A 57,671-nucleotide genomic window follows, 5' to 3' on the forward strand; every position below is an offset into this window, starting at 1 on the left:
AAACAAGCTTTAGAATTAAGGCAAAACAAACCGGAATTGGCTCTTTTAGTAAGTTGTATTGGTAGAAAATTAGTCTTAGACCAACGTGTTGAAGAAGAAATAGAAGAAGTCTTAAACGTTGTGGGCACTGAAACTGTTCTATCTGGATTTTACTCTTATGGAGAAATAGCACCTTTTCATGGAGAAAATAAGTGTCAATTACATAATCAAACCATGACAATAACGCTAATAAGCGAATAATGAACTCTTTATTAAAACGGCAAATTCGTAAATATTTAAATGATGCTCAAGTAGCTGACAAAAATCTAGAACAATTTTTGGAGGCTATTAATAGCTCCTATAATAACTTTGACGAGCAATTTACCATGCAGCAAAGAGCTATGGGAATTAGTTCAGAAGAATTGTTTGATGCAAATCAACAATTAAGAGAAGAATCTAAAGTTCAGCAAGAAGTTATTAATAAATTAAAGCGGGTAATAGAAACCCTCAAATTTTACGATTTACCAGAGCATGAAACTAAGGGAAACTTAGAATTAGACGGTTTAAAATTGGTAGAATTTATCGATAACCAAACTAAAGAAATTGTTCAGATAAATAAACAACGAGAAATATTATTAAGTGAACTGGCGTATCAAAATCAAGAATTAAGTGATTATGCTCACATGGTTTCTCACGATTTAAAATCACCGTTGCGAAGTATAGATTCATTAACAGCATGGTTAAAGGAAGATTATCAAGAAGTGATTGATGAAAAGGGAAAAGAAAGTCTAGAATTAATACGTAATAATGTTGAAAAAATGGAATTGCTAATTAATGGTATTTTAGAGTATTCAACCATAGGTAATAACAAAGAAGAATTTTACGACGTAAATATTGATGTACTTTTTAATGATATAATTAATTTAATAGAAGTACCTGAACATATTACAATTCATAAATCAAAAGTATTACCGCGTATAAAAGGAGATAAATACAGGTTACAACAGTTGTTTCAAAATTTAATTACGAATGCCATTAATTACAATGACAAAGAAAAAGGCATTATAGAAATAGGTTACGAAGATAAAAATGATTTTTGGCAGTTTTACATAAAAGATAATGGTATTGGCATAGATCAGGCTTATTTTGAAAAGATTTTTAAAACCTTTCAGAAATTAGAAAATAAAATTGGATCTACAGGCATTGGACTATCCATAGTTAAGAAAATTGTCGATTTATATGGTGGAAAAATATGGCTAGAATCGCAATTAACTAAAGGAACTACATTTTATTTTACATTAAAAAAAGAACCATATGGAACAACCTAATTTATCATATATTAATAGCATGTCAGGTGGTGATAAAGCCTTTGAACAAAAACTTATTGAAATAATAAAGTTAGAGTTTCCAGAAGAAAAAAAGATATATTTCTCAAATTTTAATGCAAAGGATTTTAAACAAATTGCTGAGAATGTTCATAAACTTAAACATAAAATTAGTATTTTAGGGCTTGAAAAAAGTTATGAGGTTGCAGTAGCTTATGAAAATAATTTACATGATGGTAATACAGACCTTCATGAACAGTTCGAAGCTATATTAACTACCATAACTAATTATCTAGAACTTTTATAATTAGTGATTTATGAATTGTATTATTATTGATGATGAAGCCACGGCCAGACTTATAATTAATCAATTATGCTCTAATATAAAAAGCCTTACGGTTGTAGATGATTTTCCAAATGCAATTCAAGCTATTAAGTTTTTAAATCAAAATGAGATAGATTTAATATTTTTGGATATCCATATGCCTGATTTTACGGGCTTTGACTTTATTGATACATTAAAAAATCCACCAAAAATTATTTTAACAACATCAGATGCTAATTTTGCAATTCAAGCATTTGAATACGATTGTATTGTAGATTATTTAGTAAAACCAATTACTCCAGAACGTTTTCAAAAAGCCATTTTAAAAGCTGAATCTATAAAAACGGAAGTTAAAAAATCTATAAAAATTGATAAAGAAAGTACTTTGTCTGATAATCATTTATATGTTAACATAGATAGGCGGTTAATTAAAATTGATATTCCTAGTATTTATCTGGTTGAGGCAAAAGGTGATTATATTCGTGTAAAAACCGAAGATAAAAATTATACAGTGCATTCAACCTTAAAAAAAATAGAAGATAAATTACCTAAAGATTTGTTTTTAAAAGTACATCGCTCTTTTATCATAAACATAAAAAAGATCATTGATATAGAAGATAATAGTGTGTTGATTAAGAAAGATGTAATTCCTGTAAGTCGTTCAAATAGGCCAGAATTAATGAAACGGTTGAACTTGCTTTAAATACTTAACTGCCGTATTAAACCATTCGTCTACACTTACCTTTCATCCAACGAATATTAAAATTAAAGCTTCCCGAGTACTATAAATTTGTGGTATAAAATATATATCATGAAAAAATTATTATTTCTTTTTATACTAAGTTTCATAAATGTAAACGCTCAAGATGTTCCGTTTAACTGTGATTACAATGCATACCTTTTTCAAAACAATGATGTTTATGCAATTGACTTAGCATCAGGAAATTCATATACGGTTGCTACCGATATAACAAAGGGAAGTGTTAATGCAACGGCCTATAACCCTGCAGATGGTTTTATATGGGGTTCATTAAGTAGCCCAGAAAAATCAATAGTACGTATTGGTAAGAATTTTCAAACCACTACCTATTATATAGATGAATTACCTTCTAGCAGTCGTTATGTAGGTGATGTTAGTTCTAAAGGTATCTATTATTTGAAAGGTGGTGGTAAAACGTATTATAAAATTGATTTGAATCCTGAATCTGATAATTATACAAAATATATTGGTACAGAGAACTTATCTCAAAGTATAAGTGTGCACGATTGGGCTTTTAATGCGGTAGATGGAAACTTATATGCCGTAGAAAAAAAGACTAATATTTTATATAGAATTAATCCTGAAACTAGTAATGTACAATCACTAGGAGTTGTGCCTATTCTAACGGGATTAAATTATACTTATGGAGCTGTATACTTTGATGCTTCTGGACGTTTTTATGTATCTGCAAATCAAACAGGAACTATTTATGTTATTCAAAAGGTACAAGATTTAAATGGTAAAAATGGTATGGATTCGAACTTATTCGCATTTGGTCCTTCAAGCTCAAGTAATGATGGTGCTCGTTGTCCTACCGCTCCAGTAGTTCAAGAAGATTGTACTAATGGTATAGATGATGATGGTGATGGTTTAATTGACTGTGAAGATCCTTCGTGTTCAGGTTATGCTGCTTGTCCTGTACTTGTAGCTCCAACTTCAACTGCTAATTCTGGTGGGTTAGAAAGTAATAATAGATTGTCGCAACAAATTAGTAAACGAAATTTTGAACGTACTAAAACGAGTTATAAGTTTGACAAGGCAACCGCTAAAAAGCTTTCAAAATCAATGGGGTATGCAAAGAAATCAAATAAAGTAGGTATAGAATTAACTGATTTTATTCCTTTTGGTACTATTGGAGAAGATAACATTATAGAATCGTCTCCGACAGATTTAATTAAAATAACAAATGCTACCAATATATATTCGGTAGATTACATGAAAGAAAATCAAGCCGTTGCTTCCATTTTATTACTTGAAACAGAAAAAGGTGTATATGAGCATACCAAATACATTTGCGATCGATTATTAGGAGCGGAACTAATTTCAGTATCAACTATTGAAATAAAAGAACAACAATTTATTAAAGCACTAATAAGAAATATAGATGGTTCGTTAGAGTTCGTATTAAGTTTATCAGCAAAACCAACAAACAGTAATAGTAATTTTGAAATTGAAAGTCACTGGAATTTAGATAGATATGAAAAGGAAGTTCCTTACTATAACTTTCAAATTTGGTCAAATTCTTTAGATGATTTATTAAAGTTAGGTGAAGAAGTACTAAATTTATTAGATGTACAAAAGCCAGTAACAAGTTATAATAATTCTACACCGCCAACAGTATTTGTTAGAAAAGGAAAATACATTAACGGTAAGTTAGATTTAGAGATTGTAAATACCAACAAGAGTAAGTCAGTAGTTTTTGATGGCGGATTAAGAGCAAGTGAAACAGGTTTTTTGGAGTATGTATCCACAAATGTAGATTTGGATGGTAATTACATATCTAATGTGCAGGTAGATGCTGGTAACTTATTTGATATAGGGTTTAGAATTGGTGATGGTTTAAATACACCGGATGATTTATTTATGTCTGATGGACCTTGGGGATATGATGATGCAGCTCCAAGTACATCAGTAATGAAATATAACATTGAATCGAATGATTATACTTTTAATGATGATGATTTTCCAATTGAAAGAAATATAGAAATAGAAGCAACAACGAGTGAATATATAGCTGCCTATAGGGCGTTAACTCCGAAATTCAGTCCTATAGATTTATCAGATTATAACAGTTTGAAATTGAAGGCAAAAGGAACAGGGACGCTAATAATTAGATTAGTGAAAAAAGGTATTTCCAATTGGGAAATTCAATTTAAAACTTCAATTACATTAACCGAAAATTTACAAGATTTTACGGTACCTTTTTCAGATTTCACATCTAATAATGGTGAAAGTTTAGAATTAACAGATGTAACTTCATTGGTTTTTACGATGCTTGCAGAAAGTGGTGCTAAAGAGACTAAAGAAATGAACTTAAAACAATTGCGTTTTTCAACAGGTAAGACGTTGGCAGTTGAAAATGTAAACAGCAATGATAATTTATTAAACCCTATTGCTGTTCCAAACCCAATGATTAATAGTACAAAGATTCATTTTACCTCAGAGCATGCTGAAAAAGTAACCTTATTGGTATATAGCCAATTAGGTTCATTGATAAAACAGGTGTCAATTCAAACCGTTGTCGGAAAAAATGAGATACCTCTAAACAGAGATAATTTGTCTCCAGGTATTTATCTATGCAAGGTAAAAAGTAATTATGTCAATTATAAAACAACCAAACTAATTGTAAAGTGATTATTGGGGAATATTCATTAGTGTTAAGGCAAAAGAGTTTCTCTTTTGCTTTTTTTTCTTGGATCTAAAAATAAATAGGAGATACTATTTCTACTTTCTAAAGACAGGAGAATCAAATAAATACCATTTAAAACGAATCCCAATTTCAGTAAATGTAAAACCAGCAGCAGTGGCAGAAGCAATATTACTTCGTGTTCCGAAAATATTAGCTGCAGCACGCGATGAAAATTTATATCCTAATTTAGCTTGGATTCTGTAGGTACTTTGACTACTATCATCTTCAATATATTGCAATCCTGTGGCTGCAGTTAACTCATAAAACCATTCCTTTGGTTTGGTTATAACTTCATCTTTTATCAAATTAACAAATACCTCAACAGCATTAAATTTATTAGGACTAAAATAGACAGTTGGTACTTGATTTTTGAAAGTAATATATTGGTAGTTTAAACCAGCCTTTAAAGAGGGTTTACTTAAAATATTATAGTATAAAGATGTGAACAATAGATTTCTTGTATTATCGTCATTTTGAGAGGTGTAATAGTATTGTGTAAACCAACCTAATTTAAAATTAGTACTTAAATTATAATTTGCATAATAGTTGTTTTGTACAATTTCACGATCTAATAATTCAGCATTAAAACTTTGTATTTCACGTTTGTAACCAATATCTAATGTCTGTAATTTAAACGGTTTAATATTAAAAGACAGGTCTGTTAATAGCTGTGTATAGTCTGTGTCATTTGCATTAGCGGCCATTATACCTGCTGTACCTCTAAAAGTGATGTTGGGTAATAGCTGATAAGCCAAACCTAAACTAAAATCATTAGAAGTAGCCTTATTATCGGTTACAGAATTACTTGTATTTCTGTAATTGTAACTACCCAATACTTTCAGTTTCGTAGATAACGGAAATTCTAAGTTGTTGTTAAAAGCAAATGCTTCATTGTCTCCATTGTCAAAAGTATACGAAGCTTTTCCTTCATACGATGGCGTAAAACTTGTATTTAAGTTTTTTATAAAATTTGAGGCATCTTTTTGGTTGTTATAAAACTTTAACGTGTTTTCAGCTGAGGTATATGCACCGTTATAAAAACCCAGTGCTTTTAAAGCGTTAGCTTTTCCTAAATTACCGTCAAAAGAGGTACTGTCGTTAACTAAAATTTGGTTGTAATCCGTAACACTCTTTTTAAAATCACTTTTATAAATGTTTAGCGTTGCACGTAAAGCTAATATCCAGTTTTCGTTAGTATTGGTTTTTACTAAATTAGCAATAAGATTATCTGCGGGTTTAAATTTCTTATTCCAAATTAGGGCTTGAATATGACGTTCTGTAGTAGGTTGTACAAGTGATTTGTCAGTAATTGTATCTAAACTGTTATAGGCTTGTTTGCTAAGTTCTAGAGCTTCTTTTTCTTTTCCGTTTAGGTGAGATACCAATGCCAATCCATTTAAAGCTGTTATTTTATTATTTGGTTCAGTGGCTAAAAGATCATATGTAGCTTTTGCATCATCCAACCTGTTTGCAATTAAATAAAGGTTAGCTAAGTTTAACAACGTTTCTTTGTCATTCTTAAAAAGGGTTAGGTTTTCCTTTAAAAGTGATTCTGCTTCATTGTATTTTTGTGCTTGTTGTTTTTGATAGGCATAGCCTAAATACATATACTTTTTAGAAGTTAATGCGTTAGGATTTCCTGGTAAAACTTCTAATGCTTTGTTTACATAAACTAAAGCATCTTCGTATTCTTTTAAATTAGAAAGTGTATTGGCATAACTTAATAAAGCAGGGAAACTTTTCGGGTCTTCATCTATCAAACTTTTAAAATAGGTTTTAGCTTTGGTAAAATTGCTATTCCATAATAAGGACTCTCCATAATTAAGTTTTACTTCAAAATCGCTAGGGTAATCAGCCAAAAGATTTGTGAATAAGGTATTGGCTTCTTCAGGTTTTCCATTAAGTCCAATGGCACGCCCATAACATAAACGTGCAGTTTTATTATCTGGATAGTCTTTTAAAACGGTTTGAAAAAACGTTTCCGCTTCTGCATATTTTCCTGTTTCTAAATACGTAAAACCTTCTTGCATCTCTTGAGAATAGATAACAGTAGATGCTAAAACGGAAAACAGAAGCAATAGCTTTTTCATAATCATAGTGTAATAAATTTAATAGAAATCAGAGTTAATCATTAGTAATTAATCATTCGTCTATAGAAAACTATCAACTTAACGAAATTCAATTACCTTTTATTCTTTTAGTATTGATATTTGTATCATAAATAAAGCAATATAAATTTAATAAATAGAAATTATGGACATTAAAATATCAAAAACGGATAATATATTTAACGTAGAAGGACAAATTAACTGGTCTACAGCAAATTATTTTAAAACGCATTTTACTATTACGCTTAACTCTTCAAGAGAATTGACTATTGATATTAATAAAGTCTCAGAAATTGATGATAGCGGGATGTTGGCTTTAAAATCAATTTATGCAAATGCTTTAAAATGGAATAAACCATTTTCTATCGTTGGTACAAGTTCAAATGATCTCTATAAGGAATTTCGTTCTATTGACCGAGCTTAATAAAAAACAAAATTAGGTGCAGCGTCATTTCTTTTAAACAACATGCTCTAGTTTTTATCGTTATAGAAATAATTAATTTTAGTACAGCTAAACACTTAACATACTTGTTACCATATGGTAAAGGTATAGCATTAACGAATAAAAGTAAATGCAAACGGATTCCAACTATATTATATAAAGCTTTAAAAACTTTTTATAAAATAAAGTCAAACCTCCTCTTTAAGTTTATTTAGCTCCAGTTGTAAGACACTGTACGATAGTTTCAATAATAATAAATAATTTTAAGAAGTACACTGTTTTCAAAAAAATAAACAAATGCAATTTATAGCCTCATTAAAATCTAAAAAAATTACTCCAGAACAATTATTTATGATAAGTGTTTTGATAGTAAATGGAGGTAATTATTTATACAATTTGATTCTTGGTCGCTTATTAGGGCCAGCTCAATTCGCTGATGCCGCTGTTTTAATTACGTTCTTATTGGTATTAAGCTTTGCAGCAATGACTTTTCAATTGGTAACGGCTAAATTTTCGGTCCTTTTTGAAAATGAAATTTTAAAAAGTTTTATTTCAAAAGTATACAAAAATGCCTTTGTTGTGGGTATTATTATGGGATTACTAATAGTTGTTTTTGCCAAACAACTACAAACTCTCTTTAATACTTCATCAGCAAATATGTTTATTGTTTTTGGCTGTGGCGTGCCGCTTTATTTTTTAATGAGTGTTAATCGTGGTGTATTTCAAGGTAAAAAGAACTTCAAATCATTATCCATTACGTATCAAGGTGAAATGCTCAGTAGATTAATTATTACGCTAGGACTTATTTTGATTTTTGACATACAATCTTCGGTAGTAATTGCTATTGGTATAATCGCTTCTTTTGTGTTCGGACTGATACCTTTTAAGATGCCAACACTTATACCAAAGAAAGCTTTAGCATTAAGTAAATCGCATTCAAAAGAAATAAGAGCTTTTTTTATAATCACCGTATTTTATGAATTAACCCAAATCATAATCAATAATAGTGATATTCTATTGGTAAAACATTATTTTGAGTCGTATGAGGCAGGTTTATATGCGTCGTTAGCATTAATTGGTAGGATCGTTTATTTTATCGCTTGGATGTTTGTGATGTTACTCTTACCAACGGTAGTTCAATTAAAAAAAGATGGAAAAGAAACCGCATCTATACTTTTTAAATATGTAGGTTATATAGCCGCAATATCTATAGTTATAATAGTACTTTGCTTAAGTTTTCCTGAAACTATAATTACACTTTTATTTGGAGATAGTTATATCGCTATGGCTCCATTATTATGGAAGTATGCCATCGCTACTTCAATGTTTGCCATATCTAATATTTTCGCTTACTACTACTTGTCTTTAGATAAATATGTACCTGTTGTTATTACAGGTGTGTTTGGTGTATTGCAAATGGGATTGGTTATTTTTTTTCACGACAGTTTAGAGCAAGTAGTTCATATGCAAATAATAGCGATGTTATTATTACTAGGTATTCAATTAGCATTTTTTAAATACAATCAAATAAAGGAAAAAACGAGTTAATCTAAAGAAAATTACCATTCAACGATGGTAAAGGTTATTCTAACTAATTGTACCTAGTTTCGAATACATAAAGAGTGAAATTTGCATCATAATTAATACAATATATAAATTAAGAGATCATGAAATTAGCAATCGTTACAGCATATCCTCCTAGTAAAGTTACTTTAAATGAATACGCATATCATTTAGTAAAACACTTCAGACAAAAAGAAGAAGTAACGGAATTGGTATTATTAACCGATTTTACAGAAGGTGCAAAGGATATTGAATTTACGGAAGCTGGTTGTAAGATTACGGTTAAGGAATGTTGGAAATTTAATAGCTATACAAACTTGTTTAAGGTAACTAAAGCGATAAATAAAATGAAACCAGATGCAGTGTTGTTTAATTTACAATTTATGAAATTTGGTGATAAAAAAGTAGCTGCCGCTTTAGGTTTAATGCTACCATTAGTATGTAAGCTTAAGAAAATACCTAATGTTGTTTTACTTCATAATATCTTAGAAGAAGTAGATTTAGGAAGTGCTGGTTTTACGACTAATAAATTAATGCAAAAGATTTACGGATTTATAGGTTCTACATTAACAAGATTAATACTTCAAGCGGATACTGTTGCGGTTACTATGGAGAAATATGTGACTATACTTGAAGCTAAATATAAAGCAAAAAATGTAAAGTTAATTCCGCACGGTACATTTGAAATTCCTGAAGAACCAGATTATAAAGTACCTACAAAACCAATGCAGATTATGACGTTTGGTAAGTTTGGAACGTATAAAAAAGTAGAGGGAATGATTGAAGCCGTTGAGAAAGTTAGAAAATCAACAGGTTTAGATCTAGAAGTTGTTATTGCAGGAACTGATAATCCAAATGTTCCCGGATATTTAGCAAAAGTGGAAGAAGATTACAAACATATTCCACAAGTACGTTTTACAGGCTATGTGGAAGAAAATGAAGTACCAACAATTTTCAACGAAAGTGCAGTAGTTGTTTTTCCATATACTTCTACAACAGGTAGTTCAGGCGTTTTACATCAAGCGGGTAGTTACGGTAAGGCTGTAATTATGCCAGATTTAGGAGATTTAGCCTTGTTAGTACAAGATGAAGGTTATAAAGGGGAGTTCTTTGAGCCTACTTCTGTAGATAGTTTAGCAAGTGCTATTGAAAGTATCGTAACTAATGAAGCTTATAGAATAGAATTAGGTAAAGCAAATTATAAAGCGGCAACAGCATTGCCAATGAGTACAATTGCTGATATGTATTTGAATACTTTTGATACTATTATTGCTAAAAAAACAAAAGGTACTGCGGTGACTGCTTAATCATTATTGATTAGAAATATATTTGAAAGCAGGTTTGTTTTCTCCATTTTTATCTATAAAACCATAGAATTCTTGAGCTTTCTTACGCCAAGGAAGGCGGCCTACCACAGCAGTAGGTATTTCATTAAAGTCATATAAAGTCCAAGATATAAATTGTAAATTATTAGCTGCAATTATTTCTTGGACTTTTTTATGGTAGTTGGCTTGATCGTCATCAGAGCTACCAAAAGGTTTCCAAAGGCCACTATAAGACGAAATACCAAATTCTTGAAGTACTAACGGTTTGTTAGGTATTTCCGTTCTCATAATTTTTATAGCTGCATCTAATTTATCTAAATCTTCATAGTAATGGAATGATACAATATCTACTTTATTTTTTAAAATAGAAGTGCTTTGTGTATTAGACCAACCAATAGTTACTGGGTGTATACTGTCTACTGATTTTACTAAATCGATCATGTTATCTAACCAAGCAATTACATTTGTTTTTCCTCGCGATTTGAAATCTAAATTTGGTTCATTTTTAATATCCCAACCTAACAACGCCTTATGATTCTTTAAGGATGAAACAATAGTAGCTGCATGGTGTTGATTAAGCGTCCAATTTAAAACAGAGTAATCACCAAAAAAATCGAAAAGAGTTACGACCACTTTCAAATTTTGAGATTCAGCTAAATCTAATACCTGTTTCAATTTATTTAGTTTCTCAGGTTTAACATGTGCTTTGCCAAAATCTTCATAGGGTACAAATATTCTGATACTGTTTAAACCTGATTTTTTTATAATTTTAAAATCCTTTTCAATAATACTGGTATCAAATTTATCTCCAAACATATCCCATGGTGAATCTTGAGGATAATAGTTAATACCTTTTAATGATTTAAAATCTTTTGAAGCGGATTCAAATTTATTTATATCATCGGCACTTACTTCTTTTATCATATGCCTGATACGCCATAAACCATCTTCTAATAACAATATGATTTTGTAAGTAGATTTTTCTTTATTTTCTAAAACTAAGGCATCGTCCTGATAAATTCTTTTATATTCCGTAACATCTTTATCCGTAATAACAGCCAGTTTACCATCTTCACTAAAAAAATCTAGAGTAGGGTTGTGGCTTAAAGTAGTCCCTACAATTGAAATATTTTTATCATTATTTTGTTCAACAAATTCAATGATGTTTTTCCGAGCAGTTTCGGTATAATAGTCATCAATGCCAGTTAAAGAATTGGTTTTAAAAGCAACATGTTTTACATACCATGCATCTAGATAATCATTTTGAATGGCATATAAAGTTTGATCATCCATTACTCGTCCCTCATTATTTAATGAAGCCCATTCTAATTGAGGTAAGTATTGATCTATTTTTTTTATTTCCGTGCGTAACATTCCGCTGCGGTCTGCACCTGTATTTAAATAGCTATACAAACTGCTAATACCAAACAATATAAAAATAATTACAGCGATGTAAGATAACACTAGAGTACCACGCAATATGTTTCTGTTTATACCTCTCATAGCTTCGTGTTAATGAATGATTTTTCAATTTTAGCAGCTTTAATTTTTAAGGTATATGTTTTACTTGGAAACGTGTTTTTATCTAAAGTAAAAATAGCATAACCATTTGAAGAACTTTTAGAGAGTGTTTTTAGCTTTTGATCATTTTTGTAAACCGAAAGTAATACTTCCAAGCCATCAGGTATCATCTGATCCATAAAGCTTTTTAATGGTCCAACGGTTATGGTTCTGTTATCTTCAGCAAACGTTACTTGAAAATCTGAAATAATAGACTTGTATGATAATTCTATCACATCACTTTCTGCCATTCCTTCGATAATGGCTTTTACAGTCCAATTTTCCTCGTGATCCGGATGAATCATTTTGGCAAATGCAATTCCATTGAGAGTAGTGCCAGATGTTTTTAAAATATTTTTTGAAGTGTTGGTTATAAAAAAGTTAACAAAAGTACCATCACTAACTATATTTCCATAGGTGTCTTTTATAATAGATGTTGAAAAAGTAGTGATTTGATTACCGTCGGAATAGTCATGATTTCTTTCAGATGAAATACTGAAATTTGTCGGAATTCCTGGCATAACATTGATAGTATTTTCCTTAGAGTTTAAACCCAAACACTCAGAAGACACTAAAATTCTTCCTGTTTTTGATTCTGAATATATGTTTGTATAGGCAATTCTATTTTTCATAATGATGGTATCATCATTTTCATTTTCCAAAAATTGATGCTTTACGGTCACCTTTGTGCTGTCAGCTAATGGGTTGTCATAAATATCTGTTGGAATAACAACGAACATTGAATAATCTGAACCACCAGCAGCGATACTTGGAGGACCTAAATAAATTTCAAGTGTTTCTGTTTTTTGTTTTGGATGTATGTAGAATTTTCCTGAAAGTGATTGATTACCTAATAATTTCCAGTTTACAATTCCCGTTTTGTTAGAGATTAACTCAGGGATGTTAAAATTTAATATCTCAGAATCTGTTTCTGATTTAATAACAGTAGAACCATAGCTATTACTTACATAGAGTCTAGGTTTTTCTTCATTCGTATTTGAGAATTTTAAAATAATAGGGTTTCCAGCTACATATGCTGTGTTTTTGGTAAGTAGCTGAAAATTTTCCATAGTACTGCTAGAAGGTATTGCTAGCAAAGCTAACAATCCCGAAATTATCAGATATGTGAATTTTATTTTCATTAATTTGGACTCCCTATATAGGTGTTAATTTCTATTTTTATAAAACTATAATTCGCATTTTTAATAGGCTGTAAAACAGTATTTGTTTGATTGTTAATTCTATTTGGTACTACCTTTTTGGAAATAGATTTGTTGGGTAAACCATTGACATAACAGTTTTTCATATCTTCATTTATTAAAGTTATGATGTCATTTTTTAAAACTGAATATTCAAATGTTTGCTGGCGTTGTTGCCTAATACCTTCCGAAATAAATTGATGGTCTACCCAAAGCATATTTTTATTGGCATCATAATATGTTATCAATAATTGCGGAATAGTAACTTCTTCAATACCTGAATTAAAAAGCTTTCCAATAATGCTTTCTTCTGAAATATCTAAATCACTTAATGTAGTCCCTTTATATAAATCTGAACTTGATACATTTCCAGCAACTTGTAAGTTGAATTTGGTGGGTTGTTCTTCAAATTCAATAGGTGTAAACTCATCAGGATTGAATGTTTTTGGAATAGAATCTTGTGTTTTAGACCATGCAATACCTTCAAAATTGATTTTAAAAGAACTCACTTCTTTCGGCATAAGTTTGTGCTTTACATGGTATTTTGCATTATAAGTAGCTAATTCCTTATTCTCGTCGTTATATAGAGTACCTTTTAGAACCACATCTGCAGGTACATTGTCAATATTTTGGACTTCACCAATTAATGCATAACTCTTATTGTGTTTAACTAATTTAGCTGAAAGAATTTCTAAATTAGGTTGCTTTAAAACATCTTCATGGTGTGTTTGTTCAGTCGTTATTCGCCTCCTCCCTTGATTGAAATATTTGGTTACATTATCTGAATACAATTGATCTGGAGGTAAGTCTGTACCTATCGCTTCAGGCTGAACATACCATTTACTTTTATGTTTGACCAAATACTTATAGTCGGTTTTATTAATTTTTTCTAATGGCGTAATCCAATTGGTATTTACCTTTATAGTGGCTAAACTATCTGTTTGAGAAAGGACTATGGTTTCAATGGCATCTAATTTGGCATAAGAACTCAATAACCCATCAGTTACTGAAATTTCCAACATATATTGGTCCATTGGTAAATTACTTTCAGGATTTATGAGACTATATGCCTTTTCATATTCTTTAAAATCTAAGGCATCGTAATAGGATAACAAAGCATTTTCAGGGGAATGATGTGAATCATTTTTAATGTAAAATAGATAGACACCATATAATACTATAATAGCGACTATTAAGGACCAAATATGAGTAATTCTAAGAACGCCTACAGAGAATTTTGAGTAATTATTTTTAAACTTTAAAAAATCAGGTATAGCTTTTATCTTTGTTTTTAAGGCATTTACCATAAACATTTGAATGTTTAAAATAAAAGCGATAATTACGGTTATAAAGGGCATTAATCCCCATAATATTTTTTGCCATTGAGCAACATCATCTTTAGGAATTATTGACGAAACGGGAGGTACATTTAATTTTTCCCAGACTTGAATCCCATTTTCTAGTTGTCGTAAGCGTTGCCAACCACAGAAATATAAAATAGGATCGTAAAACTTATCGTTTGAGAAAATGTATTTAAAATTATATTTTTCAGGAGTGGTTAAAAATTGTTGCAAAGATCCAACACCTTCAACACCTTTAAATTTTGAATTTTCTAAACGTTCAATAGGCCGTGTGGTTAATTCAGGTAAACGTCTCGCTGAATGATAATTTCCATCGACACTCATGGCATTGGTTTGTGCGGATAGCCACGCCATTTGATCTCCAAATCCCAACGTCATATAACGCCATTGGTCGTGCTGGTCTTGATTTAGAAAATTGATTATAGGCAACATCTTTATTTTTTGAGGTTGAGAAGGCCTGAAATAGCTTAAACTCATTGTAAAGATTGTCATAAATAGGAAGAGGCCTGCTAATATGCCCCCAATCAATCGATGGTAAATTGCACCATATTTTTTTTGAATTAAGTCTTTTAAATCTCCATCAACAAAGCGGTATGCAAATTCACCAAAAAGAGGTAAAGACATTATAGATGCCCAGAGTGTAAATCGGTCTAATGTTAAAATATTAAAAGCGGTTTCACCCAAAAACATTCTAGGAATGGGCGTAGTACCTCCAGTTCCTAAAATAGTAAGAATTGTAATTGAGAGCCCAAAAAACAAATAACGTTTACTATAGTATCTGTAAAATATATAAGGTAACAGTAGTAATAAAACACCCCAAGGAATTAAAAAAAACACTAATCCAGATGAAGTTATCTCTAAAAAATTATCTCTAGACCCGTGTGGTATAGGTACTTGTGTAATTGGGTTTGCTTTAGAATTTATCCAATAAGGTAAGAGGCATCCAACAATTATGGTAAGTGAGAGTATTCCAAAACTCACAATACGCTTAAAAAGTTGCATAAAACTAGTGAGAAATACTTTGAACGTTATGGCCTTAGCAGAATCTACTTTTTCTCTAGAAACATCCATAATAACCATTCCTATTAATGGGAATATGAAGAATATCATACCGAAAATAGGGGTAACATGATGTGATGTTACGGTTACTGCAATTAAAGAAAGTGACGTGAATAGGTATTTATAACGACCTGTTTTTATCCATAAGTATATTTCTGGTAGCGAGTGCATTAGCACGGAAATGCCAATAATACTGGGTAATTGACCAAAAATATGAAGTGTTTCAACGAATGATGATGAAAAAACGGCTAAAATGGCAGCATAGCCCGCCACTGTTTTATTTGAGGTGATGAGCAATGAAAACCTATAAACACCCGTTATAAATAATATGATACTAATTAAAGCGACGGTAAACATGCCAAATTTAAGCCCTCCAACATAAGAAAGTGCACCGATGGATTGATGTACTAATGGTGGGTAGCTCATTACTGTAAAACCCGTGTACCATTTGTCGTTCCAAGGTTCGAACCAACTACCGGCATAATGTTCCGCGAAAAATAGATGTATAAGTGCGTCGTAGGTTGTTTCTAGGGTAAAGAATATTGAAGTACCGTGAAAGGCAATACCTATAAGTAATGCGACAATTAAGTATTTATTGGTTTTTTCTTTCATTTAAAGTGAACGACAATATCCACATGGTAAATATAAAAAATTTAATTAGCATATTTTATTTATCTATACAAATAAACCATTCATCTAAAGATAGTGATGGTTTTAACTAAAAAGTAATTTTAAAGTACTGTGACACTTTACATTTGTCACACAATTAATAACGTAAATCAATTATCATGAAAATATTAGCAATAGACGACCAGCAATTAGTTTTATTACCCTTGGAAAAAAGGTTACTAGAATTAGGTTATGATGTTAAAATTGAAACCGATGCCGTTAAGGGCTTAGAATTGTTCGAATCGTTTACTCCTGACTTAGTGATAGTTGATATTAATATGCCGGAAATGTCAGGTATAGATGTTGTTAAACATATTAGAATTGCAAAAAAATCTCAGACTCCAATAATGGTATTGTCTGGAGATACAAAAGATGAAACGATTACAGAAGGTTTTGATTTGGGAATTAATGATTACATGAAAAAACCACTAAGTTTAAATGAAATTAGTGCACGTGTAAAGCGGTTGATTGGTGCTCCTGATGTTGATAGTATAGTTGCCAAAAGCAATGTAATGATACAAGAACGCTGTGTAGGTGTTGTAATACCTTGTTATAATGAAGAAGAACGTTTATTTAGTAAGGAATTTACAGATTATATAGATAAAAATTCTGGATACCACTTATGTTTTGTGAATGATGGAAGTAAGGATAAAACGTTAGAGGTATTAAAGGAATTACAAAAAGGAAGAGAAGACTTTATTACGGTATATGATTGTGAGAAAAATGGAGGAAAGGCGGAAGCTGTTCGTTTAGGTATGTTGCATATGGCTAAAAAAGAAGATTTAGATTATATTGGATTTTTAGATGCTGATTTGTCTACCGATTTAGCAGATTTTGATGATTTGGTTAAAACAATTGAAACTTCAGAATTTAAAATAGTAAGTGGCTCTCGTATTTCAAGAATGGGAGCAAACATTACAAAAGAATCTGCTCGAAAAATTATTAGTTTAACGATTAATTTTATTATCAGAAAGATTTTGAAAATGGATTTTAAAGACACACAATGTGGAGCTAAAATATTTAGTAAAGATGTAATAGAAGTTGCTTTCGGCGAAAAATTTGTAACACAATGGATTTTCGATGTTGAGATTTTTAAAAGAATGAGTATCCATTTTGGATTAAAACAAGCAAAAACAATGCTTTGTGAGCAACCTTTAAAAAGATGGATTCATGCGGATGGATCTAAGTTATCAATGAAAGATTCCGTAAAAATTGTTGGTCAATTGGGACAAATTGCATGGGTGTATAGAAATAAAAAAAGTCAAATGGAGCCTAGTTTAACGAATTAAAAAAAGTCAAACTATTAAAGTTGTTATTTATCAATGTTCTTATTAAAAGCCCAAAAATCTATGATTTTTGGGCTTTTTTGAATTCATAGAATTTTATGAATGGTAATAACATCATCTTTTTATTACTAAGTGACTCAGCACTTTCTAAATAGAAATTTTTTATCCTGTGTTAAAATCACTCATAACTTCTCTTAGTAGACTTGATTTTGGGTTATAAAGGGGAACATAGTGATATTAATAGTTCTATAAATTTTAGAAAAGTTAAAATTGAAAGGAGGTTTACTTCACGTTTCACTCGTTGATCCTGTTATGGGTTTCTAAAGAGGAAGAATTAACTAATTAATTATTATAAGTATTATTAAAAAAAAAAAGGTAATTAACAAGATTTCTCCTCGTTCCTCGTCGTGATCCTGAAGAAGGGGCGTTGCTCATTAAAAGCCTAAAATGTCGATGCCATTTTAACGTCTTTTTTTATTTGTTTACTTATGCTCAACTTCGTTGGTAGTTTTGCATTTTATTATAATTAACAGGATTACTCCTCGTAACTTATCGTGATCCTGCCGTGGGTTTAAAAGAAAGGTTTGTTTAATTAACTTTATATGAATTATATAAATTAGGATAATTTACAGGATTACTCCTCGTTCCTCGTCGTGATCCTGTAATGGGGCGTTGCTCATTAAAAGCCTAAAATGTCGATGCCATTTTAACGTCTTTTTTCATTTATTACTTATGCTCAACTTCGTTGGTAGTTTTGCATTTTATTGTAATTTACAGGATTACTCCTCGTTCCTTATCATGATCCTGTAATGGGGCGTTGCTCATTAAAAGTTAAAATACTATCGTATTTTGATTGCTTTTTTTATTTGTTTACTTATGCTCAACTTCGTTGGCAACGTAAACAAATAAAAAAAGCCTAAAGAATCAAAGATTCTTTAGGCTTTTAATGGTCGGGGTGGCAGGATTCGAACCTGCGACCTCCGCGTCCCAAACGCGGCGCGATAACCGGGCTACGCTACACCCCGAAAATGGTTATCACTAAAATTAAGAACTCTTAATAGTGTACTCTTAAATTTAGAGGTGCAAATATATAATTTTTATTAATAGTGACAATACATAATTATTTGTATTTTTAGTCCAATAAAATAAATAAGTTTATTATGAAATCTTTTAAATTCTTTTTATTAATTTTTATCACTGTAAATTATTCCGCTTGTGCACAACAAGTAGATTCAGAAATAAAAGCAGAGGAACCTATTGGAGTAAATTATACTACTGAATTAATTATAGATGAACTTAGTATACCCTGGGGTATGGCATTTTTACCAGATGGTAGTCTATTAATTACGGAAAAATCTGGAGAACTGATTCATTTTAAAAATAATGAAAGAGTTACAATATCTGGTTTGCCTGAGGTTTATAATAGAGGGCAAGGAGGATTGTTAGATGTAATTATTCATCCTAAATTCAGTGAAAATGGCTGGATCTATTTTTCTTATGCCTCACAAGAGGGAGATGGAGATGGTGGAAATACGGCTATTATGAGAGCTAAGTTAGATGGAAACACCTTAATTGATAAACAAGTATTATATAAAGCGGAACCGAATACCACTAAAGGTCAACATTTTGGTTCGCGATTAGTTTTTGATAATGAGGGGTTTTTATATTTTTCTGTTGGCGATAGAGGTAATCGTGATGAAAATCCCCAAGATATTACCAGAGATTGTGGGAAAATATATCGCTTAAATGATGATGGTACCGTACCAAATGATAATCCATTTATAAGTGAACCTAATGCTAAAACGGCTATTTATTCTTATGGTCATAGAAATCCACAGGGTATGTTCAAGCATCCTGAAACAGGAGAAATTTGGACTCATGAGCATGGTCCGCAAGGAGGTGATGAGATAAATATTATCCAGAAAGGATTAAATTATGGTTGGCCAAAAATTAGTTATGGAATTAATTATAGTGGGACCACTTTAACTGAAAATACAGCTTTACCGGGTATGGAGCAACCTCTTTTTTATTGGGTTCCTTCTATCGCACCTAGTGGGTTTGCTATTATTTCTTCAGATAAATACCCTGAATGGAAAGGTGATTTACTAGTAGGCTCATTAAAATTTCAATATTTAGAACGGTTAGTGTTGGAAAATAATAAAGTTGTAAAACGAGAAAAATTATTTGAAGGTTTAGGAAGAGTCAGAAATGTTGTACAAGCACCTGATGGTTATATTTATGTGAGCATTGAAAATTTAGGAATTGTTAAAATTGTACCGAAATCATGAGTAGATTAGTAATGTTTAGTGTAGTTTATTTGTTGTGTTTTAATGTTTTTGGGCAAAATAGTGCAAATAATGAAGATGTAATTGATAGTATTGATAGAGGTGTCATTATTTATGAAGATTTCTGTATGAATTGTCACTTGGTTGATGGAGAGGGTGTTAAAAATGTGATTCCGCCATTGGCTGCATCAGATTTTTTAATGAAAAAGAGATCGGAAAGCTTAAAAGTAGTAAAGTTTGGTCAGTCAGGAAAGATGGTAGTCAATGGAAAAACCTATAATGGTTCAATGGCCGCTATGGGGTTAACCAATCAAGAAATAGCAGACGTAATGAACTATATAACCAATAGTTTTGGTAACTCAAATGCTATAAAGTTTACGGAACAAGAAGTTTTAAAAATAGAGAAGTAGAATCAGGCATATTTGGTTAAATTTGCACCAATAAAAATATTAATATTTATATAATTCATGCTCGTAATTGGAATTGCCGGAGGTACCGGAAGTGGTAAAACCACGGTTGTAAATCAGATCATTAATGAATTGGCAAATGAGGACGTTACCGTAATTTCTCAAGATTCGTATTATCATGAAACGGATAATTTATCTATTACAGAGCGTGCGAAAATTAATTTTGACCATCCTAGAGCTATTGATTTTGACTTATTAGTCAAACATATAGCTCAATTAAAAAAAGGAAAAACTATTTTGCAACCCGTATATTCATTTGCTATGCACAATAGAACAAAGGATACGGTAAAAACGCATGCAAGTAAGGTGTTAATTGTAGAGGGGATTTTAATTTTTTCCCATAAAGATTTACGAGATATGATGGATATTAAAGTATTTGTGCATGCAGATTCTGATGAGCGACTTATCCGCAGATTAAAAAGAGATATTACAGAAAGAGCGAGAGATATGGATGAGGTTTTACAACGTTATCAGAGCACCTTAAAACCCATGCATGATCAATTTATTGAACCGATGAAAGAGTATGCTGATATTATAATACCGAATAATAAATACAATACGGTAGCTATTGATATTGTGAGAACCATCATTAATGAAAGACTGCAATAAATGACCTTTAAAGAGTTTCGACAATATAAAGTGGTTCGATTTTTAAGCAACAGGTATATTCTTATTTTACTGTTGTTTTTAGTTTGGATGTTGTTTTTTGATGAGAATTCTTATTTGAATCATCGAGAATTGAATCGGGAACGAAGTAAAATAAAAAATACGATTGAGTTTTATGATGATGGATCTGAATACGATAAAAAATTAATTAAAAATTTACAAGATCCAGACTCGTTAGAAAAATTTGCTAGAGAAGAATATAAGATGAAGCGGAAAGATGAAGACATCTTTATTATTGATTTTGATTCAATAAAAGAAAAATAATGAGCCATTTTTTATTTGACGAATTTTATCAAGTATCTGCCAAAGAATGGAAACAAAAGATTCAATTTGATCTTAAAGGAGCCGATTATAATAAAACGTTGGTTTGGGAGTCTAATGAAGGTATAAAAGTAAAACCTTTTTACCATAAAGACGACACCAAGTTTTTACCTATCGTTACTTCTAAAAAGAAATACTCTATTTGTCAATCTATATTTATTTCTGACGTTAAAGTCGCTAGTTTTTTAGCAAAAGACGCCCTAAAACGAGGGGCAAAGTCTATTGAGTTTGAAGCTCATGCTGAATTCGATATTCATCAATTACTTGACCAGATACTTCATTCTGGAGATACAAAAGATAATGTTCAAATTTATTTTAAACTTAATTTTTTATCGGAAACGTTTTTAATAAGACTAATTGAGAAATGTGATGACCTACCTGTTTTTCTGAATGTTGATTTAATTGGTAATCTTGCCAAAACGGGTAATTGGTTTAAAAACAAAAAAGAAGACTATACTGTTTTAGAAAACATACTTAAAAAAGCTACAACAAATGCCAATGTACTTTCTGTTGATGCTGGACTATACCAGAATGCAGGTGCAGATATTGTTCAGCAAGTGGCTTATACTCTAGGTCATGGTAATGAATACTTAAATACGATTACTGGTGATACAAAACAAATTGTTGACGCGATCTCATTTCAATTTGCTATTGGTGGCAATTACTTCTTTGAAATTGCCAAACTGAGGGCTTTTGAATATTTATGGCAATTACTTACCAAGGAATATGATGTTAATATAAAAGCGGAGTTGTTTGTAAAACCAAGTTTACGCAATAAAACATTGTATGATTCTAGTGTAAATATGTTACGCACTACAACGGAATGTATGAGTGCAATTTTGGGTGGAGCGGATGTTATTTCTAATGTGTCTTATGATAGTTTATATCATAAAAAAAATGAATTTGGTGAACGAATTGCAAGAAATCAACTTTTAATTTTACAGGAAGAAAGTTACTTTAAAGAGGTGAGTCAGGTCGCTGAAGGTTCTTATTATATAGAGTCGTTAACCAAAGAAATTACTGAAAAGGCGTTACAGTTATTTAAAAATATTGAAAAAAGTGGTGGTTTTTTAAACCAATTAGAGGCCGGTACAATTCAACGTAAAATTGAGCAAAGTGCAGTAAAGGAACAGCAGCTCTTTGATAAAGGAGAAATAACCTTGTTAGGAGGCAACAAATATTCTAATGTCGATGAAAGAATGAAGACTGAATTAGAATTGTATCCATTCGTGAAAATAAAACCACGTAAAACGGAAATTAGACCAATTATTACGAAAAGATTGGCTGAGAGTTTGGAACAGGAAAGGATAGAAAAAGAATAAATGCCAAGAAAAAACATCCAACATATAAAATTGAATACAATGAGTTCTGAAGATAGAACGCAAGAGTTTCAACATGAAAATTTTGTGGCAGGTATTGCACCCTTTCTTCGTGGTAATAATTCCACAATGTACGTGAGTAACCCATGGACTATTCGTGAATGTGTTGATTTTTCAACTGTTGAAGAAACGAATTCTTTTTATAGAAAAAATATCGCAAAGGGGCAAAAAGGATTATATGTGATGTTGAACACGACAACACATCATGGTTTTGATTCAGATGCTGAAGAAGGAAGTAAATCAGGTCTTGTCATCGATTCTATTGAGGATATGAAAATTCTCTTTGATCAAATTCCTTTAGATGAAATCTCTATTTTTATGTCGATTAATGGAGTTGTATTACCCATTTTGGCATTTTATATTGCAGCTGCTAAAGAGCAAGGAGTAAATGTATCACAATTAAGTGGAACTATCCAAAGTGATATTCTTAACGAGTTAACGATGCAAAGTACAGATCTATCTCTACCAATAGCTTCAATGAAAATTAGTATTGATATTTTTGATTTTACAAGTGAAAATATGCCTAAATTCAGTTCAAGTTCAATATCTGGCTATCAAATTCAAGAAGTAGGTGCTACACCTGAAATTGAATTAGCATATACATTGGCTAAGGGTTTAGAATACCTAAGAATGGGTTTAAATTCTGGCGAGGATATCGATACGTTGGCTTTAAAATTATCTTTTTCATGGTGTATAGGTATGGAGCATTTTAAGGAGATTGCTAAACTTAGAGCAGGAAGAATGTTATGGGCAAAAATTGTAAAACAATTCAATCCCAAAAAGCAAGAATCAATGGCTCTTCGTTCTCATTGTAGAACTAGTAAAAGTAGTTTAATGACACGAGATCCTTTTAATAATTTCGCAAGAACTACAATTGAAGCTATGGCTGCTGCTTTTGGAGGTACACAATCTTTGTGTAGTCCTGCATTTGATGCAGGGATAAAATTACCATCTGATATATCACACAGAAAAGCAAATTCTACTCAAATTTATATTCAAGAGGAAACCAATATAACAAAAACAGTTGATCCTTGGGCAGGATCTTATTATGTAGAGGAATTAACTGAAAAGATGGCCAAAGAAGCTTGGAAATTGATTCAAGAAATTGAAGAACTTGGTGGTTTGTCTAAAGCTATTGAACTAGGAATTCCTAAAATGAGAATAGAAGTAGCGGCCGCAAAAAAACAAGCTACTATTGATAGTGGAGAAGCTATTAAAGTAGGTGTTCAAAAATATCAATTTAAGGAGAAAGCTGTTTCAGCTTCTTTAGCTGCAGATAATGACGCTCAAATAAAAAGATTAAAAACCTTGAAATCGAATAGGAATCAACAACTAGTAGATGCCGCACTTTTAAATTTAAGTACTAATGCCAAATCAGGAACGGGAAATTTATTAGCTTTGGCTGTAGTCGCTGCAGAACACAGAGCTACACTAAAAGAAATGTGTAAAGCATTAGGAATAGCTGCTGATAAATAAAATTAAAATTTAATTATTGACATGAAAAGTAAGGCAACCAAAAATGATAATCAATTTAAAAAGGCATCAGAATTATCTGATTCATTTGCTGAATTAGAAGGTCGTCGTCCGCGAATTATGTTGGCAACAATGGGGCAAGATGATCATTATCTTGAAGTAAAAGTAGTAGCTACGAGTTTTGCAGATTTAGGTTTTGATGTAGATATTGGTCCGTTATTTCAAACTCCCAAAGAGGCCGCAAAACAAGCCGTAGAAAATGATGTTCATATATTAGGTGTTTTGTCTTTAGCTGATGGAAATAAAATTTTAATTCCACAAGTTATAGAAGAACTGAAAAAATATGGTAGAGAAGATATAATGGTTATCGCCGGTGGTGTTATACCTCCAAATGATTATCAGCTTTTAATTGATAGTGGGGTAATGATCGTATTTAGCCCAGAAACCAATATTTCCGAAGCTGCCATTGATATATTACAATTATTAATTGAAAGTTAGATTCTATTTCAATAATCTAACTCCCGACTCTTCTAATGTAATAGCTCTATTTTTATACAGAAACCCTATTGCTTTTTTAAATGCCTTTTTACTCATACCTAGAGTGCTGTATATTTCTTCAGGAGAGCTTTTATCCGTTAATGGAAGTAAACCATCGTTTTTAGATAGAGCGGTTAGAATCAAGTTGCTATTCGCATCGTTAAATTTTCTATATCCAATAGGTTGAATTGAGATGTCAATATGATTGTCTTCTCTTACTTTTTTTACATATCCTTTTAATTGATCTCCAATGTTAATGGTAGTAAAAACTTCATTTTCATAAACAAGTCCTTTGTGTTCATTATTTATAATAACAACATAGCCTAAATCTGTTTGTTGATAGACTAACAAATCGACTTCTTCTCCAGCTTCTATAGTAATATTTATATTTTGTAATTGCTTTTCAATATAACTGCTAGCAAACAATCTATTGGTAGCTTCATCTATATCTAAATACACAACATACCATTTACCTTCAGCCATTTCATCTTTTTGCTCACCAAAAGGTACTAGTAGATCTTTGTCTAATCCCCAATTTAAAAATGCACCAACTTTAGTTAAAGCCACTACTTGAAGTAATGCAAATTGATACAATTGTATTTTTGGTTTTTTAAAAGTAGCTACCTTTTTTCCATCATTGTCATGATAAACAAAGACTTCAATTGAGGTTCCTATTTCAGAATTTTCTGGCGTAATTTGTTCAGAACAGAACACCTTTTCATCGTCAATATCATTTAAAATGAATCCATCTTCTGTTTTCTCTAAAATGTTAAGTGTATTGTATTCTCCTAAAGTGATCATTACTATAATTTTTTGCGAAAGTACTGTTTCTTTTTATAATTAAATTGTATCCAACCTTTGTTTCGTTAATTTATCCTTAACCTCTCCGGTATGTTTTATTGAAGAAGGTTCAAAAAGTAAGACCCAAACTTCATTTATGGCAACGGGTTTATGGTCTATTCCTTTTGGGATGATAAGCATTTCACTTTCTTTTAATTTTACCTTTTTGTCTCTAAACTCAATTGTTAATGTTCCTTTTATAATAAAAAACAATTCGTCTTCCTCTTTATGATTGTGCCAAACAAATTCACCTTTTAGTTTTGCTAACTTTACATCTTGTCCGTTTAATTGACCAATAATTTTTGGTGTCCAATGCTCTTGAAAAAGCGAAAATTTATCATTTAAATTAATAACTTCCATTGGGTTAATTTTCTAAAAATTGAGGGGCTTTTCTGTGTTGTGTTCCTTGTTCGTAAGCATAAGCAATTTCTATAAGTATAGGTTCGCTCCAAGCTCTCCCAAAAAAGGAAATTCCTACAGGTAAGGCATCTATAAACCCCATAGGAACAGTAATGTTTGGATATCCAGCTCTTGCCGCAGGTGAAGAACTTCCTAAACCAAAAGAATCACCATTGATATGATCTGTTTTCCATGCCGGACCTCCAGTTGGTGAAATTATGGCATCTAAATTATGCTCATCCATAACTTTATCTATACCATTTTCTCTAGCACCACTAAGCATTTTTGATAATGTTTCTTTATAAGCCTCACTATCTAAGCCTTTTTTTTCTTGAGCCATTTCTAAATATCTCTGATTATAAAATGCCATTTCGATGGAGTCTTTTTTGTTGAATGAAATTAACGCTTCTAAGTTTTTGATTTTTCCATCTTTTCCTAATGACTTAAAGTAGTTATTAAGTCCATCTTTGTATTCAAATAACATTACTTGAAAAGATAATCCGCCTACATTATTATCTGAGATTTTATTAATTTCCACAACTTCTGCACCTTGACTTTTTATAAATGCTACGGCATCATTAAAAAGGGTATCCACTTTATAATTATTACCCAGAGGAGCCGTATAAATTCCAATTTTTTTACCTTTTAGTCCATCTTCATTTAAAAACTGGGTATAATCACTTTTAAAATTGTTATGGCTAACTAAGGTCTTACTATCAGTAGAATCAACACCTGTTAATGCACCTAAACATATGACAGCATCGGTTAGTGTTCTAGACATGGGGCCTGCTGTGTCTTGTGTAAATGATATTGGAATAATACCTGAACGGCTTATTAAGCCAACAGTTGGTTTTATACCTACAATACCATTGTTATTCGAAGGGCAAACAATTGAGCCATTTGTTTCTGTACCTATGGCTAAGACTGTTAAATTTGCAGAAACAGCGACGCCAGAACCAGCACTTGAACCACATGGGTTTCTATCTAAAACATATGGGTTTTTTGTTTGACCTCCAATACCGCTCCATCCACTTGATGACATTTCGCCTCTAAAGTTGGCCCATTCGCTTAAATTTGCTTTTCCTAGAATTACGGCCCCAGCTTCTCTTAATTTTTTAGCAACGTAGCTATCTTGTAAAGGTTTTGAATTCTGAAGAGCTCTTGAACCTGCTGTAGTAAACATATGATCATTGGTGTCTATGTTATCTTTTAATAAAACAGGTATTCCATGCATGGCACCTCTAGATTTTCCAGCTTTTAATTCTTTATCTAGTGCTGCAGCAATTGATAATGCATCTGGGTTTACTTGTATGATAGAATTTAAATTCGGCCCACTTTTATCTATACGTTCTATTTGATCGATATAATTCTGAATTACTTCTGTTATGGTGAAATCTTCATTATTATATCCCTCTTGTAATTCTGCAATTGTAATTTCTTCCAATTCAAAATTATTAGTTGAGCTGTTTGATTTATTTTGATCTTTTTTAGAAGTGCAGGAGATAACTAATAAGAAAATTATAATAGATGTTATCTTAAAAAAGAAAGTGTTTGAATTTGGTTTTAGTAGCATATTTATTAGATTAATAAAGTATTGTACTAAGGTAATTAAATTTATTTTATACTATCCATATGTTGTTGCACTTGATCAGAATACTCATCTACAACAACCCATTGATGATTACAAGTTGTTCCATGCTCTTCTTTCCATTTAGCATATGTACCGTATTCATCTACTTCACGAGTACTAATTAGTTCAACTTTTTTGCCAAATAACGAACGCTCAAAGTCTTGTACTCCACAAACTGAACATGTTCTCCAAGTGGTTTTACTCGATAAAATTAACACTAGAAGTAATGCGAAAATTAGTGTTACCAAATACATTGACTTTATTTTCAAATCTTGAATTTAATTTTTGTAAAAGTTAAATATAAAAAAAACCGAAGTATCTATCAAATACTTCGGTTTAAATTTAGTTATAAATTTTGTTATTCTTCACTTTTACTAAGCATGGCAGTTTGTAAGGCTGCTTCTTTTGAACTTAAAGTAAATGTGTATTTATCATCTAAAAATACTTGCATAAGCTCTCTTTCCTCACTTACCCAATAGTACGCATCTTTCATTCCTTTACCTTGATGAACAAATTTATGAAGTTTCATATCCTTACCATTAATCTTAGTAGTTGTAGTACCTAAGTAATTAACAGTATGGTTTTTTAAAACATACAATTTCGTTTCGTCTAAAGCATTAAATTTAAATGTACCTCTTCTGTCAAAAGGTAATTTAGGAATAATTGCCCATAAATTAAATGTAGGAATTGTTCTTGCCGGTATTTTTAAAGTTGCATTGTATTTTGCAAAAGTAAAGCGTTGTACATCTGGATCTGAATCTATTTCGTCAACGTAGTCTCCTTTGAAATGCCAAAAAGATATATCATTTTTATCGGTCTTGATTTTTGTTCCTGTAAAATTTACAGGTTCAATATTAGAATCTATTGTACCGTGAAATTTAAATTCTTTAGCGATTACCATTTTTTCAGATTCGCATGAAGTACTTAAACTGAAATTCAAAACTTCACTATCAAAATTGGCTTTTACTACCGTATTTATTGTATTTTGATTGTTAGAATCTAATTTTTGAAAACTAATATAACCTTCAGTGTCTAATGAAGTATACCAATAAATGTTTTCTAAGTTTTCTTGCGAAAAACTAGTGATACTTAGGCATAACATGCCTAGAAATAAGGGGAGTTTTTTAATCATAGTGTTTTTTTATTAAGGTTAAAATTTTAAAATTGCATATAATTCTTCACTGATAAAACAACTACAAGTCAAAAATTCCTACCTATAAAACTAAATTATTTGTAAATATACTACAATTTTTAATTGATTGTTTATTAATTAGACTTACGTTCGGCTCGTCTCTGTTCCCTTTTAGCCTTACGTTCAGCTTTACGTTGCTCTTTTTCTAGTGTAGTATTATTCTTGTTAAATAGATTCTCAAAAAATAAATTAAATTTTGAGTCTTCTAAATAATCTTCGCAGTCTAAGGCATCTGCATATTGCTCAGGAAGAGGGGGAAACGAAGCACTATATTGCTTTTTTACATTTTGTAATGTTTTTCCTACTAACGGGAGAGCTAGTTTACTTCCAGATCCGTTTGTACCCGAGTTAAATCGAATGCTTGGTGAGGATGCACCAACTCTAGATACCATTACTAATTTTGGCGTATAAGCAGCAAACCAGGCATCTGCATAGTCTTGTGATGTACCTGTTTTACCCGCGATAGGGATATTTATACCATATTTGTTTTTTAATGAAGTTCCGGTTCCTTCATTTATAGCCTTTTGTAGCATAGCCGAAAGTAAAATCGAGGTGTTTTTACTAATTACTCTATCATTTTCAGATGGCTTTAATAATTTGTTTTCATAAATTATGTTTCCATCTCCTGTTTTAATACTTAAAACAGTCTTTGGTTCTACTAAATAACCACCATTGGCAAATGCACTATAAGCTCTGCTCAATTCATAGATACTTGAATTTGCGGTACCTAATGCTACAGATGGTTTTTTAGGTAATTCTGAAGTGAAACCTAAATCTTTCCATAACTTTTCTAAATTGGCAAAAGGGATATTTAAAAATAAGTTTACTGTAGGAATATTCATAGATTTAGCTAAAGCAGCTGCCATAGAATAATTGCCACCCGTTGAATTGTCATAATTACTCGGTTGCCAATTGTCAAAATCAGAAATTATTAAGGATTTATTATCCAAATAAGAGCATGGCATAATTCCCTGTTCCAATCCTGAAGCATATAAAATAGGTTTAAAGGTTGAAGCGATTTGACGTTGGGCAAATATTTGATCGTAAGGTTGGGTTCCAAAGTCAATACCACCAACCCATGTTTTTACCGCTCCTGTTTGAGGATCTAAGGCTAGTAAGCCAGCGTGTAATAACGTTAATGATTGACTTATGCTATCACGTATAGATATTGAATCCGTATAAACGCCATCCCAACTAAACAATTCTCTATTTTGTTTTTCATTGGCTTTATCGGATAATTTTAAACGGTTTAGTTCTTTTGTGATTAGTTTATTTAAGGTTTTTAAACTATTTCCTGAATGGTATTGTTTTCGTAAGCGAGTTTGCATTACACTTAAATGGCTTTTAAATGCATTTAGTGCTTGGTTTTGTAATTGTAAATTAAGTGTTGTGGTAATAATAAGTCCATCCTTGTTCGAAGTGAGTTCTGTGTTGTTTTCACTATTGTAATCTTCTAAAATTTTATTAACTTCATCTTTTACCTGAACTAAAAAATAATTTGCTGGCCCTTCTGATTCTAAATTGGCATAATCGAGTTGTAAAGGAATATTTTGAAGTGAATCTTTTATTTTTGCTGTTATATAATTGTATTTTTCTAATTGTGTTAATACTACGTTTCTTCTTCTTTTAGCGTTGTCTGGATATATTCTGGGGTTATAATAGGTATTTGCCTTTAACATCCCCACAAGTATAGCAGCTTCTTCAATTTTTATTTCTTCAATAGGTTTGTTAAAAAAACGTCTAGAAGCAGCTTCAATTCCTAATACATTTTCTCCAAAAGGAACTGTATTTAAATAAAGTGTTAAAATATCTTCTTTAGAGTATATCTTTTCTAATCGATACGCCAAAAAAGCTTCTTTACTTTTGTTAACGAGCATGCTTAAAGGGCCATGATTTTTACGACCATACATGTTTTTTGCTAATTGTTGATTAATGGTACTTCCTCCACCAGAGCTTTTATCACGAAAAAGAATCGTTTTAAAAAGTACTCTTAATAAGCTCCGAGAATCAACACCGTCATGCTCAAAATATCTCGCGTCTTCAGTAGCAACTAAGGCATTAATTAAGTGTTTTGGTAACTGTTCATATTTAATGTTTGTTCTGTTTTCTGAAAAAAACTTACCTAATAACTCATCATCTTCCGATAATACTAAGGTGGCTGTCTGATTTTTAAAAGCTTTTAATTCCTCAATAGTGTGTATAGGGCCAAAGACGCCATAATATATCGATGTTAAAAAGAGACCAATTAAAACAGCCAGCAACGTCAGGCTTATTATTAAATATTTTAGTATTTTTTTTAACATATAAATAACTAAGGGAGTTTATGCAGTTTTAAACGACAACTTATTGTTCATATTCTTGTTTAGAATGGCAATTATAAACAATTTATAAACATTTTAAGAAAAAAATCAACCTTTAAAATCATGATAATCTTTAAGGGCTCAATCTTTTAATCTTACAATTAGAATACGTAATTTTGCAAACCTATTTTCAAATTAATAAAAAACACGATAATATGTTTCATAAATTTATAAAATTAGGAATTGCAGCTGCTATTGTAGTATGGGCTGTTTTTCAATTTGCTGACAAGCACATAGGTAATGGTATAGCTTTATTGTTTTTAGCAGGGATTTTCATTTTCTTTTATTTTAAGAATGAATTTTTGTTGTTGTCATTTATGAGATTGCGTAAACAAGATTTTCCAGGAGCACAAAAATGGTTGGGTTATATTAAAAACCCTTCAGGTGCCTTAGTACGTAAACAAGAAGGGTATTTAAACTTTTTACATGGTATTTTAGTTTCTCAAACTAATTTAACACAAGCTGAAAAATATTTCAAAAAAGCATTGAGTTTAGGTCTGTCAATGGATCATGATGCAGCAATGGCTAAATTACAGTTAGCTGGTGTGGCTATGACCAAGAGAAGAAAGCGTGAAGCAACTACTTTGATTGCGGAAGCAAAAAAATTAGATAAGCATGGTGTGCTTAATGATCAGATAAAAATGATGAAGCAACAAATGAAAAAGATTTAAATTTAAATCTTTTTAACTTCAAAACGCACAACTACTTAGAATGTAAATCATTATCTAGATTAGATGTTAGGTTAGTTTCATTAACTATTTTTCTAGAAGAAGAAGAACCTGAGAAATGACTTATGGTAATGTTGTTACTCAAATAAACATTTGGAAATTACTTGAACTTGGTAGGTTAATAGTCTGCAAAGAGTGGGGTAAATACAGAATGTAAATAGTTACTTTTACCATATGCCTTTTAATGATTTATAACTCCTCTTCAAGAAATGGTTCTCGCTGTTGCTTAGCAAAATAAGATTGTAAACTACGTAGTTATAGAATTGATAATAAAAGGACCTTAGAAACGGTTGTTTTTCAAATAATTCAACAGGAGTGGAATATTATAACGAAATCTCTTTGATGCGAAATGAATAAAGATTAAATAGTATGTGTACTATTTAAGAAGTTATTCTTCTTTCAGTTATTGTAAACTTTAATTTTAAACCATTAAAAAAAGACCACGAAAAAAAACCTCGAAATTAATATTTCGAGGTTTTTTTAATAGTTGAAAATCAAAAAGATTATTTTTTCTTTTTGAATTTATCATATTTGTTTTTGAACTTGTCAATTCTACCAGCACTATCAACCAATTTAACTTTACCAGTATAGTAAGGGTGAGAAGTTCTTGAAATCTCTAATTTAATTAAAGGATACTCAACACCTTCAACTTCTAACGTCTCCTTTGAATCGGCAGTAGATTTTGTTAAAAAAACATCTTCGTTAGACATGTCTTTAAAAGCTACCATTCTATAATTTTCAGGATGAATTCCTTTTTTCATCTTAGTATTTTTTAATTGTTATAATTTATAAGCCATTTTTGTAAAATAATCTACTTGGCTATTTTGAGACTGCAAATTTAATACTATTTTTGAAAATTCAAACATAATCTGAACTATTTTATATGAAAAAGCATAAAATAATTTTATCGCTGGTATTAATTGCATCATTTTTAGGCTCATGTGGTAACACATATAAGCTGAAATTGAGCTCGCCAAAATCAATGAAAATCAATGAAAATCTAACGTTGTCAGTAACTGAAGAAAATAATAAGCCTATTGATTCTGTTAGATATTATCTAGACGGAAAACGTTTGCCAGGAAATAAGGATGTTAAATTGAATACTACAAAATTAGGTTCTCATGCTATTTCGGCTACTGTTTTTTATGGTGAAGAACAAAAAAAGTTGACCAATACGATTCTTGTTTTTGCTGATAAAGCACCTGAAATTTATTCGTATGAAATTGTAAATGAATATCCACACGATGAAAATGCTTTTACGCAGGGTTTAGAGTATCATAACGGATTTTTATACGAAAGTACCGGACAAAATGGTGAGTCAACATTAAGAAAAGTGGAACTGAAAACGGGTAAAGTTTTACAAAAGATAGATTTAGATAAAAGTTATTTTGGAGAAGGCATGACTATTTATAATGATAAAGTGTACATGTTAACTTGGCAGGCAGGAAAGGGTTTTGTTTTTAATTTAGAAACCTTTGAAAAGGAAAAAGAATTTAAATATGTGCAAAGTAAACAAGGATGGGGTTTAACGCATAACTCTGAGAAACTCATTAAATCTGATGGAACGGATAAAATTTGGTTCTTAAATCCAGAAACAGGTGTAGAAGAGTCTCATATAGAGGCTTATGCACACGATAGAGCGGTTCCTAAATTAAATGAATTAGAATTCATTAAGGGAAAAATATATGCTAATGTTTGGCAACGTAATAGTATAGTAATTGTTAATCCTGATACAGGTGCATTAGAAGGGATAGCTGATTTAGCTGGGCTACAGGAGAAAGTAGGTCAAAAAGGTGATGATAATGTGCTAAATGGAATTGCCTATGATGAAGAAAATGATCGTCTTTTTGTTACCGGAAAAGATTGGAATACTTTATTTGAGATAAAATTAAATAAAAAGTAATAAATAACTTAGCAAGTAGTTATACCTTATAAATACCCTCAATAATGCGATTATTGTATTCAATTCTTATTGTTTTAATTATTTTAGGGATATCTTCTTGTCGTAAAGATTTTGGTACAATTGTAAGTTCTGGTAATTTAGAATTTTCAGTAGATACGGTACTGTTAAATAGGGTCTTTGATGATATTAGTTCAAGCACACAAACTTTTAAGGTGTATAATAGAAGTAATGAAGCCATTACTATTCCTACTATTAAATTGGGAAGGGGAGATAATTCTTTCTATCGCTTAAATGTAGATGGCGTTCCAGGAAAGTCATTTGAGAATATAGATATCTTGGCAAATGATAGTATTTATGTTTTTGTTGAAGCAACGGTTGATTTTGAGCAAATTACGGATACTGAGTTTTTCTATAGAGATTCTGTTGTTTTTCAGTCAGAGTCCAGTGAACAAGATGTGAAATTGGAAGCTTTAGTATTAGATGTCAATTTGATAAAACCTGATCGAACAGAACAACCAGATGGCAGTTTTGTTTATGAAACTATTATTCTTGGGCAAAACACAGATGGTGATTTGTTAGGTGTTCGAGGGTCAACTTTGTCAGGAAACAATACATTCACAAATACAAAACCATACCTGATTTATGGGTATGTGGGGGTTGCAGAAAACACAACTTTAACGATTGATGCAGGAGCTACTTTATATTTTCATGACAATTCAGGGATCGTAGTGGGAAAAAACGCGACTTTAAAGGTAAATGGAGCATTTGAAAATGAAGTTTTGTTTGAAGACGATAGGCTTGAACCTGAATTTGAGGATGTTTCGGGACAATGGGGAACCATCTGGTTACGGGCTGGAAGTAAAAATAATAGTATCAACTATGCAATAATTAAAAATAATGTTATTGGTGTATTAGCTGATTCTATTGGTAATGCAAATCCAACCCTAACAATTAAAAATACAGAGATTTACAATACGTCTAATTATGGTGTTTTAGGTAGGGAGACCAATATTTTGGGAGAGAATGTCGTAATTGGTAATAGTGGGCAATCTACATTGGCGTGTACTGTAGGTGGCACTTATAATTTTACGCACTGTACTTTTGCAAATTATTGGCGTAGTGGTTTTCGGCAATATCCAAGTGTATTGGTGAATAATTTCTTTAGTTATTACGATGAAAGTAATACCGAAGTTATTGAAACCCGTAATTTATATGCGGCAAACTTTACCAATTGTATTATTGATGGAAATCAGGATGTAGAATTTGTATTAGATAAAGTTGAAGGAGCAGACTTCAATTTTAATGTTAAAAATAGCATGTTAAAATTTAATACGACAAATACGGAAGTGTTAGACAACCCTATATTTGATTTTACAAATGCTTCTTTATATCAAAGCGTGATTCTTAACGGTAATCTTGATTATAAAGACGCTCAAGAAAATGAATTAATCATAGGTGAAGCGTCTGAAGCAATTGGAACTGCAGATGTAAATGCTGCTTTACAAGTACCTAATGATATTTTAAATGTGAGCAGAACTACTTCACCAGATATCGGTGCATATCAACATATTATTTTTGAAGAGGAAGAAAATTAGTTGGCATTAGGAAGTTTCCAGTAAAAAGTAATAATATTACTCAAACCGCCCATACCAGCTCCAATCATAGAATAATTCATTATCGAAATCAAACTTACCATAATTGGCGGTATCATTTTTATGAACCCTAAAAATTTTCATGTCTGGAAATACATTTAGAATTTTTTTAATGGAGTCAATTTGTTGTTCAGATACATTTTTATCTGCGATAAGGTTAAAATATAAGATATTTACTTCTTCTTCAAATTGTGCTCTTTCTGAATAAACGATAGATTTAATATTTTTTAATACATTATTATTTTGATCATTATACTGAACAATTAATTCTTTATTATTATATCCAACAAATAAATCAATTCCATACTGCATGTAATCACTTTTGATCATCTCAAAATCAGCTACAGGTAAATCTATTTGAAAATCAAATTGTCTTAAATAATGTTTCCAGTAATCATTGACTTTGAAAAATACGGGATAAGTAAAAGCAGAATCGTCTAAGTTTTTTATAAATAAAGAATCTCCATTCAGCTTATAATCAAAAATGAAACTAGTCTTGTAGCCTTCGACGAATTTTAACAAAGGTAAATTCATTTTTATTTGACTGATATCAGCACTCCATGTTCCTTTTCTTTTATTTCTATGTTCATAAGAAGAAATTGAATCCTTATAAAACCTTATTTCAACCGATCCTCCAGACGGATAATTATTCCAAGTGCCAAGTAATTCTTTTTCATACTTATTTTTAGAACAACTTATTAAAGCAAAAAATAAAAATAACTGTACAGTTATTTTAATGAAAAATCTCATAGGTTTAGTTTTTATAAACCTTTCCTTCTTTCATTACAAAAACAATATTTTCCATAGTGTTGATGTTTTTAGTAGGGTCTTCGTCCGTAGCCACAATATCAGCTATAAAGCCAATTTTTATTTGACCAATTTCAGTTGACATTTCTAATACTTTTGCATTGGTAATCGTTGCAGACTGAATGGTTTCTATTGCCGGCATACCAGCTTCTACCATATAGTCAAATTCTTTACCATTATCACCATGGTCATAAACACCAGCATCTGTACCAAAAGCAATGGAAACTCCTTTTTCATAGGCTTTGCCAAAAGTACTTTGAATTTTAGGTCCAATAGCTAATGCTTTTGGTACTATAATTTCAGGAAAGTATCCTTTAATTTTTGCCTTATCAGCAACTGATTTCCCAGCTGTTATCGTCGGTACATAGTACGCATCATGTTTTATCATGAGTTCCATGGTTTCTTCACTCATTAAAGTACCATGTTCTATGGTTTTAACACCACCTATTATGGCTCTTTGCATGCCTTCATCACCATGAGCATGTGCGGCAACATGCATTCCATAATCTTTAGCCGTTTCGCATATTGCTTTTATTTCCTCTATTGTAAATTGTGGATTTTGCCCACTTTTAGCAACACTTAATACACCACCTGTAGCTGTGATTTTTATGAGGTCAGCACCATTTTTGTAACGCTGTCTCACTGCTTTTCGAGCATCTTCAACGCTATTTACAACACCCTCTTTAGGACCAGGATTTCCCATAAGTTTCTTGCTAAACCCATTGGTTGGGTCTGCATGACCTCCAGTTGTTGCCAACGATTTTTCAGCTGTAAATATTCTAGGACCATCAACCTTTCCTTGATTAATAGCGTTTCGTAAGGATACGTTTACGCCACTTCCTCCAAGATCTCTAACAGTTGTAAATCCTGCTAATAAAGTAGACTTTGCAAAACCTTGAGCGTCAAAAGCAATATCTGCGTCATTCAATACAAAGGGTTCTATATAGCTTTTTGGACTCAGTTGTCCTTCTAAATGAACATGCATATCAATTAGACCGGGCATTACAGTCTTAGATTTTAAATCGATACTAATATCTTTTTTAGATTTCGGATTTATGTATCCGCTTTTTATATCCGTAATTTTATTTCCAGAAACAATAACTGTCATTTCAGTAAGAACTTTACCGTTTTTAGTGTCAATCAGCTTACCACAATGTAAATAGGTGTTCTGTGAAGATAAAATGAGACTGAATAAAAGGCAAAAACTAATAAGAAAATTTTTCATAATGTAGGTTGCTGAGTTAATGATTATATTTGATGCTTAAAAGTAAGGAATTTTAATTGCTTTTATTGATAATAATATTGAATCAGATAGAATGGTTGTGAAAAACATAGTAGTAACAGGAGCAAGTAGAGGTATTGGATATGAGATAGTGAAGCTTTTGAGCAAGGAGGGACATCAAGTGTTGGCAATTTCAAGAAACACATCAACATTAGAAGCTTTAAAAAAAAGTTATAATAATATATCTGTATTAGGAGTTGACATCTCAGACGATGAACAGTTAAATACGATTTCAACGTTTGTAAAGGATAATTGGAATGCTGTTGATGTTTTAATACATAATGCAGGAGCTATTGTCAACAAGCCATTTGCAGAGACGAGTTCAAAAGAATTCTTAGAAGTGTATAAAGTCAACGTATTTGCTGTGGCAAGTTTGACTAAAATTATGTTACCTTATTTAAAAGCAGGTAGTCATGTTGTTGCAGTGAGTAGCATGGGCGGTATTCAAGGAAGTATGAAGTTTCCGGGGTTGTCAGCATACAGTTCTTCAAAAGGAGCTGTTATTACGTTGATGGAATTGTTAGCAGAAGAATTTAAGGATAAACAAATTGCATTTAACACGTTAGCATTAGGAGCAGTACAGACGGAAATGTTAGCAGCAGCTTTTCCAGGATATCAAGCACCCACAACTCCTGAAGAAATGGCAGCTTATATTGCTAATTTTGCTTTAACAGGTAATCAGTTTTATAACGGTAAAGTGTTGCAAGTGTCGTCTTCAACACCTTAATACAATGAAAGAAAGACAAATTTTAGAAAAATATATACCTTTTGCTTCGATTGATTTGGTAATTGATTTACTGAATAAATATCCGTGTAAATTAAAAATTGTAAATAATAGAAAGACAAAACATGGCGATTTTAGAAAGTTAAATACGGGTCAATTTCAAATTACTATTAATAATGATTTGAATCACTATCGTTTCTTATTGACTTTAATACACGAAATAGCTCATTTGGTAACACATCAAAAGCAGAAACGTGTAAAACCACATGGGATTGAATGGAAAATGAATTTTCAGCATTTAATGTTGCCATATGTGACTCCAGAAATTTACCCAACTGAAATATTACCTTATTTAGCACGTTATTTACAGAACCCAAAGGCAAGTACCGATGCGGATGCAAAATTATCTTTGGCGTTAAAAAAATATGATGAAGAGAATGAATTAAATTATATTTTTGAATTAGCACCAAAGAATAAATTTATTCATAATAATCGTATTTTTGAAATGATTGAAAAGCGAAGAACACGATATGAGTGTGTTGAGGTTAAAACGAAAAAAAGATATTTATTTCATCAAAATGCCGAAGTAGAGGTTATTAAATAGCAAATTTATTATATTCTTTAAAAAAAATAAACACTAGAAATAGTAATTAAACATTAAAAAATGCAACAAAACTATTACGCAGTAATTATGGCAGGTGGTGTTGGCTCAAGGTTTTGGCCGGTGAGTACTACACAATTCCCAAAACAATTCCATGACATGTTAGGGAAAGGAGATTCTTTATTGCAACGTACCTTTAAGAGACTCTCAACTTTAATTCCGAAAGAAAATATTTTAATAGCAACAAATGCAATTTATAAGGAACTTGTTTTAGAACAATTACCCGAATGTACAGAGAAACAATTATTGTTAGAACCTGCAATGCGTAATACAGCTCCTTGTATTTTATATGCTGCATTAAAAATTCAACAAAAAGATCCGAATGCGGTTATGGTTGTAGCTCCATCTGATCATTGGATTGATAATGAGCAAGAATTTATAAATAATATTCAAACCGCTTTTAATGCTTGTGAAAAAGAGGATATTTTAATGACCTTGGGCATACAGCCTAATAGTCCTAATACAGGTTATGGTTATATTAAATTTGAAAATGATGATTCTGAAATAAAAAAAGTTATTAATTTTACAGAGAAACCTGATTTAGAAACGGCTACTAAATTTGTAGAAAGTGGAGATTATGTTTGGAACGCAGGAATTTTTATTTGGAGTGTAAAGAGTATTGTTAACGCATTTGAGAATTATTTACCAGAAATGAACACCTTGTTTTGTGAAGGGAATAATGCTTACAATACCAATTTGGAAGATGATTTTATAAGTAATAATTATCAAAAGGCAGAAAATATTTCCATCGATTATGGGATTATGCAAAAGGCGAAAAATATTTATACCTTGCCAGTTGAATTTGGATGGAATGATTTAGGAACTTGGAGTTCATTACACGAAAAATTAGAAAAGGACGAAGATAATAACGCCGTTGTAAATGCAAAAACCATTTTTAATGATTCTTCAGGGAATATGGTGAGTACTACAAAATATAAGCATGTTGTTATTCAAGGTTTAGAAGATTTTATTGTAGTAGAAAAAGAAGACGTATTGTTAATTTGTCCTAAAAAGAATGAACAGGATATTAAACAAATAGTTTCTCAGGTTAAAGAAAAATTTGGCAAAGATTTAGTTTAAAAAAGAATAAGTTCTATAAACCATGGAAGAAAACAAAAAGGTTGAAGTTGATCTTGATGTGAAAAATAAAGAAACCCAAAAGAAAGTTACGGGTATCTTAGGTGGTATAAAAGAGTTTTTAATAGATCTTTTAGACATAAAACACGACACGAATAAGGAAGGAACGGTGCAAGCGATCAAGGATAATATTTCCATGAAAGGTCATACGGCTTGGATTTTGGTCTTTTCAATTCTTATAGCTTCCATAGGTTTAAATGCGAACTCAACAGCTGTTGTCATTGGAGCCATGTTAATATCGCCTTTAATGGGGCCAATTTTAGGAGTTGGCTTGTCCATAGGTATTAATGATATTGATACATTAAGACGCTCCATGGTTAATCTAGGGGTTATGGTTGGGTTAAGTTTGCTAACTTCTTTCTTGTTTTTCAGTATCCCTTTGTTTCAAGATCCGACTACTGAAATTTTAGCAAGAACAAGACCTGATGTTCGTGATGTTTTTATAGCACTTGCAGGTGGTTTGGCACTTATTATAGCGGTTAGTAGACCTTCTGCTCAAACTAATACTGTTGCTGGTGTTGCAATTGCTACAGCTTTAATGCCACCATTATGTACGGCTGGTTATGGTTTGGCTACTGGGCAGTTTTCCTATTTTCTTGGGGCTATGTTTTTGTTCACTATCAATACCATTTTCATAGCATTAGCAACATTTGTAATTGTTAAGTTTTTAAGCTTTCCGATGGTTAAGTATATAAATTCAGCTAAACGGAAGCGAATTAGTCAATTTGCATCAGTAGTTGCATTTATTATATTGGCTGGAAGTATATATTCATTTTATAATTTGTTTAGAGAAAATGAATTTAAAAAAACAGCACAGTCTTTTATTTATGAACTAAAAGAAAATGGAGTGTCCATAATTGGAGAAGACGACAAAAATATTGATTACACTAATAAAAGTATAACATTGCCATTATTCAATCCCGTTTCTGATGCTCAAGTTGGTATTTGGAAAAACAGGATGGGGGAGTTAGGTTTGGGGGATGTTGAGTTGAAAATTCAGCAGCAGGATGATACAGAAATGTTAGCACAAGTGAAAAATTTACAGGATCTGTATTCTCAAAATCAAAAAATAATTACTTCTCGTGATGAAAATATCAAAGAAAAAGAGGATAGAATTAGATTGTTAGAAAATGAACTTAATAAATTTTATAAAGATCAAATCCCTTTTAAATCGGTCAGTGAAGAAGCGAAAATAAATTATGATGGTATTGAGAAGATGAGCTATGCTAAAAAAGTGGTAACTGATTTTTCTAAAATCGATTCAATAGCTTTTTTTAGTATAAAATGGAAAGATAAAATGCCAAAAAAGGAGTTGAATATGCAAGAGGAAAAACTCAAATTATGGTTAAAAACCAGACTAGCATTAGATACTTTGAAAATTGTTAGAGAGTAGAATAGCGTAATTATTTTTTTAAATCTTTAGCTTTATGAGCATCATCTTATTAAGAGCCGCTATTGTCTTGTCTTAATTGTGCTTCTCTTACTTTTTTAAATAAGTTAGAAGAATAAACAAAATCAACCAATGATTCATTATCTGTTTTAAAAACTTCGTCATTGGTACCTTCCCATTCTTTAACACCATGCTTCAATAATATAATTTTTTCACCAATTTCCATCACAGAATTCATGTCATGGCTATTAATTATGGTGGTTATATTATATTCTTTCGTAATTTCTTGAATTAAATTGTCAATTACTGTAGAGGTTTTTGGGTCTAAACCTGAATTAGGTTCATCACAAAATAGATATTTAGGATTCATCACAATCGCTCTGGCAATTGCTACCCGTTTTTGCATTCCACCAGAAAGTTCTGCAGGAAATTTTTTATTTGCATTTTGTAAATTTACACGGTCTAAAACAAAATTTACACGCTCAAGTTTTTCTTCATATGGCTGATTTGTAAACATTTTTAAAGGAAACATTACATTTTCTTCAACAGTAGAACTGTCAAATAATGCACTTCCTTGAAAGACCATACCAATATCCTTTTTTAAATCACGCTTCTCATTATTGCTCATTTCATTATAGATCTGACCATCATAAATAATATCGCCTTTTTCAGGTTGTATTAAACCTAACAAACATTTTAAGAATACCGTTTTCCCAGATCCACTGGTACCAATAACCAAGCTGGTTTTTCCATTTTCAAAAGTAGCATCAATGCCCTTCAATACTTGAACGCCATCAAACTCTTTATTTAAATTCCTTACTTCAATCATTTTCCTAAAAGCATTTGGGTTAAAAAGTAATTCAATACAATTATTACAATGCTCGTCCATACCACAGCACGTGTACTCGCTTTACCCACTTCAATAGCTCCTCCTTTGACATAAAAGCCTTGGTATGCAGGTATTGTTGCAATAACAAAAGCAAATACGGAGGTTTTAATCATAGAATAAACCAAATGAAAAGGTTCAAATTCACTTCTAATTCCCATTATATAATCTGCAGAGCTAACTAAGCCTGTTAAGTTTCCAGCAACCCATCCACCAAAAATACCAAGCCAAATACTAATAATAATAACGAATGGATAAAAGAAGACGTTGGCAATAATTTTAGGGAGCACTAAATAGTTTAAAGAATTGATACCCATTACTTCAAGAGCATCAATCTGTTCTGTAACTCGCATCGTACCAATACTAGAAGTAATGTACGAGCCTACTTTTCCTGCTAAAATAATTGAAATTAAGGTTGGTGAAAATTCTAATATTAACGATTCTCTAGATGCATATCCAATTAAATATTTAGGTGTAATGGGATTGTCCAAATTTAAAGCGGTTTGAATAACCACAACACCACCAACGAAAAAGGATATAAAAGCAACTATTCCTATAGAGTTAATACCCAAATCTTCAATTTCTTTAAAAATAGATTCTCTAAAAATAGATCCTTTTTGAGGTCTTTTAAAAACCTCTTTAAGCATAATAAAATACTTACCAATATATTTAAAATAGTTGATCAAATTATAGGTTTCTGTTATTGGAAATGAATTAACATTAATTTAATTTTCAAATATCAAAAATATAATATTAAATGTAAAAAAAGCCCTAATTTTGATTTTAATATAAAATATCATCGATGAAAAATTTATTATCTTTTGTTCTAACCTTAGTTTTATTCATTTCTAGTTTCGCTCAAAATTCTGTTGTAAAAGAACCAACGTTCAGTCTTACTGCAATCGAAATGCAACGCCCTAAATTAGTTGTTGGTATTGTAGTTGATCAAATGCGTTATGACTATTTAACACGATTTTACAATAGATATGGAAATGATGGTTTTAAAAGAATAATTGATGGTGGGTTTAGTTGTGAAAATGGGCATTATAATTACATCCCGACCTATACAGCTGTTGGGCATACCTCTATATATACAGGTACTACACCAAGTTATCACGGTATAATTGGTAACAATTGGTATGATAAGTTCGCTAAAAAGTCTATTTATTGTGTAGATGATGGTGATTATAAGAGCGTTGGAGCAGATGATGGAGGTAGAAAGTCGCCACGTAGAATGTTAGTTACCACAATAGGTGATGAGCTTAAAATGGCACAAAATAAGAGAGGTAAAGTCATAGGGTTAAGTATAAAAGATAGATCAGCTATTTTACCTGCTGGGCATGCCGCGGATGGTTCTTATTGGTTTCAAGGAGAAAAAGAAGGTAAGTTTATTACCAGTTCATATTATATGGATAAATTACCGAAATGGGTTCAAGAATTTAATAAGAACGGTAATGCCAAGAAATATTTGAATTCTACTTGGAATACGCTTTATGATATAAATACATACACTGAAAGTATAGCAGATGATAATAAGTTTGAAGGTTTGTTTAAAGGGAAAAAAACACCAACATTTCCATATGATTTAAAAAAATTGAAGAGGAATAATGGCAATTACGATCTTTTAAAGGCTGTACCTTATGGTAATACTATTGTAAAAGATTTTGCAGAGGCAGCTATAGTTGGTGAGAACTTAGGTCAAACACAAAATGTAACTGATTTTTTAGCGGTTAGTTTTTCTAGTACTGATTATGTAGGCCATAAATTTGGGGTTGATTCCAAAGAAATTGAAGATACGTATTTAAGATTGGATAAAGAGTTGGCTTCATTTTTTAAGTTTTTAGACGAAAAGGTGGGTAAAGGTAATTACACCTTATTTTTAACTGCAGATCATGCTGCTGTACAGGTTCCTTCTTACTTAAAGACGTTAAAAATACCTTCAGGTTATTTTGATAATAAAAATTTTAAAAAGAAAGCAAATGCCTTTCTTTTAGAGAAGTATAAATCTGATGATTTGATTGAAGACATCTCTAATTTTCAAATCTTTTTAAACAAAAGTAAAATTAAAGAGTTGAAATTAGAGGCGAATGAAGTTGCTCAAAGCTTAGCAGATGAAGTTATTAATTATAAAGGTATTTCTAGAGCAGTAACCGCTCGTACCATGCAAACCACCAATTTTACCGAGGGTATAATGCACTTTTTACAAAATGGTTACAATCAAAAATTTTCTGGTGATGTATTGTTAGTGCCAAACCCAGCTACAATAAGCTATTCAAAAACAGGTTCTACGCATGGTTCAGGTTATAATTATGATACGCATGTGCCTATAATTTTTTATGGTAAAGGTATTAAGCAAGGCTCAAGTAAAAGTCTTGTAAATATTACAGATATCGCTCCAACAATGTCAAGTTTGTTGGAAATTACATTTCCTAATGCCACTTCAGGTAAAGTAATACAAGAGGTTTTAGAGGATTAGATTTATTGTTTAAGAACGATATGAAAATATTTTAATAGAATAGGAGTTTGACTGTTTAGGTGTGGATTTCTTTTTTAAATTCTTGAATTTTTCTATAGTCATGAACGTTTAATATGCCTATAAGTTCTATCCAGCTAATAATTTCATGTTTATAATAATGAACAAAAATATCTTTAAAGTAAGTTAGCTTGTAATTTTCAGTTTGTAGAAAGTTATATTCTAGCTTTTTACCATTTTTTAGAGTTAAAATGAGAACATTATCCATTCCATTTGATTTTGAAGGTGAGAATTCAAGCGTCAAATTTGTATGTATGCCTCTTACATCATACGTTGTAGGAAATGCTAATTTTTCTATTTCAGAAAGTTTGTAGGTGCAGCTTCCCAATTGAACACGATCCTCCCAAAATACTATTTTACCAAAATGTTCTCCGATGTCTCTTTCGTAACGAAAAAAGTTGCTTGTAATTAGAATAAATACATAAAATAATAAAAGCATTCCAATAACTCTATCCCAACCATCAAAATCAAATCCAAATTGTTTGACTAAATACTCTAATAGAAAAACTAGGATAGTCAAGGAAATAGCAATACTATTTTCTGGAGAAATATAAATTCCCTTTCTTCTTTTATAAATTTCAAGGCTTCTTGGCCTCATTGAGGAGTGTCTAAATGATAATAACTTTAGGCTTAATGTTTATAAACTACTGCGTTAATGTTCATGCCAGCACCTACGGATGCTAAAATAATTACATCTCCTTCATTTAGGTTATGATTTTCTATTTTTCCTTTTAATACTAAATCGAGTAGAGTAGGGATAGTAGCCACAGAGCTATTACCTAATTTATGAATGTTCATAGGCATAACATTTTCTGGAACTTGAGATTTATATAACCTAAAAAAACGTTTGATGATGGCCTCGTCCATCTTTTCATTGGCTTGATGTATAAATATTTTTTTAACCTCTTCAATAGGGGTTCCACTTTTGTCTAAAGCCTTTTTCATGGCTAAAGGCACATTATTTAAGGAGTATTCATAAATTTTTCGTCCCAACATTTTTATATACCGAACACCCTCATTGGTGTTGGGTTTATTTGACTCGCCGAAATACAAATAATTAGATTCTTCAATAGTATCAGATAGTGCAGCATAACTTAATATTCCGTTTTCACTATTTTCTTTGGCTTCCATAATGCAAGCACCTGCACCATCAGCAAAAATCATTGAATCTCTATCGTGATTGTCAACTACCCTTGATAAGGTTTCAGAACCAATAACCAAACATTTTTGTGCTTCACCAGATTTTATATAAATATGAGCTTGTATAACACCCTGTAGCCATCCTGGGCAACCGAATATAATGTCATAAGCTACACAATTGGAGTTTTTTATTTTTAAATTATGCTTTACTCTTGCGGCTAAACTTGGTAAAATGTCAGTTTGAATACTTCCTTTTTTAACGTCTCCAAAATTTTGAGCAACGATGATGTAGTCCAATTCTTCAGGATCAATACCAGAGTCATCAATAGCTCGTTGAGCAGCAATGGTAGCAATGTCTGAAGAGTTTATATTATCTTTTACATAACGTCTTTCTCCGATGCCTGTAATAGATTTAAATTTTTCTATGATTACTTCATTTGATGTAGTAAAAAGTTCTTTATTGTCATCATAAAATTGATGCTCACTAAAATCACTATTTTTAATAGTTATTGAGGGGATGAAACTGCCGTTTCCAGTGATAACTGACTTCATATAAAAAAGGTCTAGGGTGCTGAATTACAACCAACGGCTAAATTAATTATTTTAAGCTTAGTAATTAAATTTTAAAAAGAATATTTTAAGAATTACTACTCATTTTTATTTCCATAACTGTAGCAATAGACAAGGCTCTTGTCTTTGCCATTTCTGATTTTTCACCTTTAAAGTTGTCGTCAATAGACGAAGTGAAATGTAATAACCACCTTTTAAAGTGTTCATGCTTAAAAGGCTTACGTTCATTGAGAATTAAATGAGGTTGCATGGCATTTCTTTGGTAATCAGTGGCACTAAATAAAATTCCATTCCAAAAATCAGTTACAATATTCAGGTGTTCTTCTAAATGATTTTCATTAATAACATCTTCAAAGAAATGCTTAACAATATCATCTGATAACAATTTCTTGTATAGCTCAGTAATTATAAAATGGATGTCTTCTCTAGTTTTAATATCTTGCATAAGATGGAGCACTTAATCGTTTATCTAATAAAAGAAAATTAATTATAAAAAGCTACTGTCAAAACCAAAAGGTAATAAATCTTTTAAGGCATTTACTTTAACAACTTTTCCTTCTTCTCCCATAAAATAAATTTCTATGGCTTGCTTTTGTTTGTGCTCGTATTCTGCAATACTTTGTCTGCAAGCACCACAAGGGCCAACAGGGTTGGTTACTTTATGTTTCGAAGAACTTGCTGAAATGGCAATAGCTAAAATTGTGCATTCCGGGTAATTGGCACCTGCATTATAAATAGCAACACGTTCTGCACATAAGCCAGAAGGGAAAGCAGCATTTTCTTGATTGTTACCTAGTACTATTTCATTATTGTCAAGTAAGATAGCGGCACCAACATTAAAATTGGAATATGGGGCATAGGCTTTCTCACGAGCTTTTATCGCCTCGTTCATTAAACTACGAGCATTCGTGTCGAGTTCATCAATATTTTCGAATAATAGATATTCAATTTTACTTTGTATTTTTTGCATAAAAAGCTACACTTTGGGGATGATACTATTTCTTACTTAAAATTACCTCTTTAAATTTCATTATTGGTACTTTTAAATAAGAATTGAAATAAAAAAATCATTTTAGCTAAAATACTAAAATGATTTTTGAAATTATATTATTTAATATGAATCTTAATAATCAAAGATGTCACCAAAATTAAATGTTAAAGAAAAGCGTAAGGTGTTTTCTAAAGGATTGTTAACGTCAGATGAGTTTATCAAGTAGGACATATCTAAATTTAAACTTTTAAATTTAAATCCAGCTCCTAGTGTAAAATATTTTCGAGCTCCTTTCAATTCGTTTTCGTTAAAATATCCAAGACGAAGTCCCAATGTATTGTCATACATATATTCAGCACCTAATGCCCAAGTAAATTCTTTGAGTTCTTCACTAAATCCGTTTGGAGCATCGCCAAAAGATTGAAACATACCTGGTAAAAATCCAACATCATCATCTTTTCCTTCGAGAATTTCTTCTGTTGAAGAATCTCTAATAGGAGGTGTCGGTACTAATAATTTATTGAATTCAAGGTTGGTCGTTACAGAGTTCATATCATCTAAGATAAATTCAAATCCACCACCTAATTTTAAATTCGTAGGTATAAAACTTTCTCTACCTCCATCAGATAAAGTTACTTTGGGGCCAATGTTAGATAAATTAAATCCACCACGCCAAATACCATTAAAATTACCGTAATTTTTCTCTGGAGATTGATAGTAACCAGCAATATCAACAGCAAAAGTATTTACAGTTTTTAAGTCAGAATTTTCTACTCTTAATGCATAATCCGAACGTATATAACGGACACCAACGGCCAATGCAAATGTTTCATTTAATTTTAATGAATAAGAACCATCAAAAGATAATTCGTTAGGGTTTTCAGTTCCAATTGGATTTCCGCCCGAATCAGTTAAATCTATGGTTCCAAGTGAAAAGTATTTTAAACTTGCACCCCAAGCACTTTGTTCATTAATTTTATTTGAAAACGTTAAACTACTAACAAATACATCGTTCGTTAAGTTACGTAACCATGGTGTATAATTTACACCTACTGCGAACTGAGTATCCGAAAAAGCAAACTTAGCAGGGTTATGATGTTGAGAATTGGCATCAGGTTTGGTAGCTACACCAATATCGCCCATACCTCCAGCACGAGCATCTGGTACAATTGTTAAAAATGGAGCGGCCGTGGTTATCGGATTTGGTTCGTCTTGTGCGTTAGCTACATGTAAGCATAAGAATGCTATAAGTAGTAATAATGAGTTTTTCATCAGAATAGTTAAGTTAGGGATTTTGAACATTTTGATTTTACTGTAAAATGACAAGTTTTTCAAATTTTTCGTTTTTAGTATTTGTTAATGTCGATTTAACATTGAGTTTATAAATGTAAACCCCTTTTCCAATTTTATTACCAAAGTCATCTAAACCATTCCATGATATGGAACGTGATAGATTTTCAGACTGTACGTTTTGGTTAATGGTTTTAATTAATTTACCAGAAACTGTAAATATCTGAACTTGAACCTCTAACGGTTCATTTGGTTTGTTGTGATTAAACCAAAACTCTGTATAATTTATAAAAGGATTAGGATAATTAAGAACATTACTCAATACCAAATCGCTGTTATCTACTACAACAAAATTTAACGTTGCTTCTGATGAATTATTGTATGTGTCCCAAACTTTAAAATTTAGGGTATGTAAACCAGGTTCTAAATTTCGAAAAGGGAATTTCACTTTTCCTGTAGTAAAGTCGTCCAGTTCGGTCTCGTAAAAATCATTTAATATATAAGGGTTGGCTTGGTCTCCATCTAAAATGGCAACTATATCATGGTCAACGGCAGTAATTGAAGTATTAATACCTGAGCTATCTTCTAAAATGGCAATTAAATTTGGAGATTCACTTGTGTTACCTCCATCTGCAAAAGATTCATCATCCATAAAAAGCTGAATGGTTGGGCCAATATTATCTTCTGGAGCATTTTCATCTATACCTCCAATAATTATTTCTTGATTTACACCGCCTTTGTCAATTAGTTCATTGTCTGCATATAAACTAATTTTAGCATTTCCGTACGCAATTCTTATATCTTTCGGAACAATAAAATCAAAATTAAAAATACCATTTTTTATAGAAGCTCTTCCTGTAAAAATTTTACTTTCAATAGCATCAAAAGAAAGTTTGTTACCAAAATTATTATTATCTAATGTAATTCGGTCTACTGATTTATCATAAATGGTTGCAGACAACTCGCCATTAAAATCTGTTAAATTATTTCCTAGAGCATCTTTTACAACTCCTTCTAAACTTATTTTAGATAAGGCTTTTAATGTATCGGTTGCTGAGGTAATGTTTTGTCCGTTTAATTTAGTAAGCTCAATACTTGGTTTTGGACGTGCGAGTTTCATTGCGGGGTCACCTAAATAAAAAACAAATAAACGTTGCGTGGTATTTGGAGCTGTGGGGTCATTTTTCATGGCCATCAGAGCTTCAGCAATGGTATAGTCTTCTCCGTTGAATCCAAAAAGTTTTTTGGTTAATATGTCGTTAAAACGTTGCCCAACACTGATAAAAATTTCACGCGTTGTAGTAATTAAACTTGTGGCACCTCCATAAGGATTTAAAAAAACAAACTCGCCGGCAGTGGGTCTAAGTGGGTTATCAAATTTGGAAAACTCACACGTAACAGTTATAAAGAGCGGTAATTTGTTGGGGTTGTTCCAATCATTTATAGCTGAGGTTTCCAGAATACGCTCGTTAGCCCAACCATCTTCCCCGCCATGCCCGAAATAATTTATGACTAAAGATCCTGTTTCAACAGCGTTATTTATAGCTTCGTTTACATCAGGATAGCGTTCGCCACCAGCAGAAGTTTCCTGCACATAGGCATCAGCATAGATCTTTGACAAATTATAAATAGGTCGTCTGTTTTTAAGCGTATCGGCTAATTTTTCTACGGTTTCTTGAAGTATAAACTCACTAGCCACATCAGGATCATCAGCCACTAACGTAATTCTATTACGCCAATCTCCAAAAGATTCTATATTATAATAGTTTAAGGTTTTATCAACAGTAGTCTTGGCTTCACTTACTGTAGATATTGGAAACCTTCCTGTTGCCACATCTTGATTATCAGCATTACTCAATTCACCTTCATCATCATCCATCATACCATAATAATCATCTGTAACATAAGAACGTGCTAAATCAAAACTTTCTAAAGATTGAAAAGAGGGTACGATATTATTGTTATCGTTAATCCGATCTTTAAAATCATAAGAAGCATCGCCAAATAGACAGACATATTTAATTCTAGATTCTTGACTAGATGCATTTAAATACAAATGTCTAATAAAATCGCGAATAGCGGTTAAATCAGGTGAGCCAGAACCAAATTCATTATATATATGGTCTAAATTAATTACCCGAACCACTAAGTTAGAATTCTCCCTATGGTATGTAGCCAATCTTTCTGCTTCATTCATTAAAAAATCTTGAGTGATAATTACATAATCGATATCTTTTAAAGCCTGTAAATTTTGATTAGGAATTTTGGTCTGCTCAATAATTTTTGGTTTGTAATAATCATTTTCGTTCAGTACGATAAATTCTTGTAATGAACCTCCATACATATTAAAACTAAATAGATCTAAATTTGATTGATTGGTGATGATTTTTGGATTAATACCATCTGTAACATTCCAGACTTGATCAATTTTCAAATTGTTTTCTATTTGATAATTAAAAAGCGTAGAATTTGATTGGGATTCAAAATTTCTAAAGGAAAATTGGTTGCCATTTGCAGTTAGCTTTTTAACTCCAATTAGTTCTACATAATCTAAATAGGCTTTAGCCGAAGGGTTACCATTATTATTGTAAGTAATTTCTACTGCTATACTTGAGGTGTTCACAGTTGCATTCTGAGAACTTTCACGTGGAATGGCAAGTGTTAAATTACCTGAAGTTGAAGGTACTGCAGGTAAGCTAATGTTCATTAAATTCTGACCATTCACTTTTATATCAAATGAAGATGCTGTAGAGGATATGGCTACACCTCTTACTCTTATCGTAATAGGTTGTGAAACGTCTAGGTTCTCAAATTGAAATATTTTCGTTGTAGTATTCTCAAAACTTAATTCCTTACCAAACCATTGTTGTCCGTTTGCAAATAAATTTGTTATGTCATTTTCAATAAAATCATAATCATTATATGTAGTTATTGTTTCTGTTGCGGTTGCTAAAATATCAGGAGCAGTTGTAATGCGTTTACCCAAACCATTATCAACGGTTAAGAAATAATAGGCCTTATCACTATAAATATTATTAATGTGTTTAGATTGGGAAGGTTGTGACGGAATAATATTCCAACCATGTGGCCCTATACCATAAAAGAGGATATAATCATTAGTATCAAAACTACTATCTTCTTCACCATTTACAAAAATTGCATTTTCTTGCAATCCATCATATCTGAAATCAGCATTTTTTTGAGGTAGTAATTGTCCACCATTTCCAAAGATCCTGATGTTTTTAGGATTTATATCAGTTGTGTTTACTCCTAGGTTTTGTAAAAACTGTTTGTCTATTTTAAAAACACCAGTAGTATCAATTGAAAATTTGTACCAGGTACCTTGAGATAATACAGCGTTTTTAACCGTTGAATAAGATTTTGTATTGGATACAGTATTTCTATCAATGTTTTGAGAGTAAACAAAGAAAGGGGCTATATATAATAGGTGTACTAATGATCTAAAAAACTTTTTCAAATGAAATGACTTCATATATAAATTAAATGTCTCGCAAGATAATCATACTTATTTTATATTAAGCATATATCAAATCTAAACAGTATAGAGCTTGTTTGGACGGTTTGTTTTAAATGCTTGCAAATTTAAATAGAATTAATCTCATTTTTTATAACATAACATATAATAAAGAAATAAAACTATCGTTATACTAGCATTAACAGGCATAATGTGTCAAAAAAATACACCCCTAATGCCGAATGATTCAACTCTAAAAGAATAAATTAAGAAGTTTAAATATGAGAAGGTATATCGGAAACAAAGTTTTGTTAACAGTATTAGTAGCTGCTACTTTAATAAGTTGTGGTAAAAAGTCCAGAACACATTCTGAACTTACAGGTTGGAAATTTAACGATCCAACTTATGGTGGTTTTACAGCTAATACAAACTATGCTGGTCAAAAAGTTCCACCAGGAATGGTACTAATTGAAGGAGGTACATTTACCATGGGTAGTGTAACTGATGATGTAATGTTCGACTGGAACACTACACCAACAAAACAACAAGTACGTTCATTCTATATGGATGAAGCTGAGGTTACAAACTTAGAATATTTGTTTTATTTACAATATTTAGAGAAAGTATATCCTCCATCAGATGATAGTTATAGAAAAATTTATCAATCTGCATTACCAGATACATTAGTTTGGAGAGATGCTCTTGGTTTTAATGAGTTATTATCTGAAGCATATTTACGTCACCCATCATATTCTGATTATCCAGTTGTAGGTGTATCTTGGTTGCAAGCTACTGAATACTGTAAATGGAGAACGGATAGGGTTAATGAAAAAATATTAATGGATAAAGGTGTACTTAAGTCTTTATTTGATATGGATTCTGTAACTGTAGAAGGTAAAAATAGATTTGATACAGGTACTTATTTAGCAAATCCTGATTTGTTATTTGATGGTAACGAAGATATTTATGGCAGAGGTTTGTATGATCCAAATGCTCAAGTAAAGAAACAAAGTAAAAAAGAAAGAAAGGCAGCTAAAAATGCTGACGATGCCGCTGGAGATGATGGTGAAAAATTATCAAGAAAAGATAGAAAGTCTAAAAAATCTGATCAAGGTTTTACAGGTCGTCACGTTAAAACGTCTGATGGTATGTTAACACAACGTTTTAGATTACCAACTGAAGCTGAATGGGAGTATGCTGCAAAAGCTGAAATTGAAAATAGAGAATACAATACTATTAGAGGAAGAAAAAAATATTCTTGGAATGGTTCAACAACTAGAGATGATTCAAGAAGAAGAGGTGGTGACCAATTAGCCAACTTTAAACAAGGTAAAGGTGATTATAGTGGTTTAGCAGGATGGAGTAATGATGGTGCTGACATCACAATTAGAGTTAAATCTTATGATTCTAATGCATTTGGACTGTATGATATGTCTGGTAATGTGGCAGAATGGGTAGCTGATGTTTATAGACCAATTATAGATAACGATGCAAATGACTTTAACTATTTTAGAGGAAATGTATTTAAAAAACCTTTAATTGATGAAGAAGGTAAGGTAGTTGTTGTTGATTATAACAGTATAGAGTTTGATACATTGGATAATGGTAAAATTGTACCTAAAGATTTACCAGGTAGTATTAAATATGTGCCAATTACTAAGCGTGATGCTTTTATGAGACCTAATTATGAAAAAGCTGATAATATTGCTATCGGTGATGGAGATATGGCTTCAACTAAAAACTACTATCAAGATGAGGAAGATATGGAAAATCAACCAAGAATGTATAATTCACCTAAAACACCAAAACAAATTGGAGAAAGTGGATTAATCATTCAACAATATGATACGAAAACTAGAAACACTTTAATTAGTGATCAAGCTAGAGTTTATAAAGGAGGTTCATGGAAAGATAGAGCTTATTGGTTAGACCCAGCTCAACGTAGATATTTGCCAGAATATATGGCTACAAATTATATCGGATTTAGATGTGCAACTGACAAGTTAGGTGCTATGTCTTATAAAAGAAGACGTAAGGAACCACAAAGATAAGTCTTGCTATAGAATAAATATTTAAAACTCAATACATTTTGTATTGAGTTTTTTTTTAGTTTTAACCCATGGAATGTCAAGATAAAAATTATAGAAATTGTTAAAGTGATAATTTATACATTCCATTTGACCATAAAAATAATATACATTGACACATGAATATTTCAGAACTCTATTTAATTTATAAACAGACCTATCAAGTATCTACAGATACTAGAAAAGTGGAAAAAGGTTGTGTTTTTTTTGCATTAAAAGGTGATAATTTTAATGGTAATAAATTTGCTGAAGATGCTTTAAAAAAAGGAGCAGCTTTTGCGGTTGTAGATGAAGCTGTATATCAAACAAAACCAACTATTATTTTAGTAAATGATGTTTTGAAAACGATGCAGGCATTAGCTTCTTATCATAGAAATGAACTTGGGATACCGATTATTGGTCTAACAGGGAGTAACGGTAAAACCACAACTAAAGAGTTGATTAACGCTGTTCTTTCTGAGAAATACAATACAACTGCGACAAAGGGTAATTTAAACAATCATATTGGTGTGCCGTTGACACTACTTTCAATGACACCAAAAACTGAAATTGGTATCGTTGAAATGGGGGCGAATCATTTAAAAGAAATTGAATTTTTATGTAACATTGCCCAACCTGATTACGGTTATATTACGAACTTCGGAAAGGCTCATTTAGAAGGGTTTGGTAGTATTGAAGGTGTAATAGAAGGTAAGTCAGAATTATACACTTATTTAAAAAGTAAAAATAAAACTGCTTTTGTAAATGCCAACGATCCTATTCAATTAGAAAAATCAACAGCTATTAATCAAGTAACATTTGGTGGAGAAAATGGTGACGTTCCTGTTCGTTTTGTAGAGGCTAATCCGTTTGTTCATGTTCAATTTAATAATGAAATTGTAAAAAGTCAATTGATTGGAGCTTATAATTATAATAATATTTCGGCGGCATTAGCTATTGGTAATTTCTTTAAAGTGAAAAGTGAAGATAGTATTAAGGCTATAGAGAATTATGTACCTAGTAATAATCGCTCTCAAATAATTCATAAAGAATCTAATAAAATTGTTTTGGATGCCTATAATGCCAATCCGAGTAGTATGGAAGTTGCTTTAGAAAATTTATCAAATTTAACGGATTCTCATAAAATTGCAATTTTGGGTGATATGTTTGAATTAGGAAAAACAGCTGAAGCTGAGCATCAATTTATTGTTGATTTGTTAAGTAAACTCTCAATTACAAAAGCATACTTAATTGGAGAGAATTTTTATAAATGCAGTGTTAATGAAGATAAGATTCAACTATTTAATTCTTACGAAGCGTTTAAAGCGTATTTTTCAACTCTCAATATTATGAACACAACACTATTAATTAAAGCATCAAGAGGTATGGCTTTAGAGCGAGTATTGGAAATAGTTTAATCTTACTTTTGTTTTAATAAAAATTCTTTAAAAGCGTTCCAATAATTTTCATGACCGTCATTCTTTTTCCATAAGGCTTTAGAACCGTGGTATCCTTTTAACTTAGGCTTAAATTGTGTAATTAAGTTTGGCTTAATTTGACTTAATAGTTTTTCCACAGGTTTGATTTCTCGTTTAGAAGACGTTGCAAATACAGGGATACTTATTGATTTTATAGTTTGCTTTAATTTTATACCTGTTAAATATTCTCCTGGGCTAAAGACAGCAATAGCCTTTGTTTTTAAATTCTCACTACCAATCCACAAAGCTAACGAAGCAGAGTAGGAGCTACCTACTAAAATAACAGGTTGTTCTCCATTTATTTTATACAAATAATCTATAGCGGCCTCAACATCTTGTTTGGCTCCAGCATAACCAACATTTCTTAATTTATTGTTTGCATCAATCGCAGTTTGGTTAACAATTCCATTTATTTCTTGACCAGAACGCTGATCTATTGCCATGCAAGAAAAACCTAATGCATTCAGCTCTATCGCGGTATTTAAATATTCACCACGACTATAGCCTGCCTGATGACATAACAAAACTGTTGGGGGTATGTTTTCTAGAAAGTAAGTGTCAGCCGTAATAATTACAGAATCTTTGGCATAAAATGTAATCGTTTTAGAATCTAAAATAGATTCTTGGGCCGGAATATCTGATAAATATAAAAGACCAATAAGTAAAATATAAAAACGCATAGTATAGATTTATGTTACCAAGATAATAAATTTAAATAACTAATTTTATTGTTCTAATTAACTATTTTTTCAAACTTTTTAGCACAACCTTCAGTACATGGATATCATAATTGTAGCTTATTTTCAATAAGCTTATAATTAATATTATACTCAGAAGAATTACATTCGTTTTTTACAAAAATAATCTCAGTTTTATCATTAGATAAGCCAACGGTATCCTTTTTCGTATCACTATTCGTAGAGTAAAAAGACTCAATTGATATGATTTTTTTATTTTTAAAGAATTCAATAATTTTCTCATTTACAATGGGTTATAATTACCACTGCCATCACCTGGATCTCAATATTGTTCAATCAATTTACATCTGCCAATTAATTCTTCATTTTATAAGATTACATCTTCTTCTTTTGTACAAGAAGAAAGAATAGCTATTGTAAGTACCAAAAATATAGGTCGATTCGTTGTTTAATTTTGAATAATAAATGCTATTGGTCGAAAAAAGTTGTGTACGAATAGTATTTTGGTTTATTTTAGATTTTTATATTTAAATTTTAATCTAATCAACCCCGTATCATGAATAAAATCTTAAGTTTTTTATTAATAACAATTTTATTTATTTCTTGTAAAGACAAATCAGATACAGAAATATTGAAAACTAAAGTTCCTGTTTATGCTTGGACAGGAGGGCCTGGTGAAGCTACAGATGCAGAGCTTTTGGCCAGTTTTAAAGGTTTTAAAGATCATGGTGTTGATGGGCTAATGTATAATGGAGGTCAAAACCCTGAAACATATAAACGGGTGGGTAAAATAGCCAAAGAGGCAGGTTTAGAATTCCATACTTGGATTCCAACAATGAGACAAGACCCAAGTGACACATTAACTGCCGATTTGTTTGGTGTTAATGGAGAAGGCGATTCAGCTTTTGATAAACCAGTATATGTTAAGCATTATACATTTTTATGCCCAAATAAAGAAAAAGTAGTTGATTATTTAACAGATTTATATAGTAAGATCGCTGATGTTGATGAGGTCGATGGTATTCATTTAGATTATATCCGTTTTCCAGATGTAATATTAG

Annotated in this window: 47 protein-coding genes, 1 tRNA gene and 1 pseudogene (2 of these 49 cut by a window edge); 26 read left to right on the forward strand and 23 right to left on the reverse strand. The window is 31.3% G+C overall.

Annotated features, from left to right (window positions below):
• The 5 genes from JBL43_RS14225 to JBL43_RS14245 all read left to right on the forward strand — a co-directional run.
• A protein-coding gene (locus JBL43_RS14225; RefSeq protein ID WP_198842077.1) for an FIST signal transduction protein crosses the window boundary here: on the forward strand, positions 1-240 show its 3' end. It extends 894 nt beyond the left edge of the window; 240 of the gene's 1,134 nt are visible here — the last part of the coding sequence; its start codon lies off the left edge, out of view; its stop codon occupies positions 238-240.
• Positions 240-1,307 (forward strand): sensor histidine kinase, encoded by a 1,068-nt coding sequence (locus tag JBL43_RS14230; RefSeq protein ID WP_198842078.1) that lies wholly within the window; start codon positions 240-242, stop codon positions 1,305-1,307. The genes JBL43_RS14225 and JBL43_RS14230 overlap by 1 nt, the downstream gene beginning before the upstream one ends.
• Positions 1,294-1,611 carry an Hpt domain-containing protein gene (locus JBL43_RS14235; RefSeq protein ID WP_198842079.1) on the forward strand — a complete coding sequence of 106 codons (318 nt, stop codon included), beginning with the start codon at positions 1,294-1,296 and terminating at the stop codon, positions 1,609-1,611. The genes JBL43_RS14230 and JBL43_RS14235 overlap by 14 nt, the downstream gene beginning before the upstream one ends.
• A 10-nt stretch (positions 1,612-1,621) precedes the next feature.
• On the forward strand, positions 1,622-2,332 hold the full coding sequence (locus JBL43_RS14240) for a LytR/AlgR family response regulator transcription factor (RefSeq protein ID WP_198842080.1): 711 nt from the start codon (positions 1,622-1,624) through the stop codon (positions 2,330-2,332).
• Positions 2,333-2,440: 108 nt separating this feature from the next.
• A complete protein-coding gene (locus JBL43_RS14245; RefSeq protein ID WP_198842081.1) occupies positions 2,441-5,023 on the forward strand; it encodes a DUF6923 family protein in 2,583 nt (860 codons plus the stop codon).
• A gap of 90 nt (positions 5,024-5,113) precedes the next feature.
• On the opposite strand, the gene JBL43_RS14250 is transcribed toward JBL43_RS14245, so the two are convergent.
• Positions 5,114-7,174, reverse strand: coding sequence for a tetratricopeptide repeat protein (locus tag JBL43_RS14250; RefSeq protein WP_198842082.1), 2,061 nt, complete (start codon positions 7,172-7,174; stop codon positions 5,114-5,116).
• Positions 7,175-7,331: 157 nt separating this feature from the next.
• On the opposite strand from JBL43_RS14250, the gene JBL43_RS14255 reads away from it, so the two are divergent.
• From JBL43_RS14255 to JBL43_RS14265, 3 genes are all read left to right on the forward strand, one after another.
• Positions 7,332-7,610 carry an STAS domain-containing protein gene (locus tag JBL43_RS14255; protein ID WP_198842083.1) on the forward strand — a complete coding sequence of 93 codons (279 nt, stop codon included), beginning with the start codon at positions 7,332-7,334 and terminating at the stop codon, positions 7,608-7,610.
• A 315-nt stretch (positions 7,611-7,925) separates the two neighbouring features.
• The gene (locus JBL43_RS14260) at positions 7,926-9,176 is read left to right on the forward strand and encodes an oligosaccharide flippase family protein (protein WP_198842084.1); all 1,251 of its coding nucleotides are present in this window, start codon (positions 7,926-7,928) and stop codon (positions 9,174-9,176) included.
• A 119-nt stretch (positions 9,177-9,295) separates the two neighbouring features.
• Entirely contained in the window at positions 9,296-10,498 is a 1,203-nt protein-coding gene (locus JBL43_RS14265; protein ID WP_198842085.1) for a glycosyltransferase, read from the forward strand.
• A gap of 3 nt (positions 10,499-10,501) precedes the next feature.
• Here the strand turns inward: JBL43_RS14265 and JBL43_RS14270 are convergent, their stop codons facing one another.
• The 3 genes from JBL43_RS14270 to JBL43_RS14280 are packed head-to-tail and all read right to left on the reverse strand — an operon-like array spanning position 10,502 to position 16,307.
• Positions 10,502-12,019 carry a cellulase family glycosylhydrolase gene (locus JBL43_RS14270; RefSeq protein ID WP_198842086.1) on the reverse strand — a complete coding sequence of 506 codons (1,518 nt, stop codon included), beginning with the start codon at positions 12,017-12,019 and terminating at the stop codon, positions 10,502-10,504.
• Complete coding sequence (locus JBL43_RS14275; RefSeq protein ID WP_198842087.1) at positions 12,016-13,218, reverse strand: hypothetical protein; 1,203 nt, start codon at positions 13,216-13,218, stop codon at positions 12,016-12,018. Before JBL43_RS14275 ends, JBL43_RS14270 begins: the two co-directional genes overlap by 4 nt.
• Positions 13,218-16,307: a putative glycosyltransferase family protein gene (locus JBL43_RS14280; protein ID WP_198842088.1), complete on the reverse strand. Its 3,090-nt coding sequence runs from the start codon at positions 16,305-16,307 to the stop codon at positions 13,218-13,220. The genes JBL43_RS14275 and JBL43_RS14280 overlap by 1 nt, the downstream gene beginning before the upstream one ends.
• 176 nt (positions 16,308-16,483) lie before the next feature.
• Here JBL43_RS14280 and JBL43_RS14285 point away from each other — a divergent pair, with 176 nt between their 5' ends.
• Positions 16,484-17,653, forward strand: coding sequence for a response regulator (locus tag JBL43_RS14285; protein WP_198842089.1), 1,170 nt, complete (start codon positions 16,484-16,486; stop codon positions 17,651-17,653).
• A gap of 944 nt (positions 17,654-18,597) precedes the next feature.
• On the opposite strand, the gene JBL43_RS14290 is transcribed toward JBL43_RS14285, so the two are convergent.
• Positions 18,598-18,675 (reverse strand) — tRNA-Pro (locus tag JBL43_RS14290).
• Positions 18,676-18,810: 135 nt separating this feature from the next.
• Between JBL43_RS14290 and JBL43_RS14295 the strand changes: the two genes are divergently transcribed.
• The 6 genes and pseudogenes from JBL43_RS14295 to scpA all read left to right on the forward strand — a co-directional run bounded on the left by JBL43_RS14295 (position 18,811) and on the right by scpA (position 24,739).
• Positions 18,811-19,938 (forward strand): PQQ-dependent sugar dehydrogenase, encoded by a 1,128-nt coding sequence (locus JBL43_RS14295; RefSeq protein ID WP_198842090.1) that lies wholly within the window; start codon positions 18,811-18,813, stop codon positions 19,936-19,938.
• The gene (locus tag JBL43_RS14300) at positions 19,935-20,345 is read left to right on the forward strand and encodes a c-type cytochrome (protein WP_233098791.1); all 411 of its coding nucleotides are present in this window, start codon (positions 19,935-19,937) and stop codon (positions 20,343-20,345) included. Before JBL43_RS14295 ends, JBL43_RS14300 begins: the two co-directional genes overlap by 4 nt.
• Before the next feature lie 57 nt (positions 20,346-20,402).
• Positions 20,403-21,011: a uridine kinase gene (udk, locus tag JBL43_RS14305; protein ID WP_138950747.1), complete on the forward strand. Its 609-nt coding sequence runs from the start codon at positions 20,403-20,405 to the stop codon at positions 21,009-21,011.
• Entirely contained in the window at positions 21,012-21,332 is a 321-nt protein-coding gene (locus JBL43_RS14310; protein WP_198842091.1) for an FtsB family cell division protein, read from the forward strand.
• The gene (locus tag JBL43_RS14315; protein ID WP_198842092.1) at positions 21,332-22,711 is read left to right on the forward strand and encodes a methylmalonyl-CoA mutase subunit beta; all 1,380 of its coding nucleotides are present in this window, start codon (positions 21,332-21,334) and stop codon (positions 22,709-22,711) included. Before JBL43_RS14310 ends, JBL43_RS14315 begins: the two co-directional genes overlap by 1 nt.
• Positions 22,712-24,739: pseudogene (scpA, locus tag JBL43_RS14320) on the forward strand (methylmalonyl-CoA mutase).
• Between the two features lie 3 nt (positions 24,740-24,742).
• Here scpA and JBL43_RS14325 read toward each other — a convergent pair.
• From JBL43_RS14325 to JBL43_RS14350, 6 genes are all read right to left on the reverse strand, one after another.
• Positions 24,743-25,579: a CvfB family protein gene (locus JBL43_RS14325; RefSeq protein ID WP_198842093.1), complete on the reverse strand. Its 837-nt coding sequence runs from the start codon at positions 25,577-25,579 to the stop codon at positions 24,743-24,745.
• 39 nt (positions 25,580-25,618) lie between these two features.
• Positions 25,619-25,978 (reverse strand): cupin domain-containing protein, encoded by a 360-nt coding sequence (locus JBL43_RS14330; protein WP_198842094.1) that lies wholly within the window; start codon positions 25,976-25,978, stop codon positions 25,619-25,621.
• A 4-nt stretch (positions 25,979-25,982) separates the two neighbouring features.
• Positions 25,983-27,590, reverse strand: coding sequence for an amidase (locus JBL43_RS14335; protein WP_198842095.1), 1,608 nt, complete (start codon positions 27,588-27,590; stop codon positions 25,983-25,985).
• Positions 27,591-27,631: 41 nt separating this feature from the next.
• Positions 27,632-27,916, reverse strand: coding sequence for a hypothetical protein (locus JBL43_RS14340; RefSeq protein WP_198842096.1), 285 nt, complete (start codon positions 27,914-27,916; stop codon positions 27,632-27,634).
• Between the two features lie 89 nt (positions 27,917-28,005).
• Entirely contained in the window at positions 28,006-28,779 is a 774-nt protein-coding gene (locus tag JBL43_RS14345) for a hypothetical protein (RefSeq protein ID WP_198842097.1), read from the reverse strand.
• 134 nt (positions 28,780-28,913) lie between these two features.
• A complete protein-coding gene (locus tag JBL43_RS14350; protein WP_198842098.1) occupies positions 28,914-31,142 on the reverse strand; it encodes a transglycosylase domain-containing protein in 2,229 nt (742 codons plus the stop codon).
• Positions 31,143-31,354: 212 nt separating this feature from the next.
• On the opposite strand from JBL43_RS14350, the gene JBL43_RS14355 reads away from it, so the two are divergent.
• The gene (locus JBL43_RS14355) at positions 31,355-31,870 is read left to right on the forward strand and encodes a DUF2892 domain-containing protein (RefSeq protein WP_198842099.1); all 516 of its coding nucleotides are present in this window, start codon (positions 31,355-31,357) and stop codon (positions 31,868-31,870) included.
• A 560-nt stretch (positions 31,871-32,430) separates the two neighbouring features.
• Here the strand turns inward: JBL43_RS14355 and JBL43_RS14360 are convergent.
• Positions 32,431-32,688, reverse strand: a complete 258-nt coding sequence (locus JBL43_RS14360; protein ID WP_117885052.1) for a type B 50S ribosomal protein L31 — start codon at positions 32,686-32,688, stop codon at positions 32,431-32,433.
• A gap of 122 nt (positions 32,689-32,810) precedes the next feature.
• Between JBL43_RS14360 and JBL43_RS14365 the strand changes: the two genes are divergently transcribed.
• Together JBL43_RS14365 and JBL43_RS14370 are read left to right on the forward strand one after the other, a co-directional pair.
• Complete coding sequence (locus JBL43_RS14365) at positions 32,811-33,830, forward strand: glutaminyl-peptide cyclotransferase (protein ID WP_198842100.1); 1,020 nt, start codon at positions 32,811-32,813, stop codon at positions 33,828-33,830.
• A 44-nt stretch (positions 33,831-33,874) separates the two neighbouring features.
• Positions 33,875-35,425, forward strand: a complete 1,551-nt coding sequence (locus tag JBL43_RS14370) for a hypothetical protein (RefSeq protein WP_198842101.1) — start codon at positions 33,875-33,877, stop codon at positions 35,423-35,425.
• 36 nt (positions 35,426-35,461) lie between these two features.
• On the opposite strand, the gene JBL43_RS14375 is transcribed toward JBL43_RS14370, so the two are convergent.
• Together JBL43_RS14375 and JBL43_RS14380 are read right to left on the reverse strand one after the other, a co-directional pair.
• Entirely contained in the window at positions 35,462-36,232 is a 771-nt protein-coding gene (locus JBL43_RS14375) for a hypothetical protein (protein ID WP_198842102.1), read from the reverse strand.
• 4 nt (positions 36,233-36,236) lie between these two features.
• The gene (locus JBL43_RS14380; RefSeq protein ID WP_198842103.1) at positions 36,237-37,514 is read right to left on the reverse strand and encodes a metal-dependent hydrolase family protein; all 1,278 of its coding nucleotides are present in this window, start codon (positions 37,512-37,514) and stop codon (positions 36,237-36,239) included.
• Between the two features lie 91 nt (positions 37,515-37,605).
• Here JBL43_RS14380 and JBL43_RS14385 point away from each other — a divergent pair, with 91 nt between their 5' ends.
• The 4 genes from JBL43_RS14385 to JBL43_RS14400 are packed head-to-tail and all read left to right on the forward strand — an operon-like array spanning position 37,606 to position 41,486.
• Positions 37,606-38,298 (forward strand): SDR family NAD(P)-dependent oxidoreductase, encoded by a 693-nt coding sequence (locus JBL43_RS14385; protein ID WP_198842104.1) that lies wholly within the window; start codon positions 37,606-37,608, stop codon positions 38,296-38,298.
• A gap of 4 nt (positions 38,299-38,302) precedes the next feature.
• Entirely contained in the window at positions 38,303-38,899 is a 597-nt protein-coding gene (locus JBL43_RS14390; protein ID WP_198842105.1) for a SprT-like domain-containing protein, read from the forward strand.
• 60 nt (positions 38,900-38,959) lie between these two features.
• A complete protein-coding gene (locus JBL43_RS14395) occupies positions 38,960-40,036 on the forward strand; it encodes a mannose-1-phosphate guanylyltransferase (RefSeq protein ID WP_198842106.1) in 1,077 nt (358 codons plus the stop codon).
• A gap of 22 nt (positions 40,037-40,058) precedes the next feature.
• Entirely contained in the window at positions 40,059-41,486 is a 1,428-nt protein-coding gene (locus tag JBL43_RS14400; RefSeq protein ID WP_198842107.1) for a DUF389 domain-containing protein, read from the forward strand.
• A gap of 49 nt (positions 41,487-41,535) precedes the next feature.
• Here JBL43_RS14400 and JBL43_RS14405 read toward each other — a convergent pair whose 3' ends face one another.
• Together JBL43_RS14405 and JBL43_RS14410 are read right to left on the reverse strand one after the other, a co-directional pair.
• Positions 41,536-42,312, reverse strand: a complete 777-nt coding sequence (locus JBL43_RS14405) for an ABC transporter ATP-binding protein (protein ID WP_198842108.1) — start codon at positions 42,310-42,312, stop codon at positions 41,536-41,538.
• Complete coding sequence (locus tag JBL43_RS14410) at positions 42,309-43,052, reverse strand: MlaE family ABC transporter permease (protein ID WP_198842203.1); 744 nt, start codon at positions 43,050-43,052, stop codon at positions 42,309-42,311. Before JBL43_RS14410 ends, JBL43_RS14405 begins: the two co-directional genes overlap by 4 nt.
• A 119-nt stretch (positions 43,053-43,171) precedes the next feature.
• Between JBL43_RS14410 and pafA the strand changes: the two genes are divergently transcribed.
• Entirely contained in the window at positions 43,172-44,845 is a 1,674-nt protein-coding gene (gene pafA / locus JBL43_RS14415) for an alkaline phosphatase PafA (protein WP_198842109.1), read from the forward strand.
• 55 nt (positions 44,846-44,900) lie between these two features.
• Here pafA and JBL43_RS14420 read toward each other — a convergent pair whose 3' ends face one another.
• From JBL43_RS14420 to porU, 6 genes are all read right to left on the reverse strand, one after another.
• Complete coding sequence (locus tag JBL43_RS14420; RefSeq protein ID WP_198842110.1) at positions 44,901-45,500, reverse strand: hypothetical protein; 600 nt, start codon at positions 45,498-45,500, stop codon at positions 44,901-44,903.
• Positions 45,501-45,532: 32 nt separating this feature from the next.
• On the reverse strand, positions 45,533-46,594 hold the full coding sequence (locus tag JBL43_RS14425) for a 3-oxoacyl-ACP synthase III family protein (RefSeq protein ID WP_198842111.1): 1,062 nt from the start codon (positions 46,592-46,594) through the stop codon (positions 45,533-45,535).
• 85 nt (positions 46,595-46,679) lie between these two features.
• Positions 46,680-47,057 carry a group III truncated hemoglobin gene (locus JBL43_RS14430; protein WP_198842112.1) on the reverse strand — a complete coding sequence of 126 codons (378 nt, stop codon included), beginning with the start codon at positions 47,055-47,057 and terminating at the stop codon, positions 46,680-46,682.
• Positions 47,058-47,099: 42 nt separating this feature from the next.
• Complete coding sequence (cdd, locus tag JBL43_RS14435) at positions 47,100-47,582, reverse strand: cytidine deaminase (RefSeq protein WP_198842113.1); 483 nt, start codon at positions 47,580-47,582, stop codon at positions 47,100-47,102.
• A 153-nt stretch (positions 47,583-47,735) separates the two neighbouring features.
• On the reverse strand, positions 47,736-48,875 hold the full coding sequence (gene porV, locus JBL43_RS14440; RefSeq protein WP_198842114.1) for a type IX secretion system outer membrane channel protein PorV: 1,140 nt from the start codon (positions 48,873-48,875) through the stop codon (positions 47,736-47,738).
• A 37-nt stretch (positions 48,876-48,912) separates the two neighbouring features.
• Positions 48,913-52,386 carry a type IX secretion system sortase PorU gene (porU, locus tag JBL43_RS14445; RefSeq protein WP_198842115.1) on the reverse strand — a complete coding sequence of 1,158 codons (3,474 nt, stop codon included), beginning with the start codon at positions 52,384-52,386 and terminating at the stop codon, positions 48,913-48,915.
• Between the two features lie 263 nt (positions 52,387-52,649).
• On the opposite strand from porU, the gene gldJ reads away from it, so the two are divergent.
• Both gldJ and JBL43_RS14455 read left to right on the forward strand, forming a co-directional pair.
• Positions 52,650-54,419, forward strand: coding sequence for a gliding motility lipoprotein GldJ (gldJ, locus tag JBL43_RS14450; protein ID WP_198842116.1), 1,770 nt, complete (start codon positions 52,650-52,652; stop codon positions 54,417-54,419).
• Between the two features lie 155 nt (positions 54,420-54,574).
• On the forward strand, positions 54,575-55,852 hold the full coding sequence (locus JBL43_RS14455) for a UDP-N-acetylmuramoyl-tripeptide--D-alanyl-D-alanine ligase (RefSeq protein ID WP_198842117.1): 1,278 nt from the start codon (positions 54,575-54,577) through the stop codon (positions 55,850-55,852).
• A gap of 2 nt (positions 55,853-55,854) precedes the next feature.
• On the opposite strand, the gene JBL43_RS14460 is transcribed toward JBL43_RS14455, so the two are convergent.
• Complete coding sequence (locus tag JBL43_RS14460; RefSeq protein WP_198842118.1) at positions 55,855-56,592, reverse strand: alpha/beta hydrolase family protein; 738 nt, start codon at positions 56,590-56,592, stop codon at positions 55,855-55,857.
• Between the two features lie 574 nt (positions 56,593-57,166).
• On the opposite strand from JBL43_RS14460, the gene JBL43_RS14465 reads away from it, so the two are divergent.
• Positions 57,167-57,671: the beginning of a glycoside hydrolase family protein gene (locus tag JBL43_RS14465; RefSeq protein WP_233098792.1), read on the forward strand. The gene runs 632 nt beyond the window's last position; the window shows 505 of its 1,137 coding nt (coding positions 1-505); its start codon is at positions 57,167-57,169; its stop codon lies beyond the right edge, outside the window.

The sequence above is a fragment of the Aureibaculum flavum genome, from assembly GCF_016406085.1.
Taxonomy (GTDB): domain Bacteria; phylum Bacteroidota; class Bacteroidia; order Flavobacteriales; family Flavobacteriaceae; genus Aureibaculum; species Aureibaculum flavum.

What these genes read in the sequence shown, in the direction of transcription:
- JBL43_RS14230 (WP_198842078.1), top strand. Translation starts at nt 240, where the DNA reads ATGAACTCTTTATTAAAACGGCAAATTCGTAAATATTTAAATGATGCT.
- JBL43_RS14235 (WP_198842079.1), top strand. Translation starts at nt 1,294, where the DNA reads ATGGAACAACCTAATTTATCATATATTAATAGCATGTCAGGTGGTGAT.
- JBL43_RS14240 (WP_198842080.1), top strand. Translation starts at nt 1,622, where the DNA reads ATGAATTGTATTATTATTGATGATGAAGCCACGGCCAGACTTATAATT.
- JBL43_RS14245 (WP_198842081.1), top strand. Translation starts at nt 2,441, where the DNA reads ATGAAAAAATTATTATTTCTTTTTATACTAAGTTTCATAAATGTAAAC.
- JBL43_RS14250 (WP_198842082.1), bottom strand. Translation starts at nt 7,174, where the DNA reads ATGATTATGAAAAAGCTATTGCTTCTGTTTTCCGTTTTAGCATCTACT.
- JBL43_RS14255 (WP_198842083.1), top strand. Translation starts at nt 7,332, where the DNA reads ATGGACATTAAAATATCAAAAACGGATAATATATTTAACGTAGAAGGA.
- JBL43_RS14260 (WP_198842084.1), top strand. Translation starts at nt 7,926, where the DNA reads ATGCAATTTATAGCCTCATTAAAATCTAAAAAAATTACTCCAGAACAA.
- JBL43_RS14265 (WP_198842085.1), top strand. Translation starts at nt 9,296, where the DNA reads ATGAAATTAGCAATCGTTACAGCATATCCTCCTAGTAAAGTTACTTTA.
- JBL43_RS14270 (WP_198842086.1), bottom strand. Translation starts at nt 12,019, where the DNA reads ATGAGAGGTATAAACAGAAACATATTGCGTGGTACTCTAGTGTTATCT.
- JBL43_RS14275 (WP_198842087.1), bottom strand. Translation starts at nt 13,218, where the DNA reads ATGAAAATAAAATTCACATATCTGATAATTTCGGGATTGTTAGCTTTG.
- JBL43_RS14280 (WP_198842088.1), bottom strand. Translation starts at nt 16,307, where the DNA reads ATGAAAGAAAAAACCAATAAATACTTAATTGTCGCATTACTTATAGGT.
- JBL43_RS14285 (WP_198842089.1), top strand. Translation starts at nt 16,484, where the DNA reads ATGAAAATATTAGCAATAGACGACCAGCAATTAGTTTTATTACCCTTG.
- JBL43_RS14295 (WP_198842090.1), top strand. Translation starts at nt 18,811, where the DNA reads ATGAAATCTTTTAAATTCTTTTTATTAATTTTTATCACTGTAAATTAT.
- JBL43_RS14300 (WP_233098791.1), top strand. Translation starts at nt 19,935, where the DNA reads ATGAGTAGATTAGTAATGTTTAGTGTAGTTTATTTGTTGTGTTTTAAT.
- udk (WP_138950747.1), top strand. Translation starts at nt 20,403, where the DNA reads ATGCTCGTAATTGGAATTGCCGGAGGTACCGGAAGTGGTAAAACCACG.
- JBL43_RS14310 (WP_198842091.1), top strand. Translation starts at nt 21,012, where the DNA reads ATGACCTTTAAAGAGTTTCGACAATATAAAGTGGTTCGATTTTTAAGC.
- JBL43_RS14315 (WP_198842092.1), top strand. Translation starts at nt 21,332, where the DNA reads ATGAGCCATTTTTTATTTGACGAATTTTATCAAGTATCTGCCAAAGAA.
- JBL43_RS14325 (WP_198842093.1), bottom strand. Translation starts at nt 25,579, where the DNA reads ATGATCACTTTAGGAGAATACAATACACTTAACATTTTAGAGAAAACA.
- JBL43_RS14330 (WP_198842094.1), bottom strand. Translation starts at nt 25,978, where the DNA reads ATGGAAGTTATTAATTTAAATGATAAATTTTCGCTTTTTCAAGAGCAT.
- JBL43_RS14335 (WP_198842095.1), bottom strand. Translation starts at nt 27,590, where the DNA reads ATGCTACTAAAACCAAATTCAAACACTTTCTTTTTTAAGATAACATCT.
- JBL43_RS14345 (WP_198842097.1), bottom strand. Translation starts at nt 28,779, where the DNA reads ATGATTAAAAAACTCCCCTTATTTCTAGGCATGTTATGCCTAAGTATC.
- JBL43_RS14350 (WP_198842098.1), bottom strand. Translation starts at nt 31,142, where the DNA reads ATGTTAAAAAAAATACTAAAATATTTAATAATAAGCCTGACGTTGCTG.
- JBL43_RS14355 (WP_198842099.1), top strand. Translation starts at nt 31,355, where the DNA reads ATGTTTCATAAATTTATAAAATTAGGAATTGCAGCTGCTATTGTAGTA.
- JBL43_RS14360 (WP_117885052.1), bottom strand. Translation starts at nt 32,688, where the DNA reads ATGAAAAAAGGAATTCATCCTGAAAATTATAGAATGGTAGCTTTTAAA.
- JBL43_RS14365 (WP_198842100.1), top strand. Translation starts at nt 32,811, where the DNA reads ATGAAAAAGCATAAAATAATTTTATCGCTGGTATTAATTGCATCATTT.
- JBL43_RS14370 (WP_198842101.1), top strand. Translation starts at nt 33,875, where the DNA reads ATGCGATTATTGTATTCAATTCTTATTGTTTTAATTATTTTAGGGATA.
- JBL43_RS14375 (WP_198842102.1), bottom strand. Translation starts at nt 36,232, where the DNA reads ATGAGATTTTTCATTAAAATAACTGTACAGTTATTTTTATTTTTTGCT.
- JBL43_RS14380 (WP_198842103.1), bottom strand. Translation starts at nt 37,514, where the DNA reads ATGAAAAATTTTCTTATTAGTTTTTGCCTTTTATTCAGTCTCATTTTA.
- JBL43_RS14385 (WP_198842104.1), top strand. Translation starts at nt 37,606, where the DNA reads ATGGTTGTGAAAAACATAGTAGTAACAGGAGCAAGTAGAGGTATTGGA.
- JBL43_RS14390 (WP_198842105.1), top strand. Translation starts at nt 38,303, where the DNA reads ATGAAAGAAAGACAAATTTTAGAAAAATATATACCTTTTGCTTCGATT.
- JBL43_RS14395 (WP_198842106.1), top strand. Translation starts at nt 38,960, where the DNA reads ATGCAACAAAACTATTACGCAGTAATTATGGCAGGTGGTGTTGGCTCA.
- JBL43_RS14400 (WP_198842107.1), top strand. Translation starts at nt 40,059, where the DNA reads ATGGAAGAAAACAAAAAGGTTGAAGTTGATCTTGATGTGAAAAATAAA.
- JBL43_RS14405 (WP_198842108.1), bottom strand. Translation starts at nt 42,312, where the DNA reads ATGATTGAAGTAAGGAATTTAAATAAAGAGTTTGATGGCGTTCAAGTA.
- pafA (WP_198842109.1), top strand. Translation starts at nt 43,172, where the DNA reads ATGAAAAATTTATTATCTTTTGTTCTAACCTTAGTTTTATTCATTTCT.
- JBL43_RS14420 (WP_198842110.1), bottom strand. Translation starts at nt 45,500, where the DNA reads ATGAGGCCAAGAAGCCTTGAAATTTATAAAAGAAGAAAGGGAATTTAT.
- JBL43_RS14425 (WP_198842111.1), bottom strand. Translation starts at nt 46,594, where the DNA reads ATGAAGTCAGTTATCACTGGAAACGGCAGTTTCATCCCCTCAATAACT.
- JBL43_RS14430 (WP_198842112.1), bottom strand. Translation starts at nt 47,057, where the DNA reads ATGCAAGATATTAAAACTAGAGAAGACATCCATTTTATAATTACTGAG.
- cdd (WP_198842113.1), bottom strand. Translation starts at nt 47,582, where the DNA reads ATGCAAAAAATACAAAGTAAAATTGAATATCTATTATTCGAAAATATT.
- porV (WP_198842114.1), bottom strand. Translation starts at nt 48,875, where the DNA reads ATGAAAAACTCATTATTACTACTTATAGCATTCTTATGCTTACATGTA.
- porU (WP_198842115.1), bottom strand. Translation starts at nt 52,386, where the DNA reads ATGAAGTCATTTCATTTGAAAAAGTTTTTTAGATCATTAGTACACCTA.
- gldJ (WP_198842116.1), top strand. Translation starts at nt 52,650, where the DNA reads ATGAGAAGGTATATCGGAAACAAAGTTTTGTTAACAGTATTAGTAGCT.
- JBL43_RS14455 (WP_198842117.1), top strand. Translation starts at nt 54,575, where the DNA reads ATGAATATTTCAGAACTCTATTTAATTTATAAACAGACCTATCAAGTA.
- JBL43_RS14460 (WP_198842118.1), bottom strand. Translation starts at nt 56,592, where the DNA reads ATGCGTTTTTATATTTTACTTATTGGTCTTTTATATTTATCAGATATT.